At 64.1% G+C, this 57,671-nt stretch carries 51 protein-coding genes (2 of these 51 running past the window's edge); 34 read left to right on the top strand and 17 right to left on the bottom strand.

Annotation, left to right across the window (positions count from 1 at the left end; translation table 11 throughout):
* Together JNG39_RS11900 and rbsB are read left to right on the top strand one after the other, a co-directional pair.
* Positions 1-349, top strand: partial view of a ribose ABC transporter permease gene (locus JNG39_RS11900; RefSeq protein WP_368311594.1) — the end only. It extends 593 nt beyond the left edge of the window; the window shows 349 of its 942 coding nt (coding positions 594-942); its start codon lies beyond the left edge, outside the window; the stop codon is at positions 347-349.
* A gap of 19 nt (positions 350-368) precedes the next feature.
* Entirely contained in the window at positions 369-1,304 is a 936-nt protein-coding gene (gene rbsB / locus JNG39_RS11895; RefSeq protein ID WP_247372002.1) for a ribose ABC transporter substrate-binding protein RbsB, read from the top strand.
* Positions 1,305-1,684: 380 nt separating this feature from the next.
* On the opposite strand, the gene JNG39_RS11890 is transcribed toward rbsB, so the two are convergent.
* The gene (locus tag JNG39_RS11890; protein WP_368311593.1) at positions 1,685-4,072 is read right to left on the bottom strand and encodes a DNA translocase FtsK; all 2,388 of its coding nucleotides are present in this window, start codon (positions 4,070-4,072) and stop codon (positions 1,685-1,687) included.
* 276 nt (positions 4,073-4,348) lie between these two features.
* Here JNG39_RS11890 and JNG39_RS11885 point away from each other — a divergent pair, with 276 nt between their 5' ends.
* Entirely contained in the window at positions 4,349-6,067 is a 1,719-nt protein-coding gene (locus tag JNG39_RS11885; RefSeq protein ID WP_368311592.1) for a PQQ-dependent sugar dehydrogenase, read from the top strand.
* 119 nt (positions 6,068-6,186) lie between these two features.
* On the opposite strand, the gene JNG39_RS11880 is transcribed toward JNG39_RS11885, so the two are convergent.
* Positions 6,187-6,981, bottom strand: coding sequence for an SDR family NAD(P)-dependent oxidoreductase (locus JNG39_RS11880; RefSeq protein ID WP_368311591.1), 795 nt, complete (start codon positions 6,979-6,981; stop codon positions 6,187-6,189).
* 80 nt (positions 6,982-7,061) lie between these two features.
* Between JNG39_RS11880 and JNG39_RS11875 the strand changes: the two genes are divergently transcribed.
* On the top strand, positions 7,062-7,520 hold the full coding sequence (locus tag JNG39_RS11875; RefSeq protein WP_368311589.1) for a winged helix-turn-helix transcriptional regulator: 459 nt from the start codon (positions 7,062-7,064) through the stop codon (positions 7,518-7,520).
* 15 nt (positions 7,521-7,535) lie between these two features.
* On the opposite strand, the gene JNG39_RS11870 is transcribed toward JNG39_RS11875, so the two are convergent.
* Positions 7,536-8,249, bottom strand: a complete 714-nt coding sequence (locus JNG39_RS11870; RefSeq protein ID WP_368311587.1) for a DUF6624 domain-containing protein — start codon at positions 8,247-8,249, stop codon at positions 7,536-7,538.
* Between the two features lie 55 nt (positions 8,250-8,304).
* A complete protein-coding gene (locus JNG39_RS11865; RefSeq protein WP_368311585.1) occupies positions 8,305-9,366 on the bottom strand; it encodes an NAD(P)-dependent alcohol dehydrogenase in 1,062 nt (353 codons plus the stop codon).
* Between the two features lie 115 nt (positions 9,367-9,481).
* Here JNG39_RS11865 and JNG39_RS11860 point away from each other — a divergent pair, with 115 nt between their 5' ends.
* The 3 genes from JNG39_RS11860 (at position 9,482) to JNG39_RS11850 (ending at position 12,971) form a co-directional block, all read left to right on the top strand.
* Positions 9,482-10,393 carry a LysR family transcriptional regulator gene (locus tag JNG39_RS11860; protein WP_368311926.1) on the top strand — a complete coding sequence of 304 codons (912 nt, stop codon included), beginning with the start codon at positions 9,482-9,484 and terminating at the stop codon, positions 10,391-10,393.
* 107 nt (positions 10,394-10,500) lie between these two features.
* A complete protein-coding gene (locus JNG39_RS11855; RefSeq protein ID WP_368311584.1) occupies positions 10,501-11,724 on the top strand; it encodes an MFS transporter in 1,224 nt (407 codons plus the stop codon).
* Positions 11,725-12,047: 323 nt separating this feature from the next.
* Positions 12,048-12,971: a dienelactone hydrolase family protein gene (locus tag JNG39_RS11850; RefSeq protein WP_368311582.1), complete on the top strand. Its 924-nt coding sequence runs from the start codon at positions 12,048-12,050 to the stop codon at positions 12,969-12,971.
* Positions 12,972-12,973: 2 nt separating this feature from the next.
* On the opposite strand, the gene mnmE is transcribed toward JNG39_RS11850, so the two are convergent.
* The 4 genes from mnmE to rpmH all read right to left on the bottom strand — a co-directional run bounded on the left by mnmE (position 12,974) and on the right by rpmH (position 16,596).
* Positions 12,974-14,305, bottom strand: a complete 1,332-nt coding sequence (mnmE, locus tag JNG39_RS11845; RefSeq protein WP_368311580.1) for a tRNA uridine-5-carboxymethylaminomethyl(34) synthesis GTPase MnmE — start codon at positions 14,303-14,305, stop codon at positions 12,974-12,976.
* Between the two features lie 4 nt (positions 14,306-14,309).
* Positions 14,310-15,998, bottom strand: a complete 1,689-nt coding sequence (gene yidC, locus JNG39_RS11840; RefSeq protein WP_368311579.1) for a membrane protein insertase YidC — start codon at positions 15,996-15,998, stop codon at positions 14,310-14,312.
* Between the two features lie 68 nt (positions 15,999-16,066).
* The gene (rnpA, locus tag JNG39_RS11835; RefSeq protein WP_368311578.1) at positions 16,067-16,447 is read right to left on the bottom strand and encodes a ribonuclease P protein component; all 381 of its coding nucleotides are present in this window, start codon (positions 16,445-16,447) and stop codon (positions 16,067-16,069) included.
* A gap of 14 nt (positions 16,448-16,461) precedes the next feature.
* Positions 16,462-16,596: a 50S ribosomal protein L34 gene (gene rpmH, locus JNG39_RS11830; protein ID WP_045828244.1), complete on the bottom strand. Its 135-nt coding sequence runs from the start codon at positions 16,594-16,596 to the stop codon at positions 16,462-16,464.
* A gap of 190 nt (positions 16,597-16,786) precedes the next feature.
* Here rpmH and dnaA point away from each other — a divergent pair, with 190 nt between their 5' ends.
* The 9 genes from dnaA (at position 16,787) to JNG39_RS11785 (ending at position 27,240) form a co-directional block, all read left to right on the top strand.
* Positions 16,787-18,148, top strand: coding sequence for a chromosomal replication initiator protein DnaA (gene dnaA, locus JNG39_RS11825; RefSeq protein ID WP_368311577.1), 1,362 nt, complete (start codon positions 16,787-16,789; stop codon positions 18,146-18,148).
* A gap of 216 nt (positions 18,149-18,364) precedes the next feature.
* Positions 18,365-19,465 carry a DNA polymerase III subunit beta gene (gene dnaN, locus JNG39_RS11820; protein ID WP_368311576.1) on the top strand — a complete coding sequence of 367 codons (1,101 nt, stop codon included), beginning with the start codon at positions 18,365-18,367 and terminating at the stop codon, positions 19,463-19,465.
* An 88-nt stretch (positions 19,466-19,553) separates the two neighbouring features.
* Entirely contained in the window at positions 19,554-20,636 is a 1,083-nt protein-coding gene (recF, locus tag JNG39_RS11815) for a DNA replication/repair protein RecF (protein WP_368311575.1), read from the top strand.
* Between the two features lie 65 nt (positions 20,637-20,701).
* Positions 20,702-23,143 carry a DNA topoisomerase (ATP-hydrolyzing) subunit B gene (gyrB, locus tag JNG39_RS11810; RefSeq protein WP_368311574.1) on the top strand — a complete coding sequence of 814 codons (2,442 nt, stop codon included), beginning with the start codon at positions 20,702-20,704 and terminating at the stop codon, positions 23,141-23,143.
* 278 nt (positions 23,144-23,421) lie between these two features.
* Positions 23,422-24,717 carry a tetratricopeptide repeat protein gene (locus JNG39_RS11805; RefSeq protein ID WP_368311573.1) on the top strand — a complete coding sequence of 432 codons (1,296 nt, stop codon included), beginning with the start codon at positions 23,422-23,424 and terminating at the stop codon, positions 24,715-24,717.
* Between the two features lie 205 nt (positions 24,718-24,922).
* Positions 24,923-25,585: an energy transducer TonB gene (locus tag JNG39_RS11800; protein ID WP_247372046.1), complete on the top strand. Its 663-nt coding sequence runs from the start codon at positions 24,923-24,925 to the stop codon at positions 25,583-25,585.
* A gap of 58 nt (positions 25,586-25,643) precedes the next feature.
* Positions 25,644-26,393: a MotA/TolQ/ExbB proton channel family protein gene (locus JNG39_RS11795; protein ID WP_247372049.1), complete on the top strand. Its 750-nt coding sequence runs from the start codon at positions 25,644-25,646 to the stop codon at positions 26,391-26,393.
* Between the two features lie 20 nt (positions 26,394-26,413).
* Entirely contained in the window at positions 26,414-26,827 is a 414-nt protein-coding gene (locus tag JNG39_RS11790) for a biopolymer transporter ExbD (protein WP_247372052.1), read from the top strand.
* A gap of 5 nt (positions 26,828-26,832) precedes the next feature.
* A complete protein-coding gene (locus JNG39_RS11785) occupies positions 26,833-27,240 on the top strand; it encodes a biopolymer transporter ExbD (protein WP_247372054.1) in 408 nt (135 codons plus the stop codon).
* 130 nt (positions 27,241-27,370) lie between these two features.
* On the opposite strand, the gene JNG39_RS11780 is transcribed toward JNG39_RS11785, so the two are convergent.
* Together JNG39_RS11780 and JNG39_RS11775 are read right to left on the bottom strand one after the other, a co-directional pair.
* Positions 27,371-28,123: a pyridoxine 5'-phosphate synthase gene (locus tag JNG39_RS11780; protein WP_368311572.1), complete on the bottom strand. Its 753-nt coding sequence runs from the start codon at positions 28,121-28,123 to the stop codon at positions 27,371-27,373.
* Positions 28,124-28,255: 132 nt separating this feature from the next.
* Complete coding sequence (locus JNG39_RS11775; protein ID WP_368311571.1) at positions 28,256-28,879, bottom strand: 4'-phosphopantetheinyl transferase superfamily protein; 624 nt, start codon at positions 28,877-28,879, stop codon at positions 28,256-28,258.
* A gap of 75 nt (positions 28,880-28,954) precedes the next feature.
* Here JNG39_RS11775 and JNG39_RS11770 point away from each other — a divergent pair, with 75 nt between their 5' ends.
* A complete protein-coding gene (locus JNG39_RS11770) occupies positions 28,955-32,437 on the top strand; it encodes a NahK/ErcS family hybrid sensor histidine kinase/response regulator (protein WP_368311570.1) in 3,483 nt (1,160 codons plus the stop codon).
* A 73-nt stretch (positions 32,438-32,510) separates the two neighbouring features.
* Here JNG39_RS11770 and JNG39_RS11765 read toward each other — a convergent pair whose 3' ends face one another.
* Together JNG39_RS11765 and acs are read right to left on the bottom strand one after the other, a co-directional pair.
* Complete coding sequence (locus JNG39_RS11765) at positions 32,511-33,179, bottom strand: response regulator transcription factor (protein ID WP_368311569.1); 669 nt, start codon at positions 33,177-33,179, stop codon at positions 32,511-32,513.
* A gap of 2 nt (positions 33,180-33,181) precedes the next feature.
* Positions 33,182-35,113: an acetate--CoA ligase gene (acs, locus tag JNG39_RS11760; protein ID WP_368311568.1), complete on the bottom strand. Its 1,932-nt coding sequence runs from the start codon at positions 35,111-35,113 to the stop codon at positions 33,182-33,184.
* Between the two features lie 180 nt (positions 35,114-35,293).
* On the opposite strand from acs, the gene JNG39_RS11755 reads away from it, so the two are divergent.
* From JNG39_RS11755 to JNG39_RS11730, 6 genes are all read left to right on the top strand, one after another.
* On the top strand, positions 35,294-36,766 hold the full coding sequence (locus tag JNG39_RS11755) for a hypothetical protein (RefSeq protein ID WP_368311567.1): 1,473 nt from the start codon (positions 35,294-35,296) through the stop codon (positions 36,764-36,766).
* 12 nt (positions 36,767-36,778) lie between these two features.
* Positions 36,779-38,443 (top strand): MFS transporter, encoded by a 1,665-nt coding sequence (locus JNG39_RS11750; protein WP_368311566.1) that lies wholly within the window; start codon positions 36,779-36,781, stop codon positions 38,441-38,443.
* A 319-nt stretch (positions 38,444-38,762) separates the two neighbouring features.
* Positions 38,763-39,473: an MgtC/SapB family protein gene (locus tag JNG39_RS11745; RefSeq protein ID WP_368311565.1), complete on the top strand. Its 711-nt coding sequence runs from the start codon at positions 38,763-38,765 to the stop codon at positions 39,471-39,473.
* A gap of 43 nt (positions 39,474-39,516) precedes the next feature.
* Complete coding sequence (locus tag JNG39_RS11740; RefSeq protein ID WP_368311564.1) at positions 39,517-40,599, top strand: PA0069 family radical SAM protein; 1,083 nt, start codon at positions 39,517-39,519, stop codon at positions 40,597-40,599.
* Positions 40,600-40,768: 169 nt separating this feature from the next.
* Positions 40,769-41,173, top strand: a complete 405-nt coding sequence (locus tag JNG39_RS11735; RefSeq protein WP_368311563.1) for a hypothetical protein — start codon at positions 40,769-40,771, stop codon at positions 41,171-41,173.
* A gap of 223 nt (positions 41,174-41,396) precedes the next feature.
* Positions 41,397-41,768, top strand: coding sequence for a hypothetical protein (locus tag JNG39_RS11730; RefSeq protein WP_368311562.1), 372 nt, complete (start codon positions 41,397-41,399; stop codon positions 41,766-41,768).
* A gap of 196 nt (positions 41,769-41,964) precedes the next feature.
* Here JNG39_RS11730 and JNG39_RS11725 read toward each other — a convergent pair whose 3' ends face one another.
* Entirely contained in the window at positions 41,965-42,717 is a 753-nt protein-coding gene (locus tag JNG39_RS11725) for a DNA/RNA non-specific endonuclease (protein WP_368311561.1), read from the bottom strand.
* A gap of 399 nt (positions 42,718-43,116) precedes the next feature.
* On the opposite strand from JNG39_RS11725, the gene JNG39_RS11720 reads away from it, so the two are divergent.
* The gene (locus JNG39_RS11720) at positions 43,117-43,446 is read left to right on the top strand and encodes an ATP-binding cassette domain-containing protein (RefSeq protein ID WP_368311560.1); all 330 of its coding nucleotides are present in this window, start codon (positions 43,117-43,119) and stop codon (positions 43,444-43,446) included.
* On the top strand, positions 43,443-44,729 hold the full coding sequence (locus tag JNG39_RS11715) for a TolB family protein (RefSeq protein WP_368311559.1): 1,287 nt from the start codon (positions 43,443-43,445) through the stop codon (positions 44,727-44,729). Before JNG39_RS11720 ends, JNG39_RS11715 begins: the two co-directional genes overlap by 4 nt.
* Positions 44,730-44,986: 257 nt before the next feature.
* On the opposite strand, the gene JNG39_RS11710 is transcribed toward JNG39_RS11715, so the two are convergent.
* Positions 44,987-45,907, bottom strand: a complete 921-nt coding sequence (locus tag JNG39_RS11710; protein WP_368311558.1) for a LysR family transcriptional regulator — start codon at positions 45,905-45,907, stop codon at positions 44,987-44,989.
* Between the two features lie 111 nt (positions 45,908-46,018).
* On the opposite strand from JNG39_RS11710, the gene JNG39_RS11705 reads away from it, so the two are divergent.
* The 6 genes from JNG39_RS11705 (at position 46,019) to JNG39_RS11680 (ending at position 50,843) form a co-directional block, all read left to right on the top strand.
* On the top strand, positions 46,019-47,455 hold the full coding sequence (locus JNG39_RS11705) for an NAD-dependent succinate-semialdehyde dehydrogenase (RefSeq protein WP_368311557.1): 1,437 nt from the start codon (positions 46,019-46,021) through the stop codon (positions 47,453-47,455).
* A gap of 10 nt (positions 47,456-47,465) precedes the next feature.
* On the top strand, positions 47,466-47,804 hold the full coding sequence (locus tag JNG39_RS11700; protein ID WP_368311556.1) for a carboxymuconolactone decarboxylase family protein: 339 nt from the start codon (positions 47,466-47,468) through the stop codon (positions 47,802-47,804).
* Positions 47,801-48,781, top strand: coding sequence for an NAD(P)H-quinone oxidoreductase (locus tag JNG39_RS11695; RefSeq protein ID WP_368311555.1), 981 nt, complete (start codon positions 47,801-47,803; stop codon positions 48,779-48,781). The genes JNG39_RS11700 and JNG39_RS11695 overlap by 4 nt, the downstream gene beginning before the upstream one ends.
* Positions 48,782-49,122: 341 nt before the next feature.
* Complete coding sequence (locus tag JNG39_RS11690) at positions 49,123-49,647, top strand: hypothetical protein (protein ID WP_368311554.1); 525 nt, start codon at positions 49,123-49,125, stop codon at positions 49,645-49,647.
* 425 nt (positions 49,648-50,072) lie between these two features.
* Positions 50,073-50,324, top strand: a complete 252-nt coding sequence (locus tag JNG39_RS11685) for a hypothetical protein (protein WP_368311553.1) — start codon at positions 50,073-50,075, stop codon at positions 50,322-50,324.
* 249 nt (positions 50,325-50,573) lie between these two features.
* Complete coding sequence (locus tag JNG39_RS11680) at positions 50,574-50,843, top strand: hypothetical protein (protein WP_368311552.1); 270 nt, start codon at positions 50,574-50,576, stop codon at positions 50,841-50,843.
* A gap of 896 nt (positions 50,844-51,739) precedes the next feature.
* On the opposite strand, the gene JNG39_RS11675 is transcribed toward JNG39_RS11680, so the two are convergent.
* Positions 51,740-52,714: a LysR family transcriptional regulator gene (locus tag JNG39_RS11675; RefSeq protein ID WP_368311551.1), complete on the bottom strand. Its 975-nt coding sequence runs from the start codon at positions 52,712-52,714 to the stop codon at positions 51,740-51,742.
* A gap of 28 nt (positions 52,715-52,742) precedes the next feature.
* On the opposite strand from JNG39_RS11675, the gene JNG39_RS11670 reads away from it, so the two are divergent.
* Positions 52,743-53,561, top strand: a complete 819-nt coding sequence (locus tag JNG39_RS11670) for an NAD(P)H-dependent oxidoreductase (protein WP_368311550.1) — start codon at positions 52,743-52,745, stop codon at positions 53,559-53,561.
* Here JNG39_RS11670 and JNG39_RS11665 read toward each other — a convergent pair.
* Positions 53,523-54,821 carry an SGNH/GDSL hydrolase family protein gene (locus tag JNG39_RS11665; protein ID WP_368311549.1) on the bottom strand — a complete coding sequence of 433 codons (1,299 nt, stop codon included), beginning with the start codon at positions 54,819-54,821 and terminating at the stop codon, positions 53,523-53,525. The genes JNG39_RS11670 and JNG39_RS11665 overlap by 39 nt on opposite strands.
* Positions 54,822-54,929: 108 nt before the next feature.
* On the opposite strand from JNG39_RS11665, the gene JNG39_RS11660 reads away from it, so the two are divergent.
* On the top strand, positions 54,930-55,847 hold the full coding sequence (locus JNG39_RS11660) for a LysR family transcriptional regulator (RefSeq protein ID WP_368311548.1): 918 nt from the start codon (positions 54,930-54,932) through the stop codon (positions 55,845-55,847).
* A 33-nt stretch (positions 55,848-55,880) separates the two neighbouring features.
* Here JNG39_RS11660 and JNG39_RS11655 read toward each other — a convergent pair whose 3' ends face one another.
* Positions 55,881-56,252, bottom strand: a complete 372-nt coding sequence (locus JNG39_RS11655) for a DUF1330 domain-containing protein (RefSeq protein WP_368311547.1) — start codon at positions 56,250-56,252, stop codon at positions 55,881-55,883.
* A gap of 255 nt (positions 56,253-56,507) precedes the next feature.
* Here JNG39_RS11655 and JNG39_RS11650 point away from each other — a divergent pair, with 255 nt between their 5' ends.
* Positions 56,508-57,671 carry the 5' portion of a diguanylate cyclase gene (locus JNG39_RS11650; RefSeq protein ID WP_368311546.1) on the top strand. The gene runs 348 nt beyond the window's last position, so the window shows 1,164 of its 1,512 coding nt (coding positions 1-1,164); its start codon is at positions 56,508-56,510; the stop codon falls past the right edge of the window.

Below are 57,671 nucleotides of genomic sequence, written 5' to 3'. Positions count from 1 at the left end.
CGAGGAAGCGGCGCGGCTCTCGGGCGTGCGCCTGCCGCCGATGAAGCTGGCCATCTATGGATTGTCCGGCCTCCTGTCGGCCGTCGCGGGCGTGGTGCTCACCTCGCGCCTGTATTCCGCGCAAGCCACGGCGGGCGCGGGGTACGAACTGGATGCCATCGCCTCGGTGGTGCTCGGCGGCACCAGCCTCGCGGGCGGCCGCGGCTGGCTGTTCGGCACCCTGGTCGGCGCGCTGCTGATCGGCTTCCTCAACAACGGCTTGAACCTGCTCGGCGTAAGTTCGTTCTACCAGCAGGTCGTCAAGGGCATCGTCATCCTGATCGCCGTTCTGCTCGATCGGCGCCAGTAATCACACGAGGGACACTCCCATGCGCAAACTCCACTTTCTCGCCGCCGCCGCGGCCACGCTCCTCGCCGCCTGTTCGCAGCAGGGCCCCGGCGAATCGGCGCCTTCATCCGCCTCCACGGCCGGCGGCGCCGCGCCGTCGGGCACGCCCGTGGTGGGCCTGGCGCTGTCCACGCAGAACAATCCGTTCTTCGTCGAACTGAAGAACGGTGCCGAGAGCGCCGCCAAGTCGGCCGGCGTGCAGTTGGTGGTGGTCGACGCGCAGGACGACCCCGCGCGACAGATTTCCAGCGTGGAAGACCTGATCCAGAAGCACGTCTCGGTGATCCTGCTCAACCCCACCGACTCCTCGGCACTGGCCGGTGCCGTGCAGTCCGCCCAGCGCGCCAACATCCCGGTGATCACGCTCGATCGCGGCGTCGACGGTGCGGAGGTCGCCTCGCACATCGCGTCGGACAACATCGCCGGCGGCAAGATGGCCGCCGACTTCCTCGCCAAGCAGCTCGACGGCAAGGGCAACATCATCGAGCTGCAGGGTGTGGCCGGTACCTCGGCGGCGCGTGAGCGCGGCAAGGGCTTCGACGACGCGATCGCCGCGACCGGCATGAAGATCGTGGCCCAGCAGCCGGCCAACTTCGATCGCGCGCAGGGCCTTTCGGTGAGCGAAAACCTGCTGCAGGCGCACGGCGACGTGCAGGCGATCTTCGCGCAGAACGACGAGATGGCGCTCGGCGCGGTCCAGGCGCTGGCGGGCAAGAACAAGAAGGTGCTCGTCGTCGGCTTCGACGGCACGCCCGACGGTAAGGCCGCGGTGCAGAACGGCGGCATGGCCGCCACCGTCGCGCAGCAGCCGGAAGAGATCGGCAAGCTCGGCGTGGAAACGGCGAAGAAGCTGATCGACAAGCAGCCGGTGGAGAAGACCATCGCGGTGCCGTTGAAGCTCCTTACCAAGGAGTGATCGGAAAGCCGTAGCGGCGTGGTCGCGAAGACCGCGCGCCAGGCGCTGGATTCCTGCGTTCGCAGGAATGACGGTAGGTCACTTCGAGGCACCTACCCCACGTCGTTCCCGCGAACGCGGGAACCCAGCCCCCTCGTCCGAGGACACCACAGCCCTGCTACGGCTCGTCAGCCCCGAGTGCGCGGCGATGGCAGGCAACCCCTCACGTCGTTCCTGCGAACGCAGAAACCCAGCGCCCCTCGTTCGAGGACACCACAGCCCTGCTACGGCTCGTCAGCCCCGAGTGCGCGGCGACGGCAGGCAACCCCTCACGTCGTTCCTGCGAACGCAGGAACCCAGCGCGCCTCGTCCGAGGATGCGACCGTCCATCCCACGGCTTTTCAATCCTGCGGCGCGGGCGCGATCACTTCGCGCTGTCCGTTGATCCCCATCGGCGACACGATACCCGCGCTCTCCATCGCCTCCACCAGCCGCGCCGCGCGGTTGTAGCCGATGCGGAACTGCCGCTGCACGAACGAGATCGACGCACGGCGCGTGCGCAACACGAACGCGGCCGCTTCGTCATAGAGCGGATCCAGCTCCGCGTCGATGCCATCCTCGCCGGATTCGCCGTCCATCGCCTCGCTCGGCGGACCGGCGAGAATCTCGTCCTTGTAATCCGGCTCGCCGAACTGCTTGAGCCAGGCCACGACGCGATGCACTTCCTCGTCGGCGACGAACGCGCCGTGGATACGCTGTGGATAGCCCGTGCCCGGCGGCAGGAACAGCATGTCGCCCTGGCCGAGCAGGCTCTCCGCGCCCATCTGGTCGAGGATGGTGCGCGAGTCGATCTTCGACGACACCTGGAAGGCCACGCGCGTGGGGATGTTCGCCTTGATGAGGCCGGTGATCACGTCGACCGACGGGCGCTGCGTGGCGAGGATCAGGTGGATGCCGGCGGCGCGCGCCTTCTGCGCCAGCCGCGCGATGAGTTCTTCGATCTTCTTGCCCGCGACCATCATGAGATCGGCCAGCTCGTCGATCACCACCACGATGGTCGGCAACGTATCGAGGTGTTCGGGCACTTCCGGATGGGCGGGGAACGGATTGAACAGCGGCTTGCCCATGGCGCGCGCCTCGCGCACCTTCTGGTTGAACCCGGCGAGGTTGCGCACGCGCAGCTCGGACATGAGCCGGTAGCGGTTTTCCATTTCCGCCACGCACCAGTTGAGCGCATTGGCGGCGAGCTTCATGTCGGTAACTACAGGCGCCAGCAGGTGCGGAATGCCCTCGTACACCGACAGCTCGAGCATCTTCGGGTCGATCATGATCATGCGCACGTCTTCGGGCGTGGCCTTGTACAGCATCGACAGGATCATGGCGTTCACCGCCACCGACTTGCCGGAGCCCGTGGTGCCCGCCACGAGCATGTGCGGTGCCTTCGCCAGGTCCGCCACTACCGGTTCGCCGGTGATGCCCTTGCCCATGGCGAGCGTGAGCCAGGAATCCGACTCGCGGTATTCGCCCGAATCGAGGATCTCCGACAAGGCGATCATCTGCCGCTGTTCGTTGGGCAGCTCCAGGCCCATGCAGGTCTTGCCGGGGATGGTTTCCACCACGCGGATGGAACTGCGGCCCAGGCCGCGGGCGAGATCCTTCATGAGCGCGACGATCTGGTTGCCGCGCACGCCCACGGCCGGTTCCACCTCGTAGCGCGTGATGACCGGACCGGCGGACGCGCCGACCACCTGTACCGGCACCTTGAACTCGCGCAAGCGCTGCTCGATCAGTTCGCCCGTTTCCATGAGTTCGTCATCGGAGACCGCCATGGCCGCATGCGTCGCCGGCGCCAGCAAGCTCAGCGGCGGAAGGCTCACCGAGCTGGCCGTGGCCGCGCGAAGCGCGCGCACCGGCGTGAGCGTGACAACGCGCTGCGTGGGCACGGGCGCATCGGCTTCGTCGTTCGCCGCGATCGCGAAACGGGACACCGGCGCGACGGGCGGCGGCGGCGGGATCACGGATTCCTCGACCACGGGCACCGTGGGCATCATGGGCGCCGGCGCGACGGGAGGCGTTTCCGTCGCCGCGGGTTCGGCTTCTTCGACCGCCGCCTGGGCCATCGCCTTCGGCGCCAGCCAGGGCTCGCGGATCACCGTATCGGCCTTCGCGCGATGACGTGGCGGTACCGGCGTGGCGAACGACGGACGCGGCGTCGGCGCGTTCACCGGCTCGGAACGTACCGGCTGGCTGCGCGCCGCTTCCACGCGAACGGGTTGCTTCGCCGGCGTGCGCGGCGGCGGGGCCTTGGCCCGACGGCGCGTGTCCTGCCGGCGCACCGCGCCGGACGTGCGGCGCGTGCCGCCGCGGTGGTCCCGTCGCGACACCATGCGACCGGTGAGGGCGATGGCCAGTACACCCACGGGCTCGAGCACGCGGGTGATGCGCGAAAGCGACTCGCCCCAGGACACGCCGAGGTACCAGGGCAGGGCGATGGCCCAGAGCGCCAGCGCGACCAGCGCCGCCGGCACGGCCATGGGGGCGAACGTCATGCCGAGCCAGTGGCAGACGACGCCGCCGACATTCGGGTCGTCGGTGAAATGCGTGATCACCAACCCCTCGAGCGATGCACTCGCGATCAGCACCAGGAAGAAGCCTGCCCAGAACCGGATGGCGCCCGGTCCCACGGTCGGCGACCGACGGCGGCGTGCGAGCGCCGCGCCGATGCGCCAGAGCAGGGGTAGTAACCAGAGAGTGGACAGTCCGAACGCGCCGAAGACGAAAGAAGCCATGCTTATCGCGGGTGGAGAATCGAGCGGGGGCCGTAGTTTAGCGTGCATTCGTGCGACGTGCCGCGCGAGTTCACGCTAAGCCGCTGTTGGAACAGAGCCAGTCCGAAAACTGATCACACCGCGCCGAAGCGAGCCGTGAAGCCAGTGTGGTCGTAAGCCATCACACGCAAGAACTGCGAGCCGGTCGCGATTTTCTGCATCCTGGCTCTTTCTGGTCAAAAAACCACCGGCGTCCTGTCGTAGTTTTTCGCGACCTTCCCCCAGCCGGAGCCTGCCATGCGCCGCGTTTCGCCGATCGTGTACGTGCTTGCCGGGGCGCTCGCCGCCCCTTGCGCCTTCCCCCAGACCGCACCGACCAACCTGGCACTGAACCGCCCCGTCACCGCCAGCAGCACCGAGAACCCCGTGGCCTTCAAGGCCGCCAACGCCAACGACGGCCGGACCGACACGCGCTGGTCGTCGGCGTTCTCCGATCCGCAGTGGATCTACGTCGACCTGGGCAGCACGCAAGCCGTGAACCGCGTCGTGCTCGACTGGGAGAACGCCCACGCCGTGTCGTATCGCATCGAGACCTCCGCCGACGGCCAGGCCTGGAATACCGTTTCCAGCCAGGCCAACGGCAAGGGCGGCATCGAGACGGTGGACTTCGCCACGGCGCAGGCCCGCTTCGTGCGCATGACGGGCCTCACCCGCAACACGCAGTACGGCTACTCGCTGCACGAATTCCAGGTGTTCGGCACGGGTGAGAGCACGCCGACCGACCCGACCGACCCGACCGATCCCACGGACCCCGGCGACCCGACCAACCCGGGCACGGGTCCCACCACGTCGTACAACGCACGCGTCACCGGTGCGCAGACCGAGCCCGCCGCACCCTTCGTCATCACCGACGTGGCCGCGTTCAACAACCCCTGGGGCCTGGATTTCCTGCCCGACGGGCGCGTCGTCGTCACCGAGAAGAGCGACCACATGTACGTCGTGACGGCAGCGGGTGTGAAGACCGCCATCGGCGGGCTGCCCGTGTCGGTCGGTGCCAACGGTGGCGGCGGACAGAGCGGCCTGCACGACGTGGCCGCCTCGCCGACCTTCGCCCAGGACCACACGCTGTGGTTCAGCTACGTGGCCAAAGCGGCCGATGGCAATAACCATCTCACGCTCGCCAAAGCGCGGCTCGACGAGTCGTCCCAGGGCGCGTCGCTCGCCAACCTCACCGTCGTCTGGCAGGAGCCGTCGACCTGGTCCGTTCGTGGCCAGCCCGGTGCGCGCATCGCCTTCGCGCCCGATGGGCAGCACGTGTTCCTCTCGGCCGGCGACGGCGACATCCCCGATGCGAAGGGCGATCGCGGTTCGCAGGCGCAGATGCCGGACACCGGCCTGGGCAAGATCATCCGCCTGAACCTCGACGGCAGCACGCCGGCCGACAACCCGAACGGCTCACAGCCGGGCATCGTCGGCCAGATCTGGGCTACCGGCTTCCGCAATCCCTATGGCCTGGCCTTCAGCGCCGACGGCAAGTTGTGGGAAACCGAGATGGGCCCGTCGTCGGGCGACGAGTTCAACCTCATCGTGAAGGGCGGCAACTACGGATGGCCGCTGGTCAGCAACGGCAACCACTACCCCAGCGATGCCTACATGCCCGGCCAGCCGTATCCGCGCCACGACAGCGCGCCGCAGTTCGTGCAGCCCGCGGCCTACTGGGGCTGGTTCCCCACCACCAACTCGATGTCGCCTTCGGGCCTGGCGTTCTATAACGGCAACCTCTTCCCGCAGTGGAAGGGCTCGGCGCTGCTCGGTTCCACCTCGTCGATCGCGCTGTATCGCGTGATCCTCGACGCGCAGGGTAACGTCACCGGCGTGGAGCGGTATGGGCGGGACGCCAACGGCGTGTATACCGGCAGCGTGCGTGCGCTGAAGGTGTCGCCATTCGATGGGAGCATCTGGTACGTGCGTGGCGGCAGCGACGGTGAGCTGCGGCGGATCACGCCGAAGGGCTGACGTTCGAGGCAACCCGGCTATCGCCGCTGAAGCGGCTCCTACCAAGCGAGTTGTCGCGATTTGCAGACATCTGCCCGGTAGGAGCCGCTCAGCGGCGATAGCCGGATGGCGACCATCCATCAAGCGCGATAGCGCTCCGCCACGTCCTTGTTCGACAGGTGCGGCAACAGCGCCATCCGCGCCTTCTCGTACGCCAGATACAGCGATTCGTCGTGCAACGGCGGAATCGTCACCAGCTCGCCCTTGTCGTAGCCACGCAGGGCGGCGTCGACCAGATCGGCCGTGTCCATCACCTTGCCCGGCAGCAACGTGTCGATGTTCTTGCCCGACTTCTCCCAGATCTCGGTGCGGGTCGCGCCCGGCGCCACCACCTGCACGCGCACGTTCGTGCCCTTCAGCTGGGCGGCGAGGCTGTGGGAGATGTTCACCAGGTGCGCCTTGCTGCCGCTGTAGATGCCGTCGAACATTTCGGGGCCGAACGCCAGCACCGAGGCGATGTTGATGATGCCGCCGGCGTTGCGCGCCTTGAAAGCCTTGGCCGCCACGGCCGACAGCAGGGTGGGAGCGGTGATGTTGATGGTGAGCAGCTGCTCGATCTTCGCCGAATCGTTGTCGAGGAAGCTTCCGGCCAACGATACGCCGGCATTGTTGACCAGCAGGGTGATCGAGCCGTCGGTCGCCAGTCGCTGCTCGACGGCGGCGATGTCCTCGCGCAGGGACAAGTCGGCGCGCAGCACCTCCACCTTGCGGCCGGTACGGTCGGTGATCTTCTTCGCCACGGCCTCGAGGGCCTCCTTGCGGCGAGCGACCAGGATCAGGTCGTAGCCGCGATCGGCCAACCGGTCGGCATAGATTTCGCCGATGCCCGTGGAAGCGCCCGTTACCAGGGCCGTGCCTTTGTTCGATGCCGTCATGGGAGTCTCTCCGTATCAGTTAGTTGCAAAGTGATAGTGACAACGTTGCGATACGATAGTGACGTTGCTACCATAATGCAATGGACCCCGAGAAACTTTCTTCCGGCACCTGCCCCATCTCCCGTGGCCTGGCCATGGTGGGAGACGCCTGGAGCGCCCTGATCCTGCGCGACGCCAGCCGTGGGATGACCCAGTTCGACCAGTTCCGCACCAGCCTGGGCATCGCGCCCAACATCCTTTCCCGCCGCCTGAAGTCGCTGACGGAAGCGGGCGTGCTGGAAAAGCGGCGCTACAGCGAGCGCCCGCCGCGCGACGAATATGTGCTGACCGAGGCCGGCCGAGCGTTCATCCCGATCCTGGCCGCCATGGGCGAGTGGGGTCGCCGATACAACGGTGGGGGCACGCCGTTGAGTTGCCTCGTGGCGGACGACACGGGTGAACAGGTACGCGCGAAGGTGATCGACGGCATCAGCGGCCGTCCCTTCGACGAGGTGCCCATGCGGCTGGTGATGCCTGTCGACGGTTCGAAAATTTCCTAGATTTTCGCTGGCGATTCAGTGCGCCGGTGTTTGCGACGAGCCGGCATAGACGACTTTCAACACGCACGCGTAATCGTCGCTCGGCATGAGATCCATGCTGGCGCGACGTGTCTCGAGGTGCGCGGGATCTTCGGTCGGCTGCCGTTTCATGGCCGACAGGTCGCCCGGCGTGTTCGACAGGTACTGGGTGCCGTAGCGTTGCGGTTTGCCCTCGGCGCGCAGCACGCGATCGATGAGCATCGCGACGTCGCCCTTGGGCAATTCGCCCCGTTTGGCCGCGGCCGTGATCGGCCCGAGCATCGAGGACTGGAACGCGTGGTCGCCATCGGCATGCTGCACGAGCAGGAAAGCCTCCTCGACGCCGTTCCCGCCGACCTGCGCCGCCGAGGGAAACCCCTTGGCGAATCGCCGTTTCATCCAGGCAAGGTTGTCGCGATCGGCCGCGAGCATGCGCTCGGCCTGGGGTTTGGCGCCCTGCGCTTCGATCCACGCGCGGCGGACGGCGGCATCGGCGTCGTGGCGCGCGTGCAGTTCGTCGCGAAATACGGGATCGAGAATGCCCTGCGGCGAAGGCGATTTGTTCGCATGCGCGGCGTCCATACGGTCCATCCAGGCCTGGGCCGAAGGGCATTGCGCCCGGATGGCATCGTCCTGGGCATCGGCGAACACCGGTAGGGAAGCGAGAAACAGCGTTGCCGCGAGCGCGCGACGAACGAAATGATGCGTCATGCCTACCTCCCTGTCAGATGCCGGGGCCGATCGCGGCCCCGGCATCCAGGGTGGCTCAGCCCTTGGGCATGGTAGCCATGTCGATCACGAAGCGGTAGCGAACGTCGTTCTTCACCAGACGCTTGTAGGTCTCGTTGATCGAGGCCATGTCGACCAGCTCGATGTCGGACACGATGTTGTGCTCGGCGCAGAAATCCATCATTTCCTGCGTTTCCGCCATGCCGCCGATCGCCGAGCCGGCGATGGTACGGCGCGGCAGCATGAGGCTGCCGCCGATCACGCCGTCGAGCGGGGTGAGCGCGCCGACCAGCACCATGGTGCCGTCGAGCTTGAGCAGCGAGGTGTACGGGTTGATGTCGTGCGATACCGGCACCGTGTTGAGCAGGAAGTCGAAGCTGGACGCGGCCTTCTGCATCGCCTCGGCGTCGGTGGAGATCAGCACCGCGTCGGCACCGAGCTTCTTCGCGTCGTCACCCTTGCTGGGCGAGGTGGTGATCATCGTCACGTGCGCGCCCATCGCCTTGGCGAACTTGACGCCCATGTGGCCGAGGCCACCCAGGCCGATGACGCCGACCTTCTGGCCCGGGCCCACCTTCCAATGGCGCAGCGGCGAATACGTGGTGATGCCCGCGCAGAGCAGCGGGGCCACGGCCTTGAGGTCGAGCTTTTCGGAGATCTTCACCGCGAAACGCTCTTCCACCACGATGGCGGTGGAGTAGCCGCCCTGGGTCACCGTCTTCCGGTCCTGCTCGGTGCCGTTGTAGGTGAAGCTGGTATGCACCTGGCAGTACTGCTCCAGATCGCGCTTGCACGACTCGCACTCGCGGCAGGAGTCGACCATGCAGCCGACGCCAGCCAGATCGCCCACCTTGAACTTCTTCACGTTCGGGCCGACGGCCACCACGCGGCCGACGATCTCGTGGCCCGGCACCATCGGGAAGTTCTCGGCCGGGGCGTTGCCCCAGTCGTTGCGCGCCTGGTGCAGGTCGGAGTGGCAGATGCCGCTGTAGAGGATCTCGATGTGGATATCGCTCGCGCCGACGTCGCGGCGGCTGAACGTATAGGGCACGAGGTCGGAGGTCGCGTCTTTGGCGGCGAAACCGTGGACTTCAAACATGGGAGCCATCCTCTTGAGTGGGTGGAACGATAGACAGCGCTAAACCATAATCCTTCAACAATGGAGCGGTCCAACGGGATTTCTGCAACGTATCGTTGAGGTAATCTGCACAATGATGCAGCCCGACAATCTTTCCCATCTCGCCGCTTTCGCCGCCGTCGCCCGCCACGCCAGCTTTCGCAAGGCGGGCGCGGAGCTGGCCCTTTCCACCTCGGCCATCAGCTACGCCATCCGCGGCCTGGAAGAACGGCTCGGCGTGATGCTGTTCCATCGGACGACGCGCAGCGTCTCGCTGACGGAGGCCGGGCGTCGCCTGTTCGAGCGCCTGCAGCCGGCCCTGCGCGACGTGAGCGAGGCCCTGGGCGAGATGAACGATTTCCGGGCCAAGCCGGCGGGCAACCTCCGGATCAACATGCCGCGAACAGCCGCTCAACTGCTGATGCCGCCGCTATTGTCCGTTTTCCTGAAACGCTACCCCGACATCCACTTTGAGGCGGTCGACAACGACGGCCTGATCGATATCGTGGCCGACGGCTACGACGCGGGCATCCGCCTGCACGAGGTGGTGCCCGAGGACATGGTAGCGGTGCCCTTCGGCCCGCCCCAGCGTCTGGCCTGCGTGGCCACGCCGGGCTACTTGGCCGGGCGGGGGCTTCCACAGCATCCCTACGAGCTGGCCACCCATGACTGCATCCGCTATCGCTTTCCCAGCGGTCGCATCTACAAATGGGAGTTCGAGCAGGGCGGCACCCGGCTGGAGATCGACGTGCGCGGCCGCTGTACGTTCGGCGACCTCGCCTATTGCGCGGAGGCCGCCCTATCCGGCACCGGTATCGCCATGGTGATCGAAGACCAGGTCACCGATCACCTGCGTGACGGACGACTGGTGCGGATGCTGGAAGACTGGTGCCCTCCTTACCCCGGTTACATGCTGTATTACCCACGCCAGCGACGGGTGACCTCGGCGCTGAGGGCGTTCATCGATCTCCTGCGTGAACTGGGGCCCGGACTCGGCCGGCATTCCTGAACCCGATCCGCGCCCACGTGTAGCGAACTCGGCGCGGAAACGCCGTATCCTATGGATGTCGCGGTGCAACATGGCATCGCCCGATCCCTCGTCCCCGAGATTCCACGATGTCCTCGTCCCCTGTGTCCCAACGGGTGGCCCCGCCCGTTCGCGCGCCCCACGTCGGCCTGGTGATCCTCGCCCTGGCCGTGGGCGGTTTCGCCATCGGCACCACCGAATTCGCCTCGATGAGCATGCTGCCGCTGTTCGCCGAAGGCCTCGGCATCGACGCGCCGACGGCCGGCCATGCGATCAGCGCGTATGCGCTGGGCGTGGTGGTCGGTGCCCCGGTGATCACGGTGATCGGTGCGCGCCTGCCGCGTCGTCGCCTGCTGCTGTTGCTGATGGCGATGTTCACGGTGTTCAACGGGCTGACCGGCTTGTCGCCCACGTATCACTGGATGCTGCTGTTCCGTTTTCTCGCCGGGTTGCCGCACGGCGCCTACTTCGGCGTGGCGGCGCTGGTGGCCAGCTCGCTCGTGCCGCCCAACCGGCGCACGCGTGCGGTGGGCCAGATGTTCCTCGGCCTCACCGTCGCCACCATCGCCGGCGTGCCGCTGGCGAGCTGGCTGGGCCAGGCGGTGGGCTGGCGCTGGAGCTTCGCGTTGGTGGCGGTGCTGGGGCTGATGACGATGAGCGCGGTCTTCGCGTTCGCACCGAATCCGCCGGCCGATTCGAAGGCGAGCCCGCTGCGCGAACTCGGCGCGCTGAAGCGTCCGCAGGTGTGGTTCACCCTCGGCATCGGCGCGATCGGTTTCGGCGGCATGTTCGCGGTGTACACCTATCTGGCCGATATCCTGCTGCGCGTGACGCACATGCCGCTCGGCACGGTGCCCTGGATCATGGGTGTGTTCGGCGTGGGCCTCACCCTCGGCAACATGATCGTACCGGTCTTCGCCGATCGCGCCTTGATGCGCACCGCCGGCGCGTTGCTGATCTGGGCCCTCGTCATGCTTGCCGTTTTCCCCTTCGCGGCTAGCAACGTATGGACGCTCGGCACGATGGTTTTCCTCATCGGCATCAGTGGCGCGCTCGCCACCGTGTTGCAGACGCGGCTGATGGACGTCGCCGGCGACGCGCAGGCATTGGCCGCGGCGCTCAACCATTCGGCGTTCAATACGGCGAACGCGCTAGGCCCGTTCCTCGGCGGCCTCGCCATCGCCCACGGCTACGGCTGGACGTCGCCGGCCTGGGTCGGTAGCGGGCTGGCCGTGTGCGGTTTGTTGTTGTGGAGCGTGTCGGTAGCCATGGATCGCCGGGATGCGGACACCACGGCGGTGGAACCCTGCTGAGTCGGGACAGCAAGTGACCGACGGCCTATTCTTGACGTGCCGTCACGGGTGTTAGCCTCCGGCCCGTCGTCCTGAAGGAAACGGGCATGAAAAACGTCGCGAGGCTGGCACTGGCGCTCGTCCTTTGTGTCTCCGGGGCAGCATTCGCCGCGACGCGAACGCCTTCTCCCGCGTTCCGCTTCCTGGGAAAGCCGGGCCCCCATCCGGTAGGGCTGAAAGTCGTCGATCAATACGACGCATCCCGGCGGTTCCCCGCATCGGCCGGTTCGCGTCCCTTGCAAACCCTCGTCTGGTATCCCGCCACCGAAAAAACCGGAGAGGCCATGACAGTCGGCGACTACGCCCGGCTGGCGGGCACGGAAATCCACTTCGACCGCGCGGACGAGAACAACCGGTGGATCGGCAAGCTCGCGACCTCCGCGCAGGACCCGCTATGGGCGGTGCGCGATGCCCCTCCGTCGAGTGGACGGTTTCCCGTGGTGGTCTACGCTCCCGGTCAATCGTCCGTGGCGTGGGACAATGCGGATCTCTGCGAATACCTGGCCAGCCAGGGCTACGTCGTTCTGGCCGTTCCTTCCCTGGGTGCCTCGACGCGCGACGCCGACGACAATCTCGACGACCTTCGTGCGGAAGCGCGCGACATCTTGTTTCTGGTCGACTACGCGCGCACGCTCCCGAATGCCGATGTCTCCCGGGTGGCGGTCGTGGGCTGGAGCTGGGGCGGACTGTCGAACGTTTTCGCCGCCGCGCACGACGATCGCATCAAGGCCCTGGTAGCGCTCGACGGCAGCCTGCGTTATTACCCCGGTCTGCTGAAGAAAGCCACGGACATCCATCCCGAGCGGATGAATATCCCGTTGCTGTTCTTCACGCGAGGCGACGTGTCTCTCGAGGACTGGAGTCGCTACGCCACGGCCGACAACGAAGGGCCGAGCGCACTCAACGCGTGGACGCACGGCGATCTCGTCACGGTGCACATGCTCGGCATGTCGCATCCCGAATTCTCGTCGATGACGCAGCGCGCGCACGACGATCGGAAATTCGCGGAGAACCGCATGGCCGATTACGACAGGGACGACGTCAACGTGAGCTATGCATGGGTCGCGCGTTATACGCTGGCGTTTCTCGATGCCAGCCTGGGCAAGGATCCCAACGGAATGGTCTTCCTCAAGAGTGATCCGGCATCGCACGGCGTACCCCGTCATTTCCTGACGATCGACGTACGCGCGGCCGCCGCGGCGCCTTGAACTTATTTGCCGATGCAGAACGATCCGAAGATCGCCCCGAGGAGATCGTCCGACGAATAGGTTCCGGTGATTTCACCAAGCGCCTGCTGAGCCTGGCGGAGTTCTTCGGCCGCGAGTTCGCCGGCATGTGAGTCGTGGAGGGCGGTAGCCGTTCTTTCCAGATGATCCCGGACGCGTTCGAGCGCTGCCACGTGGCGGCGGCGGGCGCTGAAGGCACCTTCACCCGCACCGGCGGTAGCGAGTTGCTTGAGTAGCGCACGCAGCGCCTCGAGACCTTCGCCAGTTCGGGCCGAGAGCCATAGCGTGTCGCCTTCGCGTCGCGCGGCAACGCGGCCGATGTCGATCTTGTTGACGATGGTGATGCGTGTGGCGTGTTCGGGTGTGCCGTCGAAGAAGACCTGGTCGGCTTCGGCGTGCTCGGCTTCGGTGACCAGGAGGGCGACGTCGCAGCGCTCGAGTTGCGCGCGTGCGCGACGGATGCCTTCGCGTTCCACCACGTCGTCGGAATCACGAAGGCCCGCGGTGTCGGCCAACTCCAGGGCGACGCCGTCGATGTGGATGGCTTCGCGGAGCACGTCGCGCGTGGTGCCCGCGATGTCGGTGACGATCGCGCGCTCCTGTCCTGCCAATGCATTGAGCAGGCTCGACTTGCCCGCATTCGGTCGGCCGACGATGGCGACGGCGATGCCGTCGTTCAGACGCACGCCGCGACGCGTTTCGATCAGCAAGTCGTCCAGATGCTTGCGAAGCGCCGCGAGGTTTTCGCCGATGACCGGATCGGCCAGGAAATCGATCTCTTCCTCGGGAAAGTCGATGGCCGCCTCGATGTGCACGCGCAGTGCGATGAGTTCGGCGAGCAGGTCGTCGACGCGGGCGGAGAACACGCCTTCCATCGAACGCAACGCGGCGCGCGCACCGGCACGCGACGTGGCCGCGACGAGATCGGCCACGGCCTCGGCCTGGGCGAGATCGAGCTTGCCGTTGAGGAAGGCGCGTTCGGTGAATTCGCCCGGCCTTGCGAGTCGAGCACCGAGTTCGATGCAGCGGCGGAGGAGGGCGTCGAGCAGGACGGCGCTGCCGTGGCCTTGCAGTTCCACCACGTGTTCGCCGGTGTACGACGCCGGGCCGGGAAAAGAGAGCAACAGGCCGCGATCGATCAGCTCGCCGTCGGCATCACGGAATGCCGCGAAGTGCGCATGCCGTGGCACGGGTTCGCGACCGAGCAGCGTGGTGGCGATCGTCGGCGCGAGGGGTCCGGAAACACGAACGGCACCGACACCCGCCGCGCCGGCGCCGGTGGCGATGGCCGCGATGGTGTCGGTGCCGTGGGTCATGCGGTTAGGCCGTGCGCGCCTTTTCGTGCGCGCGGTCGACGCTGCGGTTGATCCACCACTGCTGGAGCAGGCTGGCACCGCCGTTGACCGTCCAGTACAGCACCAGACCCGCCGGGAAGAAGGCGAAGAAGACACCGAAGATCAACGGCATCACCTTCATCATCTTGGCCTGGGTGGGATCCATGCCCGCGGTGGACATCATCCGCTGCGTGAGCAGGGTAACGATGAAGTACAGCACCGGCAGCACGTAGAACGGATCGGGCGCCGAGAGATCGTGGATCCATCCGAAGAACGGCGCATGGCGCAGTTCGATGGATTCGGACAGCACGCGAAGCAGGCCGATGAAGATCGGGAAGGTGATCAGGATGGGCAGGCAGCCCGCCATCGGGTTGATCTTCTCCTTCTTGTACAGCTCCATCATCGCCTGCTGCATCTTCATGCGATCGTCGCCGTAACGCTCCTTGAGCGCCTGCACGCGCGGCTGCAGCTTGCGCATGCGCGCACCGGAACGGAACTGCGCGTCGGTGAGCTTGAAGAGGGCGGTCTTGATGATCAGCACGAGCAGGATGATCGCCACGCCCCAGTTGCCGCTGATGGCATGGAGCTGCGAGAGCAGCCAGTGCAGCGGCGTGGCGATGATGGTCAGCCAGCCGTAGTTTGCGGTGAGGTCGAGGCCCGGGGCGATGGCATCGAGCGTGCCCTGCAGCTTCGGACCGATGTACAGGCGGGCCGGGCTGTCCGCGCTCTGGCCCGGCTGCACCTGGATCGCGGGACCGAAGGCACGCACGAGGTAACGCGGCGCGGCCGAGTTCGGATCGACGATGGCCGTGCTGTAGGTGACGTTCTGGTCGGCCGGCGGAATCCACGCGGCGAAGAAATAGTGCTGCAGCATGCTGATCCAACCGCCGGTGAAGGCGCGGTTGAGCGGTTTCTTCGCGAAGTCGGTGACGAGCAGGGATTCGAACTTGTTTTCGGGGCTGTACCAGCCCGCGCCGAAGAAGCTGTGCTGGGCGGGATCGGTGTAGCTCTTGAACCAGTTCGCCTTGGGCGGCGCGACGCGCTGCATCTGCTGATAGGCGTTGCCGGCCCATGCCGCCGACGAACCGTTCTCGATGTGCTGGTTGAAGTCCACCACGTACGCGCCGCGCTTGAGCGTGTAGCGCTTGGTCACCTTCACGCCGGAGGCGTCGGACCAGGTGAGATCGAGGCTGACCGTGTCTTGGCCCTCGACGAGTTTCGCGTCGGTGGTGGCGGCCTGGAAGAGGGCGCGATGATCCGGCGCGGCGCCCGTGCTGCTCACCAGGCCGTCCTGCACGGCGAAGAAGTCTGCTTCTCCGTCGTCGAGAAGGCGAGCCGGCGGCGGATTGGGATTTTTCTTGGTGACCGGCTCGCTCGGATACGCCAGGAGGTCGGAGCGCACGACGCTGCCACCGCGCGTGTCGATGGTCAGGCGCAGCACGTCGTTGGACAGCGTGACGAGCTCACCCTTGCCGGTCGGCGATGCGCTGTCGGTCGGCACCGCGGCGGGAGCGCCGGCGCCCGGCACGCCGCCATCGGCGGACTTGGCCGTGTCGGTCTGCGCCGTGGCGGCAGGGGGCTGCGGATGCGGACCGTAGTCCTTCTGCCACTCGGTCCACAGCAGGTACGCCACGAACATGAGCGCGAAAATGAGGAACGTGCGCGTTTGATTCATCAGCTTGGGCCAGATCCGAATGGCGCCCGGTCAATCGACCGGGAAAGGCGGGAAGGGCTTGGAACAGGTCAACGCGCGATTGTGCCGTCCGCACCCTCGCGCTTCAACGGCCGGATGCGGCGCAACAGCCCGTCGAGTTCGGCGAGCAGCGTGGATCCCGGCTCGTTGACGGCGGTGTCGCGGGCCATCACGAGGATGTCGACATGTGGCAGATCGGTGCGGACGCGGCGAAACGCCTCACGCGCCAGGCGCTTGATGCGGTTGCGATCGACGGCGCGCTTGGAGCAACGCTTGGAGATCGCGAGGCCGAGCCGGGCGGTGCCGGCGTCGTTGTTTCCGAAGCGCAAAAGAAAACAGCGGCCGCCGAGGCGACCGCTGACTGTTCGCAACGCGGCGAAGTCGGCGGCGCGGCGTAGCCGCGCATCGCGCGGCAGGGCTGCGGCACGCACGACCGGCGGACCGCTTACGGGATCAGACGCTTGCGACCCTTCGCACGACGCGCGTTCAGGATCTTGCGGCCATCGGCCGTGGCCATGCGGGCGCGGAAGCCGTGGGTACGGGCGCGCTTGAGCTTGCTGGGCTGGTAAGTACGCTTCATGGCGCTTACATCCGGGTGAAGATGAAAAAGGAGCGGAATTGTGCGCGACAATCCTTAGGACTGTCAAGCGCTTGGCGACAGGAGGTTTGCGGACGCGCCATCGGCGGCACACCGAGAGGGGGGCGGAACACTGGTAGACTTCGTCGTCCACCCCGCGCGCACGCGCCCCTTTCCGTGGCAAGAATACCCGATGAGTGATCTCTGGAGACGCTGTCTCGAGCGTCTTGAAGGCGAATTGAGCGCCGAGGACGTCCATACCTGGCTGATGCCGCTTCAGGCCAGGGAGGATGCGTTCGGCCTGCACCTTTACGCCCCCAATCCCTACTCGCTGGACACCGTCCGCGAGCAGTACCTCGGCCGCATACAGGCCATCGTCGAACACATCGGCGGCCAGGCCATCCCGGTGCGCCTGGAGGTCGGCTCGTCCGGCGGTCGCCCCGCGCCCGCGCGGCCCACGTCGTCGCCGGTCGCGGCGACCGCGCCACCGCCGGCGCCGCGCGTGGCCGAGCCGGCCGCGCAGGACCCCGCCCACGTCCACAATCTCGATCCGCATTACACGTTCGAAACCTTCGTCGAAGGCAAGTCGAACCAGCTCGGCAAGGCCGCGGCGATGCAGGTGGCGATGAATCCGGGTCGCGCCTACAACCCGCTGCTGCTCTACGGCGGCACCGGCCTGGGCAAGACCCACCTGATGCACGCGGCGGGCAACCTGCTGATGCGCAACAACCCCGAAGCGAAGGTGCTGTACCTGCGTTCGGAACAGTTCGTCAGCGGCATGGTGAAAGCGCTGCAACAAAAGAACATGGACGACTTCAAGCGCCGCTTCCGCTCGGTCGACGCGCTGCTGATCGACGACATCCAGTTCTTCGCCGGCAAGGACACCACGCAGGAAGAGTTCTTCCATACGTTCAATGCGCTGTTCGAAGCCAAGCAGCAGATCATCCTCACGTGCGACCGCTATCCGAAGGAACTGGACAAGCTCGAACCGCGGTTGAAGTCGCGCCTGGGCTGGGGCTTGTCGGTGGCGATCGAGCCCCCGGACTTCGAGACGCGCGCGGCCATCCTCCTGTCCAAGGCGGCGGACAAGGGCATGGAGGTATCCGACGACGTGGCGATGCTGCTCGCGCGGCGCATCCGCTCCAACGTGCGCGACCTCGAGGGCGCGCTCAACACGCTCGCGGCTCGCGCCAACTTCTATCGGAAGCCGATCACCACCGATTTCGCGGAAGAAACCCTGCGCGACCTGCTCAACACGCATGCGCAGGCGGTGACGGTGCCCAACATCCAGAAGACAGTGGCCGACTACTACCAGGTACGCCTGTCCGACCTGCTCTCCAAGCGCCGCGTGCGCTCGCTGGCGCGTCCCCGGCAGGTGGCCATGGCCCTGTCCAAGGAGCTCACCGAGCACAGCCTGCCGGAGATCGGTGAGGCGTTCGGCGGTCGCGACCATACGACGGTGCTCCATGCCTGCCGCACCATCCGTGGCTTCACGGAAAAGGACGTCCGCATGCGTCAGGACTGGGAGCAGCTGATCCGTATCTTGACGGGCTGAGAACCTGTGGATAATAGGTGGATGGACGGAGGACGGTTTTGGGTCCTGAAGTTATCCACAAGGCACCCACATGAAACCGGATGTGATGGCCATTCGATATCTAGAAAAAGTTGTTTGATTCGAAACGTTTTTTTCGACTTTTCAAGATATCCACCGGCCTAACAACCACCACTAAAGAATCTTTAAAAAACATTTAAAAGCAGGAGTAGGGGACGCATGCAATTCAGCATCCAGAGGGAAGTACTGCTCAAACCCCTCCAGCAGGTGGTGGGCGTCGTCGAACGTCGCCAGACATTGCCCGTGCTGGCCAACCTGCTGGTACGTGCTTCCGGCGGCGAGGTGTCCTTCACCGGCACGGATCTCGAAGTCGAGATGATCGCCACGACCGCCGCCGACAAGGTGCAGGAAGGCGAGATCACGATTCCGGCCCGCAAGCTGTTCGACATCGTTCGTGCGTTGCCCGACGGCGCCACCATCGACATCAAGTTGAACGGCGAACGCATCGCGCTTAACGCCGGCCGCAGCCGCTTCACGCTGGCGACCCTTCCCGCTGGCGAGTTTCCGACCATCGACGATATCGAGCTGGTCGAGCGGGTGACGCTGCCCGAAGACGTCTTGCGCGACCTGATGGATCGCACCGCCTTCGCGATGGCCAACCAGGACGTTCGCTATTACCTCAACGGCATGCTGCTCGATCTTCAGGAGCACACGCTTCGTTGCGTGGCTACGGACGGACATCGCCTGGCGCTGAAAGAAACCAAGCTGGAAAGCTCGGTGAGCGCGCGCCGCCAGATCATCATCCCGCGCAAGGGCGTGAACGAACTGATCGGCCTCCTCGAATCGGGCGAGGGTACCGTCGAGTTGGAGTTCGGTCGCAATCACCTGCGCGTACGGCGCGGTGGCGTCCAGTTCACGTCGAAGCTGATCGACGGCCGTTTTCCCGACTACGAGGCCGTCATTCCGCTGGGAGCCGACAAATCGGCCACGATCGAGCGTGACGTGCTGCGCAGCGCGCTGCAACGCGCGGCGATTCTCTCCAACGAGAAATACCGCGGCGTGAAGCTCGAGCTTTCGCCGAACCGCATCAAGATCGTGGCGCACAACCCCGAGCAGGAAGAAGCCCAGGAAGAAGTCGAAGCCGAGACCGTGGTCGACGAACTCGCCGTGGGCTTCAACGTCGGATACCTGTTGGACGCGTTGGGCGCACTTCGCGGCGACAAGGTGCGCATCAATCTTCGCGACGCGCAATCGAGCTGCCTCTTGCAGGAGGAGGGCAACGACGAAGCCCGCCACGTGGTGATGCCGCTTCGCCTCTGACCGGTCACGCGTTAAAGTTCGAGCCATGGCGCCGGAAAGTCATCGACTTTCCGGCGTTTTTCGTTGGCGATGGGATAAAAGGTAGGTCATGAGGTTCGAGTCATTACGAATCGCCGGTTTGCGATGCCTCGAATCGGTGGCTTTGAAACCCGCACCCGGAATCAACGTTTTCGTGGGCCCCAATGGCGCCGGAAAGACCAGCGTTCTGGAAGCCGCGTATTTGCTATCGCATGGCCGATCGTTTCGTGCCGGCTCGCGCGACGTGCTGCTCAAACGCGGTGCCAGCGCGCTTTCGGTGTTCGCCGAGGTGGCTGCACTTGATGGGAGCATCCGTCGGTTGGGGTTGGGACGTGAGTCGGGTCGCTGGCAGGCGAGGGTGGATGGCGACGTGGCGGCATCGCTCAGCTCGCTCGTGCAGGAGTGTGCGGTGGTCTGCTTTGAGCCTGGGTCGCACGACCTCGTCGCTGGCGCATCCGAGGAGCGCCGCCGTTACCTCGACTGGGGCTTGTTCCACGTGGAACACGATTTCGTAGGTCAATGGCGTCGCTATCAAAGGGCGCTTAAACAACGAAACGCTCTGCTTCGGCGGGGAGGTACGCCGGACGTGAACCTGCTGACGCCCTGGGAAGCCGAGCTTTCGGTCGCCGGCGAAGCCATCGGCCGTTATCGCCAGAACTACCTCGATGCGGTGCTGCCCCATATTCGGGCATTCACCGACGCCGTTCTTCCAGAAATGGGCGAGTTCAGTCTCAAGTATCGGCCGGGCTGGGACGACTCCCAGTCTTTGGCGGACGTGCTCGCCGACCGACGAGATAGGGATCTGTCTCGTGGGCACACTACGGTCGGGCCCCATCGAGCCGACTTCTCCTTGGCATTTGACCAGGCCCCGCTGCGGGAGCATTTGTCTCGCGGGCAGGAAAAGCTTTGCGCCCTGGCCTGTCTCCTCGGCCAAGCGTCGTTGTATGCCGAAACCCGGGGAGAATGGCCTGTCATCTGCCTCGACGACCTTGCATCGGAGCTTGATCGTACCCATCAAGAGTGGGTGGTGAATCAGTTATTGGGGCGTGACGCGCAAGTGTTCATCACGGGCACCGACGTTCCCGCCGCCCTGGCGGACCATCCCATCATCGTGTTCCACGTGGAACAAGGCCAAGTGGCGGCTTTGCTATAATCGTCCGACTGTCCCCCGCGTAACGGGCGGCCCAAGCCGCACGCCACGCCATGACCAGGCCTCGCATGAACGAACCTCTCGATCCGACGAACCCGAACGCCTACGACTCCGGCAGCATCAAGGTCCTAAAGGGCCTGGAGGCCGTCCGCAAGCGCCCGGGCATGTACATCGGCGATACCGATGACGGTACCGGCCTGCACCACATGGTTTTCGAGGTGGTGGACAACGCCATCGATGAAGCCCTCGCCGGCTACTGCGACTACGTGACGGTCACCATTCACGATGACGGCTCGGCCAGCGTGGCCGATAACGGCCGTGGCATCCCCGTCGATACCCACCCGGAAGAGGGCCGTTCCACGGCCGAGGTGGTGATGACGGTGCTCCATGCCGGCGGCAAGTTCGATGCGAACTCCTACAAGGTGTCCGGCGGCCTTCACGGCGTGGGCGTCTCGGTCGTGAACGCGCTCAGCGAAAAGCTCTGGCTCACGATCTGGCGCGACGGTGATGAGTGGACCCAGCAGTACGCCCATGGCGAGCCAGTGGCGCCGATCGCGGCGACGGCCACCGCGTCGCGTCGCGGCACGATGGTGCGTTTCCTGCCGAGCAAGCTCACCTTCACCAACAACAACGAGTTCCATTACGACATCCTCGCGAAGCGCCTCCGCGAGCTGGCATTCCTGAACTCGGGCGTCACCATCGAACTGGTCGACGAGCGCAACGATCGCAAGGACATCTTCGCCTACGAAGGCGGCATCAAGTCGTTCGTGCAGCACCTCTCCCAGCTCAAGACCGCGCTGCATCCCACGGTCATCAGTTTCAGCTCGTTTTCCGAAGGCATCACGGTCGAAGTGGCCATGCAATGGACCGATGCCTACCAGGAAACGATGTTCTGCTTCACCAACAACATCCCCCAGCGCGATGGCGGCACCCATCTGACGGGCTTCCGCGCCGCGCTGACGCGCACGCTGCAGAGCTACATCGAGAAGGAAAGCATCGCCAGGAACGCCAAGGTGGCGCTCTCGGGCGACGACATGCGCGAAGGCCTGATCGCCGTGCTCTCGGTGAAGGTGCCCGATCCGAAGTTCTCGTCGCAGACCAAGGACAAGCTGGTTTCCAGCGAGGTGAAGACGGCGGTGGAGCAGGTCGTCAACGACAAGCTCGCCGAATTCCTCCTGGAGCACCCCAACGAGGCCAAGGCCATCGCTTCCAAGGCGGTGGATGCGGCCCGTGCCCGTGAAGCCGCCCGCAAGGCCCGCGAAATGACCCGGCGCAAGGGCGCGCTGGACATCGCCGGCCTGCCGGGCAAGCTGGCCGACTGCCAGGAGAAGGATCCCGCGCTGTCCGAACTGTTCCTGGTGGAGGGTGATTCCGCAGGCGGCTCGGCCAAGCAGGGGCGCAACCGCCGCACGCAGGCCGTGCTTCCGTTGAAGGGCAAGATCCTCAACGTGGAAAAGGCCCGCTTCGACAAGATGATTTCCTCCGCCGAGGTCGGCACGCTGATCACCGCGCTCGGCACGGGCATCGGCAAGGAGGAATACAACCCCGACAAGCTGCGCTACCACCGCATCATCATCATGACCGACGCGGACGTGGACGGCTCGCACATCCGTACGCTGCTGCTGACCTTCTTCTACCGCCAGATGCCCGAGCTCATCGAGCGCGGCCACGTCTACATCGGCCTCCCGCCGCTGTATAAGGTGAAGCAGGGCAAGCAGGAGATGTACATCAAGGACGATGCGGTACTCAACGAGTACCTGATCGCCAGCGCGGTCGACCATGCCTCGCTCACGCCGGAAGAAGGCGCGCCTGGCATCGACGGCGTCACCCTCGAGAAGTTGTTGCGCGATTTCCAGTCGGCGCTCGACCAGATCGAACGCCTGAGCCACCGCTTCGATACGGCCACGCTCAACGCCATGATCGAACACGCTCCCCTGGAAGACGCCTTCTGGCAGGACGAAGCGGCCATGCAGGGCTGGCTCGACGGGGTGGCCGCTCGCCTGAGCGCCAGTGGACTGGGCAAGCCCACCTACAAACTACGGTTCCGTCCGGCCCTCAACGAGCAGGGCGCCGCGGTCGAAATCGAGCGCATGCAGCACGGTTTGAGCCATACGTGGATCATGCCGCAGGCGTTCTTCGGCGGCACCGAGTTCAAGGCCATCCACGGCATGTCTCGCCAGCTCGCCGAATTGCGTCTCCAACCGGGCGCCGTGGTTCGCCGGGGCAATGCCTCGCGTGGCGTGACCTCGTTTGCCGAGGTACGTAGCTGGCTGCTGGACGAAGCGAAGAAGGGCCGCACCATCCAGCGCTTCAAGGGTCTCGGCGAAATGAACCCGGAACAGCTGTGGGAAACCACCGTGAACCCGGAAACCCGGCGCATGCTCCAGGTGGGCATCGAGGATGCCGTGGCCGCCGACCAGATGTTCTCGATGCTGATGGGCGAAGCGGTGGAGCCGCGCCGCGACTTCATCGAGTCCAACGCGTTGAAGGTTGCCAACCTCGACGTGTAAATCACGCGCAAGTTGGCTGAAAAGACCAAGGCCCGGTTGTCTCGAACAACCGGGCCTTTGCTTTTTAAATCGTGACAGTTCGGGGGGACAAAAATAGCGATTTCAAGGGCTGAAAGATGGGTCGATTGGGTAAGCGCCAACGTTCTTCTAACAAGTCATTGTTTTGACGGATTTTTTTTGACGCGCTGCGACTTGTTCTTAGGAATCGAATCGGGTTAACCTCTGTAATCCCCCGGAGCACTTCCGTGTGCGACGAGTCCTTCAACAGAGGTCAGTCAATGAAACAGGGTTTCATCAAGATGGCGCTCGCTACCGCGATCGCACTTTCCTTTGCCAGCGGCGCCGCCATCGCGCGCGACAAGCAGCCGGCTCAGGATAAGAAAGAGGCGCTGTATCCCAACGCCACTCGTCAGGAGCCCAAGCTCGACCTCAAGAGCGAGAAGGACCAGAAGGCCATCAACGAAGGCCTCGACGCCGCCAACAACGGCGACAAGGACAAGGCCACGCAGATCCTCACGCCGCTCGCCGACGGCTCCGGCACGAGCAGCAAGTACGCCCAGGCGCTCGCGCTGCAGGGCCTGGCCAACATGAAGTACAACGATGGCGACGTCAAAGGCGCCATCAGCACGCTCAAGCAGGCGCTCGACATCGGCGTGATGCCGAACGACACCTACTTCCAGCTGAAGTACATGTACACCCAGTTCCTCGTGGCCGACGAGCAGTACGCGGCCGCCCTGCAGTCGCTGCAGGAATGGCGCAACGAAGGCAAGCGTGAAACCGCCGAGTCGTATGGCCTCGAAGGCAGCATCGACTATCGCCTCGAGAAGTATCCGGAAGCCATCGCCGCCATCACCAAGGCGAAGTCGATGCCCGACGCGAAGCCGCAGGCGTCGTGGGACCAGATCCTGATGGCGTCGTACTCCGAATCCGGACAGGGCGACAAGGCTGCCGCGATGGCCGCCGATGAGCTGTCGAAGAATCCGAACGACGCCACTGCGCTGAACAACGCCGCGTCGGCGCTGATCCAGGCGCAGAAGTATCCCGAGGCGATCGCGCTCTATGAGAAAGCGCATACCGCCGGCGCCATCAAGGATGAAAAGCAGTACATCAACTTCGCCAAGATCTACCTGATCGACGGCCAGGAAAACCAGGATCGCCAGAAGGGCAACGCCGTCAAGGCCGTCGCCGTCATCAAGGAAGGCATGGACAAGGGCGTGATCCAGAAGACGGCCGACAACTACAACCTGCTCGGCGATGCCGCCGTGACGGGCGACGACATGAAGGGTGCGCTGGCGGCCTATCAGCAGGCCGCGGGCGTCGCCACCAACGGCGAGCCGGCCCTGAAGGCCGCGCGCGTCCAGCTCCAGGAAAACCAGTTCGCCGCGGCTCAGAAGTCGGCGACGGATGCCATCAGCAAGGGCGTGCAGCATAAGGGCCAGGCCTACATGGTGCTCGCGGAAGCCAAGCGTGGTCAGAAAGACAAGCAGGGTGCGATCGCGGCCATGAAGGAAGCCGCCAAGGACCCTGAAACCTCTGCCAAGGCTAACGCCTGGTTGAAAACCGCAGGTAAGTAAAAAGGCGCTTGTAAAGTGCCTGAAGGGGGAGAAATGGAAAGCCATAAATCGTCCCTTCAGGTGCTATACAAACGCCATATGCTGGTGTAACTTGCGTATCTTTCCGCTTGCAGAAATCGGCGCTTTTTCGGCAATGTCAATCGCCGGGCGCCGGAAGTGCAGTGCGGGTCTCACTTCCCGCTTGATTAGCTCTTGATAGTGACTGATGGCCTCAAGTAACGAATCAACCGGCCAAGCGCCGTTTAGTTGGGGGCGCACAAGTGCGTTGGCAGTCGCCATCGCGCTGCACTCGTTCGCTTTCCTCGTGCTGGTAGCGCCGATGGCGCCGCCCAAGACGCAGGAAAAGCGCACGGATAAGGTCGTGCAGGTCGACTTCATCGAACCGCCGCCGCCGCCCCCGCCGCCGCCGCCGCCGCCTCCGGAACCCCCGAAGCAGCCGCCGCCGAAAATCATTCAGCAGGTGAAGCCGCCGCCGACACCGCCGCCGCCGGCTCCGCCGCCGCCGGCCGTCGAGGAGGCGAGCACGAACGCCGTTCCGGCTCCGCCGCCGGCGCCTCCCGCGCCGCCTGCACCGCCGGCGGATATCGCGCCGAGCGAAAATCTGTCGTACCGTCAGCGGAATCCCCCAAGGTATCCGCCGCAGGCGATTCGCCAGCGTCATGAAGGTACGGTGGTACTTCTGGTCCTTGTTGGTGTCGACGGTTCGCCGAAGGACATCAAGGTCGACCAGTCGAGCGGTTTCCGCGAATTGGACAAGGCTGCGGAGGATGCCGCAAGGAACTGGCGATTCAACCCGGGCAAGCGAGGCGGTCAGGCCGTCGAAGGCTATGCACGTGTCCCCGTTACGTTCAACCTAAACCAGCTGTAAGTTAGTCCTCACACTTACTTACATCTCCGTTAATGTTTGATTTCCCAAGGGTAGCGTTATGTTGCAAGACACCTCCGCTCAGCCTGCTAATCCAGGTCAGAACTCCAACGCCGACGCCCTCAAGCAGATGGGCTTCGACCACCTGATCCACAACTTCGACCCCCTGGGTTGGATTGTGTTCGTCGTGCTGGTCGTGATGTCGGTGCTCTCGTGGTACTTCATCGTCGCCAACTTCATCCGTAACAGCATGGTGCGTGCGCGCGCCGACAAGGTCATCCAGGGCTTCTGGAACACCGCGTCGACGCAGGACGCCATCCGCATGCTCGAAGAGCAGCCCAAGGGCGAACCGTTCTCGAAGATCGCTCTCGACGCCGCTTCGGCCGTTGCCCACCACCAGCAGGCTGCTGGCGGTCGCCTCGCCGAATCGCTGTCGCGTTCGGAATTCATCGATCGCGCCCTGCGCCAGGCCGTGTCTCGCGAGAGCCTGCGTCTGGAAGGCGGCCTGACCCTGCTCGCCACGGTCGGTTCGTCGGCTCCGTTCATCGGTCTTCTCGGTACCGTGTGGGGCATCTACCACGCGCTGATCGGCATCGCCGCGGCGGGTGAAGCCTCGATGGGCAAGGTTGCCGGCCCCGTCGGTGAGGCGCTGATCATGACCGCGTTCGGTCTGTTCACCGCTATCCCGGCCGTGCTCGCATACAACTTCTTCATGCGCTCCAACCGCCTGACCTACGCCCAGTTCGACGAATTCGCGCACGACCTGCACGACTTCTTCGCCACCGGCGCCCGTGTCGAAGGCACGAAGTAATTCGCTAGAGGATTCGACCCATGGCTATGAGCAGCGGGGGCAACTCCGGTGGTCCGATGTCGGAAATCAACGTCACGCCGCTCGTCGACGTGATGCTGGTTCTCCTGATCATCTTCATGATCACGGCGCCACTGATGTCCCACAAGGTCCAGATCGATCTGCCGAAGGCTAATCCGAACACCAAGGATGAGGCCCCGGTCGAGCCGATGGATCTCGCGGTCAAGCCGGACGGTACGTACTTCCTCAATGACAACGAAGTCAGCGAGGCTGAACTGAAGGCCCAGTTCGCGGTTGCGGCGGCGAAGTCGCCGCAGCCCGAGCTCCAGATCCGTGCCGACCGCACCACCGAGTACAAGGTGGTGAAGAAGATCCTTGGCGACGCCAAGGAAGCCGGTATGGTCCACGTCGGCTTCATGTCGACCGGCAAGGAGTAACGAACATGGCATTCAGCTCAGGCAACTCCGGTGGCCCGATGTCGGACATCAACGTCACGCCGCTCGTCGACGTGATGCTGGTGCTCCTGATCATCTTCATGATCACGGCTCCCCAGCTGTCGCATAAGATCAAGATCGATCTGCCGCAGCCGAATCCGAACATCGTCAACCCGGATAATCCGCCGGACCCCGTCCGTCTGCAGATTCGCCAGGATGGTTCGCTCTACTGGAACGATACGCCGGTCGACGAGCTGGGCCTCAAGGCCCAGATCGCGGTGATCGCCCAGCAGTCCAACCAGCCGGAACTGCAGATCGATGCGGATGACGCGGTTCAGTACGAGGTCGTGGCACGCGTGCTTTCCGACGCCAAGAGCCAGGGCCTGACCAAGATCGGTTTCGTCAACGCGCAGTAATCGATCGAAGTCGTCCGGTAAGACCAAAAACCCCGCCTCTAGGGCGGGGTTTTTTTTATGCAGTGTCCGGCGGAAACCGAATGCATCGCCACGCGTCCGCCTGCGCCGGCGACGTGTCCGGCCCTGGCGATCAGGCCAGGATATCCAGATACGCCCGAACGGTATTCGTCAGACCCTGGTACAGCGCCTCGCTGATCAGCGCGTGCCCGATCGATACCTCGGCGAGCCCGGGAATGGCGGCCTTGAAGCGCCCCAGATTGGCCTGGCTCAGATCGTGTCCCGCATTCACGGCCAGTCCCGCTTGCTGGGCGCGTTGCGCCGTATCGGCGAACGCTTTCAGCACCGACTCCACGTCGCGATCGCGACGGCGGGAAAACACCTCCGCATACGGACCGGTATACAGCTCGATACGCTGGATGCCGATAGCGACCGCCTCGGCGAACCCTTCGCCACCGGCGTCCACGAACACACTGACGCGGCAGCCCATCTCACGAAACGCGGTGACCACGGGTTTCAGCGTTTCGATGTCCTTGGTGAGATCGAAGCCGTGATCGGACGTGATCTGCCCGTCGCTGTCGGGAACGAGGGTGACCTGGGTCGGCTTCACCTCGGCGCACAAGGCGATCAGACCAGGATAATCGCCGCGAGCGGGCGCGAAGGGATTGCCCTCGATGTTGTATTCCACGCGGCCGCGCAACAAACCCGCCAGCGTGCGAACGTCGGCGGGCGTGACGTGGCGCTGGTCCGGACGCGGATGCACGGTAAGACCGCCGCAACCTGCATCGATGCAGGTGTTGGCCGCGGTGGCGATGTCGGGTTCGTGGCCGCCGCGCGAATTGCGCAACACGGCGATCTTGTTCAGGTTGACGCTGAGAAGGGTCATCGACGGTCCCAAAAAAAACGCACGCCGCCAGACGCGACGTGCGTAATGACTGTCTTCCCAGCATAACTCGCCAGCTCCGTATGGCGCACTCCACGGTTCCAGTGAATCAGACACACCTCGCCGGAAAAAGGTTCAAGGCGGATATGTGAAGACGCGCACGTTCCGTTCAGCACCTCGCCACGCCGCCGCGGCGACGGTGCCGTCGCCGGCGTCGAGGCATCGCACGCACCAGGAAGACGCCGGCCCGATATCGCCGTCGAACGCCTGGGGACGCAGCGTGTCGTCCTGGCTCATGAACGACACGCGATGCAAGCCATACGACAGGCCGCCGCCATGCGCCTTGAGCACGGCTTCCTTGTGCGTCCACAGGTCGAGAAACGCGGGCAGCCGTCGTTCGTCGCCCAGTGTCTCCAGCCATGCCGTCTCAGTGGGCGCAAAGAATCGACGCGCCAGTTCCAGCACGCGCGGGCGCGGGCGCACACGTTCCACGTCGATGCCCAGTTCGAAGCCCGCCGGTCCACGTCCTACCGCGAAGAGCGCCACATCGCGGCTGTGCGACCAGTTGAAGCCCAGGGTATTCCACGGCGCAGGCAGGACGGGTTTGCCATGCTCCTGCCGGATGACCGCCGGCGCGCCCGACCCCGCATAGGCCGAGAGAAGCGCGCCGAAGGGCGGTTCGGCACCCGCGGTGCCGGTCCAGGCCATGCGCCAGACGTGGATATCGTCGGGAGAAAGGAAAGGAACCTCGAAAGTCATCGCGCGATGCTATCCCACAACGGGGCGCCGCACGTCCTAGAATGGGGCCCGTACCATTCGGGGGAGCGACATCGGGTGATCGCAGGCTGGCTCTTGCTGCTGGTGGCGCTGCTATACGTCGGCATGCTGTTCGCCGTCGCGTACCTGGGCGACCGCCGTCCGTTCTACCCCCGCCAGCCCCGCCTTCGCCCCCTGGTCTACAGCCTCGCGCTGGCCGTCTACTGTTCGTCTTGGACCTTCTACGGCGCGGTGGGCACGGCGGCGCGTTCGGGCCTCTCCTACCTGCCGATCTACCTCGGCCCGTTGCTGCTGTTCGTGTTCGGGTTCGGCCTGCTCGAGCGGCTCGTCCTCGTGGCACGGGAACGCAACATCACCTCCATCGCCGACTTCATCGCCGCGCGTTTCGGCAAGTCGCACGGCCTCGCGGCGCTGGTCGCGGTGATCGCCGTCATCGCGATCATTCCGTACATCGCATTGCAGTTCAAAGCGGTGGCGATGTCGTTCGCCGTGCTGGGCGCCGGTGGCACCACGGGATGGTTCGGCGACACGGCCCTGTGGTGCGCGGCCTTGCTCGCCGTATTCGCGATCCTGTTCGGCACGCGCAACATCGACGCGACCGAGCACCACCACGGCATGATGCTCGCGGTGGCGCTGGAATCGCTGGTGAAGCTGCTGGCGTTCGTCGCCATCGGCATCTACGCCTGGATGCACGGGCCCGGCCTGGCCGAAACCGTGCGGGGCCCCATGCTGCAGCTGGAAAAGGGAAGCATGCCACCCGGTTTCGTCGCGCAGACGTTACTCGCGTTCTGCGCGATGTTCTGCCTGCCGAGGCAGTTCCAGATCGGCGTCGTGGAATGCGAAGACCCGCGCGATCTCCGCCGCGCGCGCGTGTTCTTTCCGCTTTACATGATCGTCATTTCCCTCGGTGTGTTGCCCATCGTCAGCGCGGGGCTCCACCTGCCGCAGGTGACGCAGGCGCACGTCGACGCCTGGGTGCTCAACCTTCCCATCGCGCTGGGCGACAAGGGCATCGCCCTGCTCGCCTTCGTCGGCGGATTTTCCGCCGCGACGGGCATGGTGATCGTGGCCGCCGTCGCGTTGGCTACCATGATCAGCAACGACCTCGTGATGCCCGCGCTGCTCCGCATCGAGCGGTTCGGCCTGGAGCGGCGCGGCGACCTGTCGAACATCGTGCTCCTGGTGCGCCGGGTGGCGATCGTCGGACTCGCGGCGTTGGCCTATTTCTATTACCGCATCATCGCCGATGCGGAAAACCTCGCCGCCACCGGCCTGTTGTCCTTCGCCGCGGTGGCGCAATTCGCACCCGCCATCGTGTCCGCGCTGTACTGGCGCGGCGCTAGCCGGGTAGGCGTCTACGTGGGCCTGCTCGCGGGCTTCCTCGTCTGGGGTTACACCTTGCTGCTGCCGGCGATGACGCGCGCGGGATGGCTCGATTCACGGTGGCTGGACCAGGGCCCTTTCGCGCTGGGCTGGTTGAAGCCCAACGAGCTATTCCACCTCACCGGCTGGGAGCCGGTGACGCACGGTACGTTCTGGTCCCTTTTCGTCAACGTGGGGTGCCTGGTCTTCTTGTCCCTCCGGTTTCGTCCGAGCGTCGCCGAACGCCTGCATGCGGCCCTGTTCGTGGATCCGTTCGTGCGCAGCGTGTCGGGCGCGGGCGACTGGCGCGGCCGCGTGACGGTACGCGACCTGGGCACCATCGCGGGGCGCATCGTGGGCGAACGCGTGACCGCGCGCGCGTTCAACGAATACGCGCAGCGCCACGGACTGACGCTCTCCCCCGGCGATGCCGCCGACCGGCCCCTGATACAGTTCACCGAACGCCTGCTTGCGAGCGCGGTCGGCGCGGCGAGCGCACGTCGCATCCTCATGGGCGCGCTGTCGGGTACGGGCCTGGACATCGCCGAAGCGATGGCACTGCTCGACGAGGCCTCGCAGGAACTCCGCTTCAATCGTGAACTGCTGTCCACCACGCTGGAAAACGTCTCCCAAGGCATCAGCGTGGTCGACGGCGACATGCGCCTGGTAGCCTGGAATCGACGCTATCTCGAGCTGTTCGATTATCCCGACGGCATGGTCTACGTCGGCTTGCCGGTGGCCGACCTGATTCGCTGGAACGCCGAGCACGGCGAATGCGGTCCCGGCGAAGTGGACGAGCACGTGGGTAAACGCATCCGCTACATGCGCGCGGGTTCGCCCCACGTGTTCCAGCGCGTGCGCCCCGACGGTACCGTGATCGAAATGCGCGGGCGCGCGCTCCCGGGCGGCGGTTTCGTCACCACGTTCACCGACGTCACGGCGTACAAGGCCGTCGAGCAGGCCTTGATCGACGCCAACGAAACGCTCGAGCAGCGCGTGGAAATGCGCACGGCCGAACTGAGCGAAGCACTGAGCGCCACGGCCATTGCACGTCGCGAAGCCGAAGCGGCCAACGCGTCGAAGACACGGTTCCTGGCGGCCGCCAGCCACGACCTCCTGCAACCGCTCAACGCCGCGCGACTGTTCACCTCCGCGCTGCGGCAGGACCCGACGCTGGACGGTGAAGCGGCAAAGCTCGCCGAACGCATCGATGCATCGTTCCGCGCGGCGGAAGACCTTCTCGACGCCTTGCTGGACGTGTCGCGACTCGATGCCGGGAGTTATCGGCCGGAGATCGCGCCGTTCGCCCTGGCCGACGTCTTCGATTCGCTCAAGCAGCAGTTCGCCGTGGTCGCCGAGCAGCGTGGCCTGTCGTTGCACGTCGTACCGACCGCACTCGCGGTGCGATCCGATGCGCAGCTGCTGAGGCGGATCATCGCCAACTTCCTCTCCAATGCCTTGCGCTATACCCGCGTGGGCGGCGTGGTGGTGGGTGCGCGCCGGGTCGGAAGCAACGTGCGTATCGAGGTATGGGATAGCGGCCCGGGCATCGCCGACGAACAGCAGGCCCGCATCTTCGGCGAGTTCCAGCGGCTCGAACGTCCCTCTCCCTGGGGCGAAAAAGGCCTCGGCCTGGGCCTGTCGATCTGCGATCGCCTGGCCGACATCCTCGGCCACACGCTCGGCCTGCGTTCCCGGGTGGGCCAGGGCAGCTGCTTCTCCATCACGGTGCCGCGTACCGAAGCGGTGGCGCGCAAGCGTACTCCATCGATGGCGCGTCCTGGCGGTGAACAGTTGCCCATCACGGTACTGTGCCTGGACAACGACGAGACCATTCTCGAAGGCATGCGCGCATTGCTGGGCCGCTGGGGCGTCGATTGCCGCACGGCGCTCGACGTGGCCGCCGCTGAGGCGATCCTGTCCACCACGCATGTGGATCTCATCCTCGCCGACTATCACCTGGGCGACGACGTGGACGGACTCGAGGCCTTGCGTTACCTGGAAACGAAAATATCGCCGTTGCCGCCGGCGGCGATGGTGACGGCCGACGGTAGCACCGAGCTGAAGCAGCGCGCGCGGGCGCTGGGGTATCCATTGCTGCACAAGCCGGTGCGGCCGGCGGCGTTGCGTGCGTTGCTGGTCGCGCTGGCCAAGCGAATCGGCACCCATGCCGCCTGACGGCGGTTCGCCGATGCGATCGGCTCCCACCCCTTCGGTAGCACGTCGATCGACATTTCCAGTCGCGAAAGCGTTACTTCCCTTCGGCTATGCCGGGCAACGCTTCCTTCTCCACATCCAGGTGACTCGCCGCCAACGCCACCTGCGTGCGATTGGACACGCCCAGCTTGCGCATGATCGCCGTCATGTGCGCTTTCACCGTCGCCTCGGATACGCCGAGGTCATACGCGATCTGCTTGTTCAGTAGCCCTTCGGCGATCATGTTGAGCACGCGGAATTGCTGCGGCGTGAGCGACGCCACGCGCGCCGCGACGTCGGCTTCGTCGGCCTTGAGTTCCACGTGACCAAGCACGAGCTGCGGCGGCAACCAGACATCGCCGTCGAGCACCGTGCGGACCGCTTCGACGATCGTTTCGACCGCCGCGGATTTGGGTATGTACGCGGATGCGCCATGCGCCAGCGCACGCCGGGCGATATGCGCTTCCTCGTGACCGGAGACGACGATGGTGGGCAACCCCGGATATTGCCCGCGGATATGGGCGAGCGCGGAATACCCGCGTGCGCCCGGCATGTGCAGGTCGAGCAGCAGCAGGTCGGCCTCGGGCATGGACTCGATCAGGGCGAACAACGCGGGCACGCTGTCCGCCGCGTGCACGGCGGCCCCCGGCACGGCCGCCAGCACCGCGCGCTGCAGGGCATCGCGGAACAGCGGATGATCGTCGGCGATGAGTACGTCGGACATGTCTACTTGACCAGACGCTCCTCCACGAGGCTCTTCACCACGCCAGGGTCCGCCAGCGTCGAAATGTCGCCGAGCTGGTCGGGCTGGTTCTCCGCGATCTTGCGCAGGATGCGGCGCATGATCTTGCCCGAGCGCGTCTTCGGCAGGCCGGGTGCCCACTGGAGGAAATCGGGTACCGCAAGCGCGCCGATGTCCTTGCGCACCTCGGCCACCAGTTCCTTGCGCAGTTCGTCGCTGCCGCTCTCTCCCGCGTTGAGGGTGACGAAGGCATAGATGCCCTGGCCCTTGATGTCGTGGTGGCAGCCGACCACGGCCGCTTCAGCCACCTTCGGATGGGCCACCAGCGCGCTCTCCACCTCGGCCGTGCCGATGCGATGGCCCGAGACGTTGATCACGTCGTCGACGCGTCCGGTGATCCAGTAATAGCCGTCGGCATCGCGACGCACGCCGTCACCCGTGAAGTAGTTGCCGGGATAGGTCTTGAAGTAGGTATCGATGAAGCGCTGGTGGTCGCCGTAGACGGTACGCATCTGGCCCGGCCACGAATCGGTGATGACCAGGTTGCCGCTGGCTTCGCCTTCCAGCGGCTTGCCGTCGGTGTCGACCACGGCGGGCTTCACGCCGAAGAACGGCAGGCTCGCCGAACCGGGCTTCAGGTCGATGGCGCCGGGCAACGGCGTGATCATGAAGCCGCCGGTTTCCGTCTGCCACCAAGTGTCCACGATGGGGCAACGCGCTTCACCCACCACTTCGTAGTACCACTTCCAGGCTTCCGGATTGATCGGTTCGCCCACGGTGCCGAGGATGCGAAGGCTCTTGCGGGAGGTCTTCTTCACCGGGCCGTCGCCCTCGCGCATCAACGCGCGGATGGCCGTGGGCGCCGTGTAGAACAGCGTGACCTTGTGCTTGTCGACCACCTGCCAGAAACGGCTGAAGTCGGGATAGTGCGGCACGCCGTCGAACATCACCACGGTGGCGCCGTTGGCGAGCGGGCCGTAGACCACGTAACTGTGGCCGGTGATCCAGCCCACGTCGGCGGTGCACCAGTAGACGTCGTCTTCGCGCAGGTCGAAGGTGAGTTCGTGCGTGAGGCTCGTATAGACGAGGTAACCGCCGCTGGTGTGCAGCACGCCCTTGGGCTGGCCGGTGGAGCCGGAGGTGTAGAGCGTGAACAGCGGATCTTCCGCGTTCATCGGCTCGGCCGGGCAATCGGTGGACTGGCCCTCCATCAGCGTGTGGTACCAGCGGTCGCGCGGCGGCTGCATGTGGATGGCGCCGCCGGTTCGGCGCACCACCACCACGGTTTCCACGCTGTTGGTGTTGGGCCGGGTGAGCGATTCGTCGACGTTGGCCTTCAGCGGGATCTTCTTGCCGCCGCGGCAGCCTTCGTCGGCGGTGACGATGAGCTTGGCCTTCGAATCGGCGATGCGGCTGGCCAGCGAATCGGGCGAGAAGCCGCCGAACACCACCGAGTGAATGGCGCCGATGCGCGCGCAGGCCAGCATGGCCACGGCCGCCTCGGGAATCATCGGCAGGTAGATCACCACGCGATCGCCCTTGGCCACGCCGAGGTTCTTCAGCGTGTTGGCGAACTTGCAGACCTCGCCGTGCAACTCGCGATAGCTGAGGCTGCGGCTTTCGCTCGGATCGTCGCCCTCGAAGATGATGGCGGTCTTGTCGCCCCGCTTGTCCAGGTGGCGATCCAGGCAGTTGGCGGCCACGTTGAGCTGACCGTCCTCATACCAGCGGATGTGCAGGTCGGCCGGGTCGTAGGAGACGTTCTTGATGGTCGTCGGCGGCACGATCCAGTCCAGGCGTCCGCTCATCCGCTTCCAGAAGCCGTTCGGATCCTGGATCGATTCGGCGTACATGCGCTCGTAATCGCCCTTGCTGACGTGGCCGATGGAGGGGTCGGCCGGGTACTTCTCGGACATGCGTGCTCCTGCTTGAACGTGGGTCGGCGAGGCCGTGGGACAGGCCATGGAGTTTACCTTCGCCGCGACGCACAAAGCGGCGAACCCCCTTCGACTTTGGTCGAGTTTCGACCTTTGGCGAATGGAACGCCCGCGCACGGCTGACCCATGCTCGGCTTGCCAATGGTTGGGGAGACCATGATGAAACCGATCCGTAACGGGGGGCGGAAGGCGATGGCCTTCAGCGTCGCATGTGCGTTGATGCTGCCGATGGCGGCCTTGCCGGACCTTGCCCACGCCCAGTCGAAATCGAAGAAGACCGCCGGCCGCGAGGCCGAACTCGAAGCCCGGGTCAACCAGCTCGAACAGCAGCTGGCCGAGCTGAAGGCGATGATCCAGGAACAGCGCGACGCCACCAGCCAGGCCACCGCCACGGCGCAGGCCGCGCAGACGCAGGCCCAGCAGACCGACGAGAAGGTCACCAAGGTCGAAAAGACCGTGGCCTCGGTCCCGGCCAAGCCCACGTTCACCACGGCGCCCGGCGTCTCGGTGGCGTTCCATGGCTTCATCAACGCCAATGCCTTCACCCAGAGCAAGGGTTACACCTTCGGCAACGGCGCCAACGCCGAATACCCGATTCCCGGTACCGGCGGCCGCGTGAACGATTCGCTCAGCGGCGTGGACGTGCGCAACACGCGCTTCTGGCTCGACTTCACCGGCGCCAAGCTCAACGAGAGCTGGAGCGGCGGCGGCCGCATCGAGATGGACTTCTTCGGCGGCTTCAACGGCACGGGACCGTACAGCCAGCAGCAGCCCACGCCCCGCCTGCGCCAGGCGTACATGGACATCACCAACGCCGACACCGGCACCACCTTCCGCATCGGCCAGATGTGGGATCTCATGTTCCCGCTGGAATACATCCCGCAGTCGCTCTCGCACATCGCCTTCCCGCTGGGCTACGGCACGGGCGTGATCGGCTGGCGCTACCCGGGCATCATCTGGATGCAGGACCTGAACCACGGCTCGGAAGGGGTGAAGTGGCGTTTCGATCTTGCCGCGTTCGAGGGAAGCTGGAACGGGCCGGGCAACACCACCAATTACCTCACCGCCGGCAACACGGGCTTCAAGCCGCAGGTGGAGGCGCGCCTCACCGCCAAGGGCGGCAACTGGCAGGCCTTCCTCGCCGGTCATTATTCCAAGCTCGACCTGCACGGCGTCGACGGCACGACGATCACGCCGATCAAGAGCAACATCAAGAGTACGGCGGTGGAGCTGGGCGGGATGTGGACGCCGGGCAACTTCATCCTCAAGAGCGCCGTCTACACGGGCAATGCCATCGGCCAGATCTTCGGCGACCTCTCGCAGTTCGGCGACATCAAGGACACGGGCGGCTACCTGCAGGTGGGCTACAAGTTCACGCCGCACTGGTCGGCCTACGGCACGTACGCCACCAGCAAGCCCGACAAGGACGACGTGTTGCGCTGGCGCGCCCCCAACACCGCGGCGCTGTTGAAGAACCGCCAGGGCGCGCTCAGCCTGCAATACACGGCCGGCGCCTACGACTTCAGCGTGGAGTGGATCCATTCCAACCTGGATTCGAGCACCACCAATGGCCTCGGCCGGCAGAAGACCTCCGCCAACGAGTTCACCCTCAACGGCAACTATCGTTTCTAACCGGAGACCGACATGGCGACCACCGCATCCGGCCTCCGCGCCGACGGCAGCATCGGTACCAGCCACCGGCGCGTGATTTTCGCGTCGAGCCTGGGCACCGTCTTCGAATGGTATGACTTCTATCTCTACGGCTCGCTCGCCGCGATCATCGGCAAGCAGTTCTTCACCGGACTGAACGAGACGAGCCAGTTCATCTTCGCCCTGCTCGCGTTCGCCGCCGGCTTCGCCGTGCGTCCGTTCGGCGCGATCGTATTCGGTCGCGTGGGCGATCTCATCGGCCGCAAGTACACGTTCCTCATCACCATCATCATCATGGGCACGTCCACCTTCCTGGTGGGCGTCTTGCCCGGGTACTCGACGATGGGAACGCTCGCGCCCGTGTTGCTCATCCTCCTGCGACTGCTGCAAGGCCTGGCGTTGGGCGGCGAGTACGGCGGCGCGGCCACCTACGTCGCCGAGCACGCGCCGCCGGGCAAGCGTGGCTTGTACACCAGCTTCATCCAGATCACCGCCACGTTCGGCTTGTTCCTCTCGCTGCTCGTGATCCTCGGCACGCGCCTGGGAATGGGTAGCGAAGCGTTCGAGGCGTGGGGTTGGCGCATCCCGTTCCTGCTTTCCGCCATCCTCGTCGGCGTGTCGGTGTACATCCGCATGCAGCTGCACGAGTCGCCGGTGTTCCAGCAGATGAAGGCCGAAGGCAAGCAGTCGAAGGCACCCCTGACCGAAGCCTTCGGCCAGTGGAAGAACCTGAAGCTGGTGATCCTGGCCCTGCTCGGCGCCACGGCCGGCCAGGCGGTGGTCTGGTACACGGGCCAGTTCTACTCGCTCTATTTCCTCACCCAGAGCCTGAAGATCGACGCCACCACGGCCAACCTGCTGATCGCCGCCGCCTTGCTCATCGGCACGCCGTTCTTCGTTTTCTTCGGTTGGTTGTCCGATCGCATCGGTCGCAAGACGGTGGTGCTCACGGGTTGCCTCATCGCCGCGCTGACGATGTTCCCGATCTTCAAGGGTCTTACCCACTTCGGCAATCCGGCGGTGGAAGCCGCCGCGGCCTCCGCGCCGGTGACCGTGGTGGCCGACCCGAACGCGTGCAGCTTCCAGTTCGATCCGGTGGGCAAGAAGACCTTCACCAGCTCCTGCGACGTGGCCAAGAGCGTGCTGGCGAAGAAAGGCATTCCGTACACCAACGCCGCCGCGGCGCCCGGAACGCTCGCCACGGTGAAGATCGGCGACGAAGTCATCGAATCGTTCGAGGGCAGCGCGCTCGCCAAGGCCGACTTCACCGCGAAGAACAAGGACTTCACCGACCGCGTGGCCGCGCAGGTGAAAGCGGCGGGCTACCCCGCCAAGGCCGATCCGGCGACGGCGAACTACCCGATGCTGGTGGTGCTGCTGGCGATCCTGGTCATCTACGTCACGATGGTCTACGGCCCGATCGCCGCATGGCTGGTGGAGATGTTCCCCACCCGTATCCGCTACACCTCGATGAGCCTGCCGTACCACATCGGCAACGGCTGGTTCGGCGGCTTCGTGCCCACCATCGGCTTCATGCTGGTGGCCTGGAAAGGCGACATCTACTACGGCCTCTGGTATCCGGTGGCGGTCGCCATGATGACCTTCGTGATCGGGCTGTTCTTCGTGCGCGAGACCAAGGACGTGCCGTTGGAGCACTGACGGTCGAACGTCCCGACGGCTGCCCGGGCCCCCGATTCGTCGGGGGCCTTTTCTTAGGGTGGACCTACACCGTGAAGCAGCAGCATCGTGGGCCGGGCTGAGTCGCTGGCTTCCCGACAGGCGATCCGCACGCCATCGATCGATACCGTGCGATACGCGACGGCGGCGGCAAAACGTTTCATGGGACGGCACCTGTGGGCTTGGAGTGACCGTACTCTAGGAAGACCGACGTTTCGCCGGCACCCTGCATCGTGCAATTCACCCTTGCGTGGACCGTACCGCTCACGCGTTGCATACCCCCGGTCCGTACGATCGGGGCATGATCCAACCCATCGACATCCTGCTCCGACTGGTGACCGCCGCCGTGCTCAGCGGCATCATCGGCGCGAATCGTGGCCGCCTGGAATGGACGGCCGGCCTGCGTACCCACATGCTGGTGGGCGTCGGCGCGGCACTCGCGATCGTGGTCTCGGCGTTCGGCTTCGCCGATGTGATCGACCAGCCGCACGTCGTGCTCGATCCCTCCCGCATCGCGGCCCAGGTCATCAGCGGCATCGGCTTCCTGGGTGCCGGCACCATCCTTTTCGTGGAGCGCGACCAGATCGTGCGCGGCCTGACCACGGCCGCCAGCCTCTGGGCCGTGGCATCGGTGGGACTGGCCGCGGGCGGCGGGCTTTACGTGGGTGCGGTGATCGCCACGGCGGTGATCTGGGTCATCCTCGCGATGCTCAAGCCGCTCGAGCGACGCATCGTCGGCAAGAAGGCCCGCCGCCCCCGATTGATCGCCCGCCTGGACGGCACCGCGCCGCTAGCCGAATGCGAGCGGACCGTGGCGGGCTACCACCTGCCGGTGGTCCGGATGGTGCTGCGGCGCGAGGCCGACGGAGGCGATGCCGTCACCATCCTCTTCAGCCGCCCGGTGCAGGCCGAACGCCTCGCCGAACTGGCCGACGGTCTACGAACCCTGGAAGGGATCCGGTCGGTCGAATACGAGGTATCCGGCCAGACCGACGCGTTCCGCAACGAATAGCGGCTCGCAGCGCGTGAGACGGACATGACGTACATTTGTACGCATGTCCGAGCCCCTCCCCACCCTCCGCGTTCACAAAGGCCGGGGCGCCGCCTCCAACCCGGAGGGGCGCTTCGAATCCACGCGCCACCAGGCCGAAGACGACGGCTGGTACCGCGAAACCGACGAGCGCCGCCCCGCCACCGAGGTGCGCGAGGAGCTGGCGCGCAGCGTCATCAGCCGCAACGACTCCCCCGACGTCGGCTTCGACCAGGCGCTCAATCCGTACCGAGGCTGCGAGCATGGGTGCATCTACTGCTACGCGCGGCCTTCGCACTCGTACCTCAACCTGTCGCCCGGCCTCGACTTCGAGACCAAGCTGTTCGCCAAGACCAACTTGGCCGAAACGCTGCGCGCCGAGCTAGCGAAGAAGAACTACGTCTGCAAGCCGATCAACATCGGCAGCAACACGGATCCCTACCAGCCCATCGAAAAACGCTGGCGCCTCACCCGCGCCGCGCTGGCGCTGCTCGACGAGTGCAACCATCCGTGCACCATCGTCACCAAGAACGCGCTGATCGAGCGCGACCTCGACATCCTTGCGCCGATGGCGAAACGAAATCTCGTGCAAGTGTTCATTTCCATCAACTCACTCGACAACAAGCTGGCATCGAAGCTGGAGCCGCGCGCCTCCGCCCCGCATCGGCGCATGCAGGCGGTGAAAGCGATGCACGACGCCGGCGTACCCGTAGGCGTGATGGTGGCGCCGCTCATCCCCGCGCTCAACGAGCGCGACGTGGAAGCCATCATCGAACAGGCGGCGGCAAACGGCGCGAACTCCATCGGCTATACCTGCGTGCGCCTGCCGCACGAGTTGAAGCAACTGTTCCGCGAGTGGCTGGAGCAGCACTTTCCCGATCGCGCGGCACACGTCATCAGCCTGATCCAGCAGATGAACGGCGGCAAGGATTACGACTCGAACTTCGCCACGCGCATGCGGGGGCAGGGGATCTTCGCGGACATCATTCGCAAGCGGGTGCAGGTGGCGTGTCGCAAGGCGGGGTTGCACCGGGCGTGGGATACGGTGCTGGATACGTCGAAGTTCGTGGCGCCGCGGGTTCATTCGCCGCAAGGTGAGTTGTTTTGAGTAGAACAATCACGACGGTTCGTCACAGCGTGTCGAGAAAGGCCCGAAGATCGGATCGCTCCTGAGCGGTAAGTCCTATCGGATATCCGGTGTCGAGGCCTCGATAATAAACCTCCCTGTCCACTAAAATTAGCTTATGCATTGAAGCGTGGCGGCTCAAATTGAATGAATGCGCAGCAATACATGCGGGGGAATGATGACTGCTAAGCGTTTGGGGTTACTTATAGCCATTTCTATCCCATGGCTTGCCGGCCTTTGGATCTCCTATTGGAGCGGCTTCGATCGAAGCTATGTGCTTATGCACTCGGAGAATGTTCAGCAAGCTAAAGTTGACGTTATTAAAGGTCGAGAATTGCTTAAAATTTTGTCGAAGGATGAGACCAAGAAGGCTACGGAGTTCATAGCTGTTGATATGGCGCAGAACCAGCTGTTTGCCCAAGATGGCGATGTCCACGACAACTTTTGGGTCCGAATCCGTCAAGTGGTGCTTCCATTTGAGTATCTTGAATTTATTCGAATTCATGAAGGTACTTCGCATGGCACTTCGAAGAACCGGGCGCAAGCAGTGCACTAAATGACTCGCTGACTGCCAATTTCGGAAGGGTCTGCAGTCAACTATATGCTTGGCAGGCCTGATGTCTCATCGTCTACCCCAGAAAAAGACGCAGGCAGGGTGTCGGCGCGGCTCCAAAGTGAACACTTTCTAGATCGTCATAAAATGCTGGTGCATCTACTGCTACGCGCGCCCTTCGCACTCGTACCTCAACCTCTCGCCCGGCCTCGACTTCGAGACCAAGTTGTTCGCCAAGACCAACCTGGCCGAAACGCTGCGCGCCGAGCTAGCGAAGAAGAACTACATCTGCAAGCCGATCAACATCGGTAGCAACACGGATTCCTACCAGCCCATCGAAAAACGCTGGTGCCTCACCCGCGCCGCGCTGGCGCTGCTCGACGAGTGCAACCATCCGTGCACCACTGTTACCAAGAACGCGCTGATCGAGCGCGACCTCGACATCCTCGCGCCGATGGCCGAGCGAAACCTGGTGCAAGTGTTCATTTCAATCAACTCACTCGACAACAAGCTGGGATTCGAACTTCGCCACGCGCATGCGGGGGCAGGGGATCTTCGCGGACATCATTCGCAAGCGTGTGCAGGTGGCGTGCCGTAAGGCGGGGGTGCACCGGGCGTGGGATACGGTGCTGGATACGTCGAAGTTCGTGGCGCCGCGGATTTATTCGCCGCAAGGTGAGCTGTTTTAGATACGTGCACTTGTCCGAGCCCGCGTCATCAACCCCGGGATGAGCGCTGTGCCTCGACAAGGCGATGCCGCTGTGTGAGCGGCATCGCGGCTGGCAGCGCGCCGGTTACGGAAGCGGCAAACTGATCGAATGGGACTTCATCGAAGCCGACAGGCTGGGAAACGGGTCCACGCCCGACATGGTGGTGATATCGCTCACCGACACCACCGTGCAGGCGTACTGCTGGAGGTTGGTGCAGAGGTAGGCGCCCGCGCCGACGCCCGGCTCGTAGATGGCCTTCCACGTATAGTCGGGCACCTTCACCTTGTCGGCACCGATGGTGGCGGTCGAACCCGGCTCGAACGCCGGACCGGTCACCACGTAGACTTCGCCCTGGTCCGTCGCGACCGAACGCACGTAGGTTTCGATGCGCTCCCATTGGCCCGCGTTGAGCGCATGGAACTGCGGCACCACGTTGGCCATCGAGAAGGTTTCCTTCTCGTTCGACAGCGTCGAGGCGTCGCCGGCTGGCGACATGTGGCCGCGGTCGTAACCGCTGTTCGTGTAGTCGGACGACTGCGAGCGATCCGCCGTCGGGATCTCGGTTTCCGCGTGCCACGTACCGGTACGGCCGATGGAGTCCGCGCCGGCGATCTGCTTGGCGGTGAGATGTTCCGCCGAATACAGCGGGCCCTTGGTGACGCCCGACGCCAGCAGCGCGTACTCGGTATGGCATACCTCGGTGGTGCGTGCGGTCAATGACATATCGATGGCCGGTTCGGTGCCACCGGTAAACAGATCAGGACACGCGGTGCCCGCGTAGCACGAGCCGGACACGACGAAGCACGCGACGAACAGCCAACCGCCCAGACGATTCATGTGGTTTTCCCCAGTGATGTCGTCCGGCGAGTCTAGGCGCGTCATGTTTCAGTCCCGCGCGAATCGTTCGCATGAACCTGCGGAATTACTGGTTTTGTGACAAACGGCATGTCGACCGTGCCTTTTCCGGATGGGGGCATGACCGAACGCGGTTTTGTGTTTTGCGCAACCGAGGGGTGGGCCTGTCGAGTCGACGATTCCGCTGAAGCCGTCTTCGGCCGGGCTTGGCATCCAACGGGTGAACGCCGGCAAGGATTACATCACTAAATCCGTCAAGCGCTTCCGCGTGGCAGAAGGTACTTGCGGACATCACTCGTGATTCGTAAGCGGCCACCGGCGGCTTCACAGAGGGCGGGCTCCATTGATGAGCGTGTGGCATGGGCCTGCCGTATGGCCTGCGTGACCGACGATATAGACGGGCTGCGTTTGCGCTACGAGTCCCTCTTGGGCGATCTTGGAGTTATGCTTTCGGCAGGTCAGGTGCAGAGGATCATCATTGCCCGCGCCATCTACCGTCGACCTTCCCTCCTGATCATGGACGAGGGTACGGCAAACCTTGATGTGGCAACGGAAGCACGTGTGCTCGCTAATCTTCGTGCGTTGCGCATCACCATCGTGCACGCGGCGCACCGCAGGCAGGTCGTCGAGGACGCCACCATGGTCCTCGACATGACGCCCGGTCGGACGATGCACGCCACGCCACGAGAAACCACGGAATCGATCGAATGAAGCAGCATCTTCCCGCCGCATGGCTCGGCCTTCTCCTCGCCGGACGACTTGCCGTCGCAGCGGACGTCACACCCCCCCACCTCGAACGTGCGAGCGTCGCCAGCAACGGCGATCAGGGCGACCTATTCTCGGTACGTCCCGAGTTGCCGGGCGACGGGAGCGAGGTTGCCTTCATCTCGATGGCCTCGAACCTCGCCAAAGGCGTAAGCATGCCGGGTATGAGCATCTACCTCCGTGACCCGCGTGCGCACGTGACGCGCCTTGTCAGCGCCACGTCCACCGGTATACGTGCCAACGCCGCCAGCGTCGATCCCGCATTCTCCGGCGACGGTCGTTTCGTGGTCTTCGCGTCCAGCGCCACGAACCTCGTCAGCCAGAGCACGTTCGGGCACAAGCAGGTGTACCGAAAGAACCTTCAGTCCGGGGCGGTGGACATCGTGAGCCTGGACACGGACGGAGAGGCTGGTGGCCTGGATAGCGCCAATCCGGTGGTCTCGGCGGATGGATCGCGGATCGTTTTCGTATCCTTCTCCTCGCTCGCGCCAGGGTGTCGCGTGGGCATGCCCAACGTGTATCTTCGCGATATACCGCATGCGACAACGACGTGCATGAGCACCGGCTTCGACGGTCAGCTTGCCAACGGGCCCAGCCAACAGCCGACCATTTCGGGCAACGGTGCACGCGTAGCTTTCTCCTCGTCGGCGAGCAACCTTGTCGCGCTGGACGGCAATCATACCGACGACGTCTTCGTACGCGATGTGGCGAACGGCACGACAATACGGGCGAGCACGGGCGAGCACGGCGAGGAAGGCAACGGTCCAAGCATCGAGCCTTCCTTGTCGACGGATGGCATGCGCCTCGTCTTCAGTTCATCCGCTTCCAATCTGGTAGGCGGCGTGGGAGCGGGACAGCAGCGTGTTTATTTGCGGGATTTCCGCAGCGGCTCGATGTCGTTGGCGGGGCCCGAGGGAGCGCACCTGGCCGATGCGTGGAGCGGTCAGCCGAGGATATCGGCCGATGGCCGCGTCGTCGTGTTCCTCTCGGCCGCCACCAATCTCGACCGGCTGGCGACCAACGGCAAGCGCAACATCTATCGTTGGTATGTCGGGGACCGGAGCATCCACCGTGTTTCGATACCCCAGGGCGGCGGGGAACTCGACGGGGACTGTTTTCAACCGGCCATCTCCGCGGATGGCTCCGTGGTCGCATTTCGGTCCAATGCAACCAACCTGGTGACCGGCGATTCGAACCTGACGGACGACGTATTCGTCGAAGTACGATGAAATCCGCCTGCGGCAAGGCGAGTACGTCATAGGTGCACGTTGCGGCATGAGCAGCGCGCGGATCTGCCTCGCCTGTTATTCGATGGAAAGTTCAACTCGTCCGTTTGCAGATGGCAGTCGGCGAGACCGGAGAGGATTTTTTTGCCGAGGACGCTTCGGACAGTTTGCACCCGCTGCGGCCCTGTCGCCTGGAGTGAGCTGTTCTGAACAAGCGACATCTGCTTGCTGATAGACAGAAGCACGTTCAGAAACGGAACTTATCGGTCGGTCGACCAAAGCGGCGGTGAGCCGATGGTCTCCTTCAGATGGTCGAGAACGAGTCGTACGGTCGCGGAGGGCTTGGCGAGCGCTCGTAGCGCATAGATTCCCACCTCCGCGCGGGGGCGCGCGTTCTCGAGCGTGACTTCGATCAGCGTGCCTTCGTTGATATCCGGGCCCACCACCCAGTCGGGCAGGTAGGCCACGCCCATGCCCGCCAACGCCGCCAGGCGCATGGCTTCGAAGTCGTCGCACGCGAAGCCCGCGCGCTGCCCGCCGTGCCCGACGGGGTGCCCGAGGACCTCGGTCCAGCACAGCAGGTCTGCACCATGCATCTTGTCGATGAGGCACACCTGCGCCAGCTCGTCCGGGGTCGCCGGTAGCGGCCGCGCGTCGAAGAACGAGGGGTGCGCGCAAAGGACGCGCTTCTGCGTCGCCAACCTCGTCGCGATCAGCGCGCTGTCGGCGAGGTCGCCGATGCGGATCACGAGATCCAGGCGCTCTGCCACGGGATCGGCCAGGCGCTCGGTGAGGTCGAGCTCGAAACGTAGCGCCGGGTATCGTTTGGCGAGCGCCGTCATGACGGGAATCACGTACCGCTTGCCGAACGTCGGAAAGCACGCGAGCCGAAAGACCCCGGCGATATCACCGCCAATCGAAGCGATCTCCTGATGGGCGTCGGCGAGCTCGTCGAGAATCCGCCGTGCCCGAACCAGCAACGCCTCACCCGCGTCCGTCAGCGTCAGGAGGCGTGTCGAGCGCAGGAACAGGGGCGTGCCGAGTTGGGATTCGAGCATGTCGATCTGACGTGAGACGGACGACGGCTGCATGCCCCGGCGGCGTGCGGCACCCGAGAAGCTGCCCTCGCGGACCACGTCGACGAAGATGCCCAGGAATTCCGCGAATCGCTCCGATTGCATCTATGCATTCCACGCAAAGCCGTTGACGGCGATCGACGGATTATCAACCAGATGCATGGCCCGTAGCCTTTTCCCATGACGAAGGCACTCCCGCCTCATGAGGAAACCACCATGAACAAGGCATACGACCCCCTGCATCTCTTCATCGGCGGCCAATGGCTTCAGGCCGGCACCCGCGATACCGTCCCGGTCATCAACCCGGCCGATGGCTCGGTGCTTGCCCGCGTGCCTCTTGCCACCAAGGCCGACCTCGATCTGGCCCTGAAGACGGCAGAGTCGGCTGCGGTCGGTTGGCGAAACACGTTCCCCGATGAGCGGGCCGCCATCCTGCGTCGCGCCGGCGCGCTCATTCACGAACGTGCGCCCCAGATTGCCCGCCTGCTGACCCTCGAAGAGGGCAAGCCGCTCGCCGAGGCGCTGGACGAGGTCCACAGGGCGGGTGAGTACTTCGAGTGGTTCGCCGAGGAAGCGCGACGCATCGACGGTCGCGTGGTGCCCGCCAATCGCCCGGGGGTCCAGCAGCTGGTGAAGCGGCAGGCGATCGGTCCGGTGGCGGCCTTTACGCCATGGAACTTCCCGGCCATCACACCCGCCCGCAAGCTCTCCGCCGCGCTTGCCGCCGGCTGTCCGGTCATCATCAAGCCGGGGGAGGAGTCGCCGGCCACGGCCCTGGCGCTCGCTCGTGCGCTCGACGATGCCGGTCTGCCCAAAGGCGTCCTCCAGGTCGTTTTCGGGGTGCCCGACATGGTTTCGGCCCACCTGATCGCTTCGCCGATCATTCGCAAGGTGACCTTTACCGGGTCGGTGCCGGTCGGACGCCTGCTCTCGGCGAGGGCGGCGGAGGGCGTCAGGCCCATCACCTTGGAGCTTGGCGGCCACGGCCCCGTGCTCGTCTTCAAGGACGCGGACATCGAGGCGGCCGCTGTCGGTGGCGTCGCCAATCGTTTCCGCGGCACGGGTCAGGTCTGTATCTCGTCGACACGCTTCCTCATACAGCGTGAGGTCTACGATGCCTTTACCGAGCGGTTCGTTACCGCCACGCGGGAGCTGACGGTCGGCAACGGCCTCACGGAAGGCGTGCAGGTCGGCCCACTGGCCAACGCGCGCCAACTCGAAAAAATGGAACAGCTCGTCGCCGACGCGGTAGCGCACGGCGCTCGCGTCCTGACCGGTGGAAAGCGTGTTCCCGGCCCCGGCTACTTCTTCGAACCGACCGTGCTCGCCGATGTGCCGCTGGAAGCACGCGTCATGCAAGAGGAGCCGTTTGGCCCGATCGCGATTCTTCGTCCGTTCGATACCCTCGAAGACGGATTGGAGGAAGCCAATCGCCTTCCCTATGGGCTGTCGGCGTATGCGTTTACCCGCGATGCGCGTACCGCCATCGACGTGGGTGACGGCCTGGAAGCGGGAATGATCGGTATCAACCAGTACCGGATCATCGCCACGGAGCTGCCGTTCGGTGGGCTGAAGGAGAGCGGCCACGGCTCCGAAGGTGGCGCGGAAGGCATCGGCTATTACCTGACCAGCAAATTCATCAGCCAGGCTTGAGGAGAGCGACATGTCCAAGATCGATTTCACGAGTCCGCGCGAGTCCGCACGCGCCTTCACCCCGAAGCTCACGGGTTTCGTCGAGGAGCCGCTTTATTCGAAAGTGTGGTCCGATACCGACCTGGCGCCGCGTGACCGCTCACTGATCACGATCGCCACGCTCATCGCCGGAGGCCACGCCGATGAACTGCCTGCACACCTTCGACGCGCGGTCGAAAATGGCGTTACCGAGCGGGAACTGTCCGGCCTGATCACGCACATGGCCTTCTACGCCGGGTTTCCCGCGGCCATCACGGCCTCGGCGATCGCGAATGCTACGCTCGGTGCGATTAAGGAGAACAACGGATGAAAGCGATCGACTTCAACGCATTCGGCGACGCCGACGTCCTCTCGCTCGTCGATGCGCCCGACCCGGTGCCGCGTGCCACGGACCTTCTCGTGAAGGTCCATGCCGCAGGCGTCAATCGCGCGGATCTACTGCTACGAACCGGCCACTATGGCCGTCCCGACTTCGGTGACTCCCGCCTCATCGGTCTGGAGATGGCGGGCGAGGTCGTCGCGACGGGCGAAGACGTCAAAGGCTTCAAGGTCGGCGATCGAGTGATGGGTATTACCGGCGGCGGCGCCTATGCGGAACTCGCACGCATCGACTACCGCATGGCCATGCCTGTCCCCGAATCCCTGGACTATGTCCACGCCGCGGCGATCCCCGAGGTGTTCGTGACGGCCCACGAGGCGCTGATCCACCTCGGGCGGCTACAGGCATCGGACTCGGTCCTGATTCATGCCGCCGCCGGCGGCGTCGGCTCGGCCGCCGTGCAACTCGCACGGGCTACCGGCGCGCGAATCTTCGCCACGACCGAAGCGCACAAGGCGGGGCGTGTGCATGATCTCGGTGCGGACGTCGTCATCGACTACAAAAACGAGGACTTCGCGGAAATCATCGAGAAGGCGACCGACGGTGCCGGCGTCAACGTCATCGTGGATTTCATCGGCGCCCCGTACTTCGCGCGAGACATCCAGTCGCTGGCTTACGGTGGCCGCCTCGTGCAGGTCGGCCTGCTTGCCGGCGGCAAGGAGGCGACGATCGATCTGGAGCGGATGCTCTACCGGCATTTGCAAATACTGGGTACGGTCATGAAGTCACGCGAGCAACCCGTCAAGCACGGGATGGTCGCCCGGTTCCGGGATGCCTGGCTCGGGCGCTTCGCCAGTGGCGATCTGGTACCGGTGATTGATAGCGTCTTTCCCCTCAGCGACGCCGCGGGTGCGCACCGGCGTATGGAAACCAATGAAAGCGTCGGTAAGATCATCCTGACGAACTGACCATTCGGTTCGGAAAGGTATGGCGCTACCGAGCAACGCTTATCGAAAGAGATGACCGGCATGGACGCCGCAGATCGCGCGCTTGCGGGTCGATCCAGCCGAACTGCAATGCAAGTCAAAGCGTTTCGAGAAATGCCCGAAAGTCGGACCGCTCTTAGGCATGAGCCCGACAGGATAACCAGGCGTCGTCGAGCGTAGCCACTCTGCTATCGTGCCCCCGTTGCGCTTCATCAGGACGCGTCACCATCCGCTCTCCCTGCGTCCCCGGACAGAGGGTCGTTCGAAGACTCCTCGGGTAAGCTCAAGAACTCGCCTTGGGCGAATGTGGGATTCTGAAGTACATGGAAAAGAAAGCAATATTCAAATATGGGAACCTTCTGCGCATTATTGGGTTTCTTTCGATAGTTATAGTCGCCATGGCGCTCTACGCCTTTATGCGAGCGATCGAAACCTTCCGAGAGGGAGATGAGATTTATTTTGTAATTGGAGTTCCCCTCATAGGAGCCTTTGTTGCCTTTCCTTTGCTAGCTTATCGCGACGTGGTGCTTTCGGAAGAAGGAATCGGACGAGCGTTATTTGGCTTTCGGATGGGATTCACACGTTGGGATAATATCGTTAGTGTTCGCTGTGGCGTTATCTCTAATAAGGATCGCACAGTAACGAGTTATCATCTACGGACAAAAGCCGCTAGTCCGTTTGGTGGGGTCAGCGTCATGTCCATGATCGAAGATGTAGATGCGCTGACGGAGGCGATAAGCAATGAGGTTAGGAACAGGAGAATTCCTGTGTTTGCTTGGGAAGGCAGCGTGCTGGTGGAACTTGATTATCTACCCCCACCAACCAAGGGGCCTGCGGCGTGGAACTGATATGAGGCTTCTAGTGCCGTTGTAATCTTTGTTACCTTGCTTCTCGTGGGACGCGTGACCTCGCTTTTTCATTTTCTTAGACATTGTCGTTTCCGGATAGGGTATCTCCACCCCTTCTGCGGCCAACCGGGTCGACGCTTAAGATGGGCGGAAATTGACTGCGTCACTTATCACATCAGTCAGCGTGGCGGTTATAACTACCGCATCAGACCAGCAAGGCGCCCGCTTATTCGGTCTATCTACCTTAGTCTTGAATTAGCGACATTGCTCAGCTCATAGAAGTCTTGAATGCTAAGTTATTGAGGAGAAATATTCCGATACTAGAAGGGCCGGGAGACTCTCGTGTTCGAGCGTTTGCCGAATGTGGACTAGCGCTAAGGTATACTCCATACGACGGTTTCTATTTTTTCGATATCGTTGCTGGCATGGGCCGCGTCGGTGGTGAGTCTAACAACTTAAAATACATCACAGGCGTCGAAGCACTTACTACCGGTGAGGTTATGCCCATTAGTATGCTGAAAGTGAACGCGGGCCCAGAAATTCCGGACGTGCTGGGAGTATCCGGAGGGGGTGATATTTACCATTCATGCGACGAAGCTGGATTTTATCTGCACTTTGGCTTGGACGCTTTTGGCGAGCATGCTGCGTTTGGCTTTGGCTTTGGGATGAAACTATAAAATGAACCCAAATAGGCATGCCTCTTTAAATCGCCTTACCGATAGAGTGGAAATTTTCATTAAACCTTACGCGGGCAAAGTAGTCGCCTTTTCGGGTTAATTCTGTTCATATTGGCAATCGCACACGTCGTCTTCTCAGACGGGCAGATGAGGCACTTGGACACGATAGTAATCGCGTGGTCATTGCCGACTTGCGCGTTGGCGGGTTATATAGGTTGGCTGATTTGGGGGAGGCAGGAAATTGTAATAATGAAAGAAGATATAAGAGCAGCTTTCAAAATTGGGCCTTTGGTTCTTGGGATTACTCGCATCATGCAACGCCGACATTTGGTGGCTGCATACTACGTGGAAGTCAAAAGAACTTTCAGGAATTCGAGGTTTGTGTCTCGCAAGCTTGTTCTGAAGGGGGCAGGCGGACCATTTATTTCGACGATTGCACTACCTGATGATTCGGCAGCTTCATGGATATGTGATGAGTTAGGCGTGCCAATGAATAAATCTAGACGAGAAAGCATCTGATAAAAACAGCATGAGTTTAAGGAAAGATATGGCTATTTCCGTTTTCGGGATCGTTTGAGTAGCTGGTGCATGAGGCAATTGAAGCGCAATTGCGGTCCCGAAGCGTGCAAAGCCACGATAAGCGTGTTGATGGTAACGCTCTTCAGTGACTTCCACGCCAGCGTCAGCGTCTGAACGGCCGAATGTGGTAACCGCCCGGATCGTGGCTGACGGGCAGCGGGAGTAAGAACCAACTTGATCGCCTAGCGCTTAATCGGGCTACTGTGGTGCACCCTTGCCTACAACGACCCGGTAGTAACAGGTCTTGCGGCACGGCGTCGGAGATCGCCTTGTGTCCCATATCGCCAGGGCGCAGGTAGTCGCCTGAGTCGAAGGAGGGGCCCATCCGGGCATGGTCACCAGGGTCCCGCAGTGCCGCATCGATATCGATCACGGTGTCGAAAGCGCCGCTAAATCTTTGATGTATATTAGCCCCCTTTTCAGCCGATTAATCGGCGATTTAGTGACCTTCAAGTTGTTCCGATGTACTGGGGTAGTTCAATTGGCAACGGTATCGCCGAATGCAACAATGCGTGCGATAACAACGGTAATCTCAGAGGATTAACATCGCCGAGTGGCGTGAAAATCTCCTGTGGTTCTGGTGCCATGAATCGGAGGATTTCCCGTACTGTTGTGGCATAGCGCACAACGTCGAGCAAGCGACTTCCTTTCATCAGTTGAGCATCATGATCCATAATGCCGTACGCCGCCCGGTCAGTGGATATATTTCTCAAGCGATCCGGAAACTCCAACTTTGCTATCCCATGGATGGCTAAGTTTCGCTTATGACGGGAAACGTGACCGTCTGCTGGGTTTACCCTTAGCAATGGGCGATACGAATCGTGAGTCTTGGTCGCCTAAAAACTCGCTACCAGATCACCGATCCGGTCACGCATCCAGCGCTGCCCCGGATGGGCATGGGTCCGTTCGTGCCATAGCATGCCGACATCGAAAGGCGGCACCGGGATGGGCGCATCGACGATGTGCAGCGACTCGGGGGATCCGCGCACCAGGCGCTCCGGTACGAGCGCAACGACGTCCGACGTCGCTACGATGCGAGGTATGAACAGGAAGGACGGCGTCGAAAGTACGACGCGGCGTGTATGCCCGAGTGCCGCGAGCATGCCGTCGACCTGGGTGGTGAACGTCCCGCCACGGAGCGAGACGACGACCTGATCGAGCGCGACGAATCGTTCGACCGTCATCGGTCGTTCGAAGGCAGGGTGTCCCTTGCGACCGATCAGTACGTAACGCTCCGAATACAGCAAGCGATAGCGCACCGACTCGGGGCCATGGTCGGGCGTCATGAGTGCCATGTCGACCTCGCCCGTGCTCATTTGCGCATCGAGATGTTCGGGACTCAGATGGCGAACGGCAAGACGAATGCCGGGGGCGGCCTGGCTCAGATCGGCCGCCAGGGGCTGGATCACCGCCGCCTGCACGTAGTCGGTGCAGGCGATGGTCAGGGTCAGGTTCGCGGCCAGCGGATCGAACGGGCGATGGACATCGAGCGTCTTGCGAACCTCGTCCAACGCTTGGCAAAGCGCGGGCAGGAGCTCGACCGCCATGGCCGTCGGAACCATGCCTCGCCGCGTGGGCAGAAGCAACGGGTCGCCGAACAGATCCCTCAGCCTGGCCAGCTGGGCGCTCACGGCCGGCTGGCTCAGGTGCAGTCGCTCGGCGGCGCGCGTCACGTTCCGTTCGAGGAGCAAGGTCTCCAGCGTGGTGAGCAGATTGAGGTCCAGCCGTTTCATGGTATCCATGGCTTGGATACTAGGAGATAAAAATGGTGATTTCACGGATGGCTGAAGCGGGTCGACACTGCCTTGCATGCATCGCCGTACCCGAAGGAGCCATACCATGATCCACCGCGAGCGAAAGAAGGTCCTGCTGGTCTCTGCCCACCCCGAGCCCACCTCCCTGACCCGGCAACTCGCCGAGCAATCGGCGGAAACGCTCGCAGCGTCAGGATGCGAGGTGCTTCATTCCGACCTTTATGGCATGGGATGGAAGGCCGTCTTCGACGGGAACGACTTCCCGGAGCGCCTGAATCCCGAGCGCTTGTCGTTGATCGACGAGTCCGGGCATGCCTTCGCCCGAAAAAGCCAGACGGACGACGTCGAGGAAGAGCAGCGGAAGCTGGGCGAAGCCGATGCCTTGATCCTGCACTTTCCCCTGTGGTGGTTCGGCATGCCGGCGATCTTGAAAGGCTGGATCGAACGGGTATGGGCGTTCGGCCTGGCTTACGGCTTCCGCGGCGCGGGGAATGCCCATCGTTATGGCGAAGGCGGTTTCGCCGGTAAGCGCGCGTTGCTGGCGGTGTCGGTCGGTGGCCCGGCGGTGGATTATTCGCCTCGGGGGATCAACGGTCCGCTCGACCAGCTTCTGTTTCCCGTCACCCACGGCACGCTGTTCTACCCCGGCATGCAGGTGTTGCCGACCTACGCGGTCTATGGCGCGGCGCGGCTCGATGATGCCGGTGTCGCCGCCGCTCGCGCCGGCTGGGCCGAGCGCGTGAGACGGCTATTCGAGGACGAACCCATCCCGTTCCGTTCGCAGAACGGCGGGGATTACCCGGATCGCCACGTATTGGCACCGACCGTGGCGCCGGGTCAGGAAGGTCTCGGCGCACACGTCGCCTTACCGTCGCGGGTTTTTGCCTGTGATGGCCTGGGGTAACAACAGGTCCAGAGGCACGGTATCGGACATCGCCTTGTTTCCCGCGTCGCCAGGGTGCAGGTGGTCACCCGAGTCGAAGGAGGGGGCCATCCGGGCGTGGTCACCCGGGTCCCGCAGCGCCGCGTCGATATCGATCACGGCATCGAAAGCGCCGCTGCGCCGGATCCACGCATTGACCTGCTGGCGCAGCGCGTCCTTCTCAGGTTGGTAGTAATCACTCAACGGCGAATCGGGAAGCGCGCCGCGAAAGGGCGTGAGAGTGGCGCCGATGACCCGCACACCACGGAGGTGGGCGCGGAATATCAGTTGCGCATAGCCCGAGGTGATCGCGTCGAGCGTCGGCCGCGGCGACGTCGGCGCGAACGCCGTGCCCGGCCAGGCGATGTCGTTGATGCCGAGCATGACGATCACCGTCTTCACGCCCGGCTGAGCGAGCACGTCGCGATCGAACCGGGCCAGTGCGTTCACGCCCATGCCATCGGAAAGCAGCCGGGCGCCCGATATCCCCGCGTTGACGACGGCGACACCGTGTGGCGCCAGGCGTGCCGCGAGGTAATCCGGCCATCGATGGTCGGCATCCAGGCTCGCGGTCGCGCCATCGGTGATGGAGTCGCCGATCACCGCGACGGCGGTACGCGTCGACGGTCCCTCGACCTGTACGCCGCTTAGGAAGAGACGCGCCGTGGTGGTAACGGCATCGGCGTCGGTCGGCAGGATGCCCGAGGCGGTCACATCTCCGCGTGCGATCCAGCCCGTCTGGCGCCCATCCCAATGGAACGTGGTGACGGGCGTGACGCTCGGGAGGTGGAAACTCACCACCAGGCGGGAGAGCGCGGTGACGGGCAGGTCGATCGGATCGCTGACCGCTTCCGCACCCGCCGGGATCGTGGTGGTCTCGTGGCCGTTGAAGGTCGCTCGCATCGGATGGTCGACCGAGGTGGCCTGGTTCGATGGGCGGCCTACCGTCGTATGGCCGATGACCAAAGGCTGCGCGCCATAGGCGTTCGACAGGACGATGCGTATGCGCGGACCACCCAGACTGACGCGCACCACTTGCCGGACGGTCTGATCGTTGAGCGCGGCAGGTACGTGGGACGGAAACAGGAAGGTCGCATCCCAGACGGGTTGGGGGCTGGCCTGCCACGTGGACACCCAGGTCGTCGGGAGCGCCGTCGCCGCGTTGGCGCCTTGACAGAAGAGCCATAGGGCGGACAACGCGGGCAACGCACGGCGCACGCTAAGGGTCATGGGGAAAGGCATGTCGTGATGTCCTGAAAGCGAATGCCTCCATGGTGCTCACGGACACCACCTTGGAATAGACGGCCCTCTGGCATAGCATCTGTGAATTCGATTCACCGTGAGGTCGCTATGCCGCGAACGCCGCTGAACCGGTCGGGTGAGCTCGAGATGTTCGTCCGCGTGGTGGAGCGGGGCGGCTTCTCCGCAGCCGCCCGGGACACCCACATGACCCCGTCGGCCGTCAGCAAGTTGGTGGCACGCCTGGAGAGCCGTCTCGGCTCACGTCTGATCAACCGGTCGACGCGGCAATTCCAGGTCACCGCCGAGGGCTGCGTGTTCTACGAACGCGGTGTACGCATCCTGGCGGACCTCGACGAAGCGGAACGAAACGCGGGTTCGCAGGACCGGCCGCGCGGCAGGATCCGTGTGAACGCGAACGTGCCCTTCGGACATCATTTCCTTCTACCGCTCGTTCCCGAGTTCCTTGCGCTCTATCCCGACGTCACGCTCGATATCGTCCTCACCGATGCGGTGATCGACATCCTCGAACAGCGCACCGACGTCGCCGTCCGTGCCGGTCCGCTCAAGGATTCCAGCCTCGTGGCCCGACGATTGGGCGGGACGCGCATGGTCGTCGTCGGTGCTCCCGACTACCTGGCGCGTCGTGGTGTTCCGGAAACGATCGGCGACCTCGACGATCACAACCTCCTGGGCGCGACGTACGTGCGAGCCCAGCCCGGATGGCCGTTCCGCGACGGGTCGGAAACAACGACCGTTCCGGTGCGGGGAAACGTGCAGGCCAGCGACGGCGAGGCGCTACGGCGTCTCGCCGTCGCTGGAACGGGACTGGCCCGGCTGGCGGCGTTCCAGGTTCGTGACGACGTGGCGCGCGGCAGGTTGATACCCGTGCTCGAAGCCCTCAATCCGGGGGACGTCGAGGAAATGCACGCCGTCTACGTGGGCCAGGGTGGCCGCGTTCCTCAGCGCGTTCGGATATTCCTCGACTTCCTGAAAACAAAGATGGACGGCGAAGGTATGTCCCGTTAGTTCGAGCGACGGGCGCATCGAATGCCGCAGATGTCAAACGAGACCGTCGATGGCCTTCAGCGGTTGCAGCACGATATCGGCGATCGCGGACACGCCCACCTTGAAAGCCACCTGGTATTCCGGATCGGCGACCATCTCCTTGAATGCGGTACGGCGCGGATACCGGACGAGCACCACGGCATCCCAGCCCTGCGCCCGCCCTTCGGTGAGCACCGACAAGCCGTCACCGCCGAACACGATGCCCGCGCCGAACCGGGCCAGGATGGGTTTGGCCATGCCGAGGTATTCCAGGTACCGCTCCCGCCCCCCGTCTGCCTCGAACCGTATGAGATTCAGCATGACGACGGGATCGCCGTCCTCTTCGGACAGGAACGTCTCGATAGCGGTTTGCGATAGTGAAACCATGGGGTTGTCCTCCGGCATATACGTGGTGGCTGAAATCCATGGATAGCACGCCGGTGTGCCAGAAACTGTCAGTAGTGTTGGCCCATCGCCCCTGCAACGGTGCACGCGAGATGGAGCGGTACGATGGCACGCGCGCGGAGCGCGAAACTGATTTCGCGCGTGAAGGATCGTCTTCACATCGACCGCGCGGTCAATCCACTACGACCCATCCCCGGTGATAGAGTGGCCAAAAGCCAAGCGTCGCCGTGAGACCCGATGCGTATCCAGCGCTGGACCCCCGCCCTCTACGTTGGCTTGATCGCTGCGCAGACCGCCGTGGCGCTTTCGCCGTCGCTGCGGCAGTTGTCATGGAGTTACGCCGTCGTACTTGTGGCGATCGCCCTGACGGTACTGCTCTGCGCCCGGCGCATCCGCCTTGCGGTCCCCCATAACAAGCCGCTTTGGTCGCTCCTGCTCTTCAGTTTGCTCGCCAGGGGCTCGGCGATGGCCCTTTTGCTATTCGATAGCCTGGAGAACGCCGAAGGGACGCTGATCATGGCGGATCCTACCCTTTGGTTCTGCATCTCCAGCCTGAGCCTGGTCGCGGCGGCAGCTTACGACCCCGCCACGCCGCTTTTGCGGTGGACGACGGCGATCGACTGGCTGATTGGAGGCCTGGCGGCGGCCTTGTTCTACGGGGTAACCCGGCAACCCGAACTGGCCCGGGAACCAGCGACACTCATCATCCTGTTCGATATTCTCGACGGATTCGTCGCCTGCTTCGCGGGCATACGCCTGCTTGGAACGCGCCGCGTCGATGAACGCCGGTTCTATGCGGTTCTCTTCGTCATCACGCTGACCGACGCGGTCGCAGCGGCAGCGCACAACCGCCTGCTGTTCGTGACCGATTCTTACCTACCCGAGCTACTCCTGTTGTTGCCCTTGGCCTGCCTGGGCGTTCTGCTCGCACGACGAAGACCGCAGTGGCTTCGGAATATCCGTCCCACGACGACCCTTCGTCGGCTCTCCGTGAGTGCGAGGCCGATGGCACTGTGCCTGATGACTTGCGCGGCGGCCGTCGTGCTCGCCAGGTTCAAACCGGCCCTGGGGCTGTGGTCGATCATCACCACCCTGGTGTTGTTCGTCGGGCGGGCCACGATCGTCGCCTGGTACCAACTCTCCGTGGAAGACCAGCTTCGCAAGCTTCGACGCAGCCTTCAGCACGCCGCTGCACATGACCCATTGACCCGCATTCGCAACCGGCGTGGCATCTTTCAGTGGATGGAGCGGGAGTACCGGATGACACGCCACGAGGACGGTTTCTGTGTCGCCATGATCGATGTGGATTTCTTCAAACTCTACAACGATCGATTCGGCCACCAGGCGGGAGACGAATGCCTGATTCGCGTCGGCCGTGCGTTGGCGGATGCGTCCGCGACA

Origin of the sequence: Luteibacter sp. CQ10 (assembly GCF_040900725.1) — a bacterium.
Taxonomy (GTDB): Bacteria; Pseudomonadota; Gammaproteobacteria; order Xanthomonadales; family Rhodanobacteraceae; genus Luteibacter.
This window is presented reverse-complemented; position numbering and strand designations above follow the sequence as displayed.

Coding starts and splice junctions, on each gene's coding strand:
- JNG39_RS11755 (WP_368311567.1), top strand. CDS start 35,294: ATGAAACCGATCCGTAACGGGGGGCGGAAGGCGATGGCCTTCAGCGTC.
- mnmE (WP_368311580.1), bottom strand. CDS start 14,305: ATGACCCACGGCACCGACACCATCGCGGCCATCGCCACCGGCGCCGGC.
- JNG39_RS11885 (WP_368311592.1), top strand. CDS start 4,349: ATGCGCCGCGTTTCGCCGATCGTGTACGTGCTTGCCGGGGCGCTCGCC.
- JNG39_RS11740 (WP_368311564.1), top strand. CDS start 39,517: ATGTCCGAGCCCCTCCCCACCCTCCGCGTTCACAAAGGCCGGGGCGCC.
- JNG39_RS11710 (WP_368311558.1), bottom strand. CDS start 45,907: ATGCAATCGGAGCGATTCGCGGAATTCCTGGGCATCTTCGTCGACGTG.
- JNG39_RS11705 (WP_368311557.1), top strand. CDS start 46,019: ATGAACAAGGCATACGACCCCCTGCATCTCTTCATCGGCGGCCAATGG.
- JNG39_RS11680 (WP_368311552.1), top strand. CDS start 50,574: ATGAAAGAAGATATAAGAGCAGCTTTCAAAATTGGGCCTTTGGTTCTT.
- JNG39_RS11780 (WP_368311572.1), bottom strand. CDS start 28,123: ATGACCCTTCTCAGCGTCAACCTGAACAAGATCGCCGTGTTGCGCAAT.
- JNG39_RS11665 (WP_368311549.1), bottom strand. CDS start 54,821: ATGCCTTTCCCCATGACCCTTAGCGTGCGCCGTGCGTTGCCCGCGTTG.
- JNG39_RS11660 (WP_368311548.1), top strand. CDS start 54,930: ATGCCGCGAACGCCGCTGAACCGGTCGGGTGAGCTCGAGATGTTCGTC.
- JNG39_RS11685 (WP_368311553.1), top strand. CDS start 50,073: ATGGGCCGCGTCGGTGGTGAGTCTAACAACTTAAAATACATCACAGGC.
- rbsB (WP_247372002.1), top strand. CDS start 369: ATGCGCAAACTCCACTTTCTCGCCGCCGCCGCGGCCACGCTCCTCGCC.
- JNG39_RS11800 (WP_247372046.1), top strand. CDS start 24,923: ATGGCCTCAAGTAACGAATCAACCGGCCAAGCGCCGTTTAGTTGGGGG.
- acs (WP_368311568.1), bottom strand. CDS start 35,113: ATGTCCGAGAAGTACCCGGCCGACCCCTCCATCGGCCACGTCAGCAAG.
- JNG39_RS11715 (WP_368311559.1), top strand. CDS start 43,443: ATGAAGCAGCATCTTCCCGCCGCATGGCTCGGCCTTCTCCTCGCCGGA.
- JNG39_RS11750 (WP_368311566.1), top strand. CDS start 36,779: ATGGCGACCACCGCATCCGGCCTCCGCGCCGACGGCAGCATCGGTACC.
- JNG39_RS11785 (WP_247372054.1), top strand. CDS start 26,833: ATGGCATTCAGCTCAGGCAACTCCGGTGGCCCGATGTCGGACATCAAC.
- recF (WP_368311575.1), top strand. CDS start 19,554: ATGAGGTTCGAGTCATTACGAATCGCCGGTTTGCGATGCCTCGAATCG.
- JNG39_RS11700 (WP_368311556.1), top strand. CDS start 47,466: ATGTCCAAGATCGATTTCACGAGTCCGCGCGAGTCCGCACGCGCCTTC.
- yidC (WP_368311579.1), bottom strand. CDS start 15,998: ATGAATCAAACGCGCACGTTCCTCATTTTCGCGCTCATGTTCGTGGCG.
- JNG39_RS11870 (WP_368311587.1), bottom strand. CDS start 8,249: ATGACGCATCATTTCGTTCGTCGCGCGCTCGCGGCAACGCTGTTTCTC.
- JNG39_RS11790 (WP_247372052.1), top strand. CDS start 26,414: ATGGCTATGAGCAGCGGGGGCAACTCCGGTGGTCCGATGTCGGAAATC.
- JNG39_RS11670 (WP_368311550.1), top strand. CDS start 52,743: ATGATCCACCGCGAGCGAAAGAAGGTCCTGCTGGTCTCTGCCCACCCC.
- rpmH (WP_045828244.1), bottom strand. CDS start 16,596: ATGAAGCGTACTTACCAGCCCAGCAAGCTCAAGCGCGCCCGTACCCAC.
- JNG39_RS11805 (WP_368311573.1), top strand. CDS start 23,422: ATGAAACAGGGTTTCATCAAGATGGCGCTCGCTACCGCGATCGCACTT.
- JNG39_RS11795 (WP_247372049.1), top strand. CDS start 25,644: ATGTTGCAAGACACCTCCGCTCAGCCTGCTAATCCAGGTCAGAACTCC.
- JNG39_RS11860 (WP_368311926.1), top strand. CDS start 9,482: ATGCAGCCCGACAATCTTTCCCATCTCGCCGCTTTCGCCGCCGTCGCC.
- JNG39_RS11675 (WP_368311551.1), bottom strand. CDS start 52,714: ATGCAAGGCAGTGTCGACCCGCTTCAGCCATCCGTGAAATCACCATTT.
- JNG39_RS11855 (WP_368311584.1), top strand. CDS start 10,501: ATGTCCTCGTCCCCTGTGTCCCAACGGGTGGCCCCGCCCGTTCGCGCG.
- JNG39_RS11875 (WP_368311589.1), top strand. CDS start 7,062: ATGGACCCCGAGAAACTTTCTTCCGGCACCTGCCCCATCTCCCGTGGC.
- JNG39_RS11775 (WP_368311571.1), bottom strand. CDS start 28,879: ATGACTTTCGAGGTTCCTTTCCTTTCTCCCGACGATATCCACGTCTGG.
- JNG39_RS11735 (WP_368311563.1), top strand. CDS start 40,769: ATGCGCAGCAATACATGCGGGGGAATGATGACTGCTAAGCGTTTGGGG.
- dnaN (WP_368311576.1), top strand. CDS start 18,365: ATGCAATTCAGCATCCAGAGGGAAGTACTGCTCAAACCCCTCCAGCAG.
- dnaA (WP_368311577.1), top strand. CDS start 16,787: ATGAGTGATCTCTGGAGACGCTGTCTCGAGCGTCTTGAAGGCGAATTG.
- JNG39_RS11695 (WP_368311555.1), top strand. CDS start 47,801: ATGAAAGCGATCGACTTCAACGCATTCGGCGACGCCGACGTCCTCTCG.
- JNG39_RS11765 (WP_368311569.1), bottom strand. CDS start 33,179: ATGTCCGACGTACTCATCGCCGACGATCATCCGCTGTTCCGCGATGCC.
- JNG39_RS11850 (WP_368311582.1), top strand. CDS start 12,048: ATGACAGTCGGCGACTACGCCCGGCTGGCGGGCACGGAAATCCACTTC.
- JNG39_RS11690 (WP_368311554.1), top strand. CDS start 49,123: ATGGAAAAGAAAGCAATATTCAAATATGGGAACCTTCTGCGCATTATT.
- JNG39_RS11880 (WP_368311591.1), bottom strand. CDS start 6,981: ATGACGGCATCGAACAAAGGCACGGCCCTGGTAACGGGCGCTTCCACG.
- JNG39_RS11890 (WP_368311593.1), bottom strand. CDS start 4,072: ATGGCTTCTTTCGTCTTCGGCGCGTTCGGACTGTCCACTCTCTGGTTA.
- JNG39_RS11865 (WP_368311585.1), bottom strand. CDS start 9,366: ATGTTTGAAGTCCACGGTTTCGCCGCCAAAGACGCGACCTCCGACCTC.
- JNG39_RS11745 (WP_368311565.1), top strand. CDS start 38,763: ATGATCCAACCCATCGACATCCTGCTCCGACTGGTGACCGCCGCCGTG.
- JNG39_RS11725 (WP_368311561.1), bottom strand. CDS start 42,717: ATGAATCGTCTGGGCGGTTGGCTGTTCGTCGCGTGCTTCGTCGTGTCC.
- gyrB (WP_368311574.1), top strand. CDS start 20,702: ATGAACGAACCTCTCGATCCGACGAACCCGAACGCCTACGACTCCGGC.
- JNG39_RS11655 (WP_368311547.1), bottom strand. CDS start 56,252: ATGGTTTCACTATCGCAAACCGCTATCGAGACGTTCCTGTCCGAAGAG.